This is a genomic window from Desulfosporosinus sp. BICA1-9, from assembly GCF_000802135.1.
The window spans coordinates 1-57671 of record NZ_JUEE01000153.1; the positions used below are offsets into that span (position 1 = coordinate 1).

The 57671-nt window shown below is 44.0% G+C and carries 54 protein-coding genes (1 of these 54 running past the window's edge); 47 read left to right on the forward strand and 7 right to left on the reverse strand.

Going from position 1 to position 57671, the window contains the following annotated elements; all coding sequences use genetic code 11:
- The 6 genes from JL57_RS18890 to JL57_RS18915 all read left to right on the forward strand — a co-directional run.
- Positions 1 to 746: IS200/IS605 family accessory protein TnpB-related protein (locus JL57_RS18890; protein ID WP_034143529.1), on the forward strand; the 746-nt coding region annotated here is incomplete at its 5' end.
- A 250-nt stretch (positions 747 to 996) separates the two neighbouring features.
- The gene (locus JL57_RS18895) at positions 997 to 3384 is read left to right on the forward strand and encodes a 3-hydroxyacyl-CoA dehydrogenase/enoyl-CoA hydratase family protein (RefSeq protein WP_034143530.1); all 2388 of its coding nucleotides are present in this window, start codon (positions 997 to 999) and stop codon (positions 3382 to 3384) included.
- Positions 3385 to 3397: 13 nt separating this feature from the next.
- Positions 3398 to 4555, forward strand: coding sequence for an acetyl-CoA C-acyltransferase (locus JL57_RS18900; protein ID WP_034143531.1), 1158 nt, complete (start codon positions 3398 to 3400; stop codon positions 4553 to 4555).
- A 570-nt stretch (positions 4556 to 5125) separates the two neighbouring features.
- Positions 5126 to 6898: an acyl-CoA dehydrogenase family protein gene (locus tag JL57_RS18905; RefSeq protein WP_034143532.1), complete on the forward strand. Its 1773-nt coding sequence runs from the start codon at positions 5126 to 5128 to the stop codon at positions 6896 to 6898.
- Between the two features lie 238 nt (positions 6899 to 7136).
- Positions 7137 to 8039, forward strand: a complete 903-nt coding sequence (locus tag JL57_RS18910) for an MBL fold metallo-hydrolase (RefSeq protein ID WP_034143533.1) — start codon at positions 7137 to 7139, stop codon at positions 8037 to 8039.
- 38 nt (positions 8040 to 8077) lie between these two features.
- A complete protein-coding gene (locus JL57_RS18915) occupies positions 8078 to 9394 on the forward strand; it encodes a methyl-accepting chemotaxis protein (RefSeq protein ID WP_034143534.1) in 1317 nt (438 codons plus the stop codon).
- Between the two features lie 478 nt (positions 9395 to 9872).
- On the opposite strand, the gene JL57_RS34860 is transcribed toward JL57_RS18915, so the two are convergent.
- The 5 genes from JL57_RS34860 to JL57_RS18935 form a co-directional block, all read right to left on the reverse strand.
- Positions 9873 to 10049 (reverse strand): hypothetical protein, encoded by a 177-nt coding sequence (locus JL57_RS34860; RefSeq protein ID WP_291300270.1) that lies wholly within the window; start codon positions 10047 to 10049, stop codon positions 9873 to 9875.
- 2 nt (positions 10050 to 10051) lie between these two features.
- Positions 10052 to 10528: a PIN domain-containing protein gene (locus JL57_RS18920; RefSeq protein WP_034143535.1), complete on the reverse strand. Its 477-nt coding sequence runs from the start codon at positions 10526 to 10528 to the stop codon at positions 10052 to 10054.
- Between the two features lie 288 nt (positions 10529 to 10816).
- Entirely contained in the window at positions 10817 to 11542 is a 726-nt protein-coding gene (locus JL57_RS18925) for an MIP/aquaporin family protein (protein WP_034143536.1), read from the reverse strand.
- Between the two features lie 405 nt (positions 11543 to 11947).
- Entirely contained in the window at positions 11948 to 12898 is a 951-nt protein-coding gene (locus JL57_RS18930; protein WP_034143537.1) for a magnesium transporter CorA family protein, read from the reverse strand.
- Positions 12899 to 12938: 40 nt separating this feature from the next.
- A complete protein-coding gene (locus JL57_RS18935) occupies positions 12939 to 13241 on the reverse strand; it encodes a EutN/CcmL family microcompartment protein (RefSeq protein ID WP_034143538.1) in 303 nt (100 codons plus the stop codon).
- Between the two features lie 443 nt (positions 13242 to 13684).
- Here JL57_RS18935 and JL57_RS18940 point away from each other — a divergent pair, with 443 nt between their 5' ends.
- The 35 genes from JL57_RS18940 to JL57_RS19110 all read left to right on the forward strand — a co-directional run bounded on the left by JL57_RS18940 (position 13685) and on the right by JL57_RS19110 (position 48821).
- Positions 13685 to 14914, forward strand: coding sequence for a PocR ligand-binding domain-containing protein (locus JL57_RS18940; RefSeq protein WP_034143539.1), 1230 nt, complete (start codon positions 13685 to 13687; stop codon positions 14912 to 14914).
- Positions 14915 to 14934: 20 nt separating this feature from the next.
- Positions 14935 to 16686 (forward strand): response regulator, encoded by a 1752-nt coding sequence (locus JL57_RS18945; protein ID WP_291300271.1) that lies wholly within the window; start codon positions 14935 to 14937, stop codon positions 16684 to 16686.
- Positions 16687 to 16959: 273 nt separating this feature from the next.
- Positions 16960 to 17238, forward strand: coding sequence for a propanediol utilization microcompartment protein PduA (gene pduA, locus JL57_RS18950; protein WP_291300277.1), 279 nt, complete (start codon positions 16960 to 16962; stop codon positions 17236 to 17238).
- A gap of 26 nt (positions 17239 to 17264) precedes the next feature.
- Positions 17265 to 18053 carry a propanediol utilization microcompartment protein PduB gene (pduB, locus tag JL57_RS18955; RefSeq protein WP_034143541.1) on the forward strand — a complete coding sequence of 263 codons (789 nt, stop codon included), beginning with the start codon at positions 17265 to 17267 and terminating at the stop codon, positions 18051 to 18053.
- A gap of 20 nt (positions 18054 to 18073) precedes the next feature.
- Complete coding sequence (locus tag JL57_RS18960; RefSeq protein WP_034143542.1) at positions 18074 to 19744, forward strand: propanediol/glycerol family dehydratase large subunit; 1671 nt, start codon at positions 18074 to 18076, stop codon at positions 19742 to 19744.
- Between the two features lie 23 nt (positions 19745 to 19767).
- Positions 19768 to 20418 (forward strand): propanediol/glycerol family dehydratase medium subunit, encoded by a 651-nt coding sequence (locus JL57_RS18965; protein ID WP_034143543.1) that lies wholly within the window; start codon positions 19768 to 19770, stop codon positions 20416 to 20418.
- A gap of 15 nt (positions 20419 to 20433) precedes the next feature.
- Complete coding sequence (locus JL57_RS18970; protein ID WP_034143544.1) at positions 20434 to 20949, forward strand: diol dehydratase small subunit; 516 nt, start codon at positions 20434 to 20436, stop codon at positions 20947 to 20949.
- A 12-nt stretch (positions 20950 to 20961) separates the two neighbouring features.
- Positions 20962 to 22785, forward strand: coding sequence for a diol dehydratase reactivase subunit alpha (locus tag JL57_RS18975; protein ID WP_034143545.1), 1824 nt, complete (start codon positions 20962 to 20964; stop codon positions 22783 to 22785).
- A 5-nt stretch (positions 22786 to 22790) separates the two neighbouring features.
- Positions 22791 to 23288 carry a glycerol dehydratase reactivase beta/small subunit family protein gene (locus JL57_RS18980; RefSeq protein WP_034143546.1) on the forward strand — a complete coding sequence of 166 codons (498 nt, stop codon included), beginning with the start codon at positions 22791 to 22793 and terminating at the stop codon, positions 23286 to 23288.
- Positions 23260 to 23916 carry a BMC domain-containing protein gene (locus tag JL57_RS18985; RefSeq protein WP_034143547.1) on the forward strand — a complete coding sequence of 219 codons (657 nt, stop codon included), beginning with the start codon at positions 23260 to 23262 and terminating at the stop codon, positions 23914 to 23916. Before JL57_RS18980 ends, JL57_RS18985 begins: the two co-directional genes overlap by 29 nt.
- A 2-nt stretch (positions 23917 to 23918) precedes the next feature.
- The gene (eutM, locus tag JL57_RS18990; protein WP_034143548.1) at positions 23919 to 24203 is read left to right on the forward strand and encodes an ethanolamine utilization microcompartment protein EutM; all 285 of its coding nucleotides are present in this window, start codon (positions 23919 to 23921) and stop codon (positions 24201 to 24203) included.
- Positions 24204 to 24255: 52 nt separating this feature from the next.
- On the forward strand, positions 24256 to 24903 hold the full coding sequence (locus tag JL57_RS18995) for a phosphate propanoyltransferase (RefSeq protein WP_291300272.1): 648 nt from the start codon (positions 24256 to 24258) through the stop codon (positions 24901 to 24903).
- Between the two features lies 1 nt (position 24904).
- Positions 24905 to 25816: a flavoprotein gene (locus JL57_RS19000; RefSeq protein WP_291300273.1), complete on the forward strand. Its 912-nt coding sequence runs from the start codon at positions 24905 to 24907 to the stop codon at positions 25814 to 25816.
- A gap of 29 nt (positions 25817 to 25845) precedes the next feature.
- Positions 25846 to 26820, forward strand: coding sequence for a cob(I)yrinic acid a,c-diamide adenosyltransferase (locus JL57_RS19005; protein WP_291300274.1), 975 nt, complete (start codon positions 25846 to 25848; stop codon positions 26818 to 26820).
- Between the two features lie 34 nt (positions 26821 to 26854).
- Positions 26855 to 28405 (forward strand): aldehyde dehydrogenase family protein, encoded by a 1551-nt coding sequence (locus tag JL57_RS19010; protein ID WP_034143550.1) that lies wholly within the window; start codon positions 26855 to 26857, stop codon positions 28403 to 28405.
- Positions 28406 to 28440: 35 nt separating this feature from the next.
- Entirely contained in the window at positions 28441 to 29775 is a 1335-nt protein-coding gene (locus JL57_RS19015; protein WP_034143551.1) for a 4Fe-4S dicluster domain-containing protein, read from the forward strand.
- 23 nt (positions 29776 to 29798) lie between these two features.
- Entirely contained in the window at positions 29799 to 30350 is a 552-nt protein-coding gene (locus tag JL57_RS19020; RefSeq protein WP_034143552.1) for a BMC domain-containing protein, read from the forward strand.
- Positions 30351 to 30703: 353 nt separating this feature from the next.
- Positions 30704 to 31840, forward strand: a complete 1137-nt coding sequence (gene sucC / locus JL57_RS19025) for an ADP-forming succinate--CoA ligase subunit beta (protein ID WP_034143553.1) — start codon at positions 30704 to 30706, stop codon at positions 31838 to 31840.
- A complete protein-coding gene (sucD, locus tag JL57_RS19030) occupies positions 31821 to 32711 on the forward strand; it encodes a succinate--CoA ligase subunit alpha (RefSeq protein ID WP_034143554.1) in 891 nt (296 codons plus the stop codon). The genes sucC and sucD overlap by 20 nt, the downstream gene beginning before the upstream one ends.
- Before the next feature lie 16 nt (positions 32712 to 32727).
- On the forward strand, positions 32728 to 34401 hold the full coding sequence (locus tag JL57_RS19035; RefSeq protein ID WP_034143582.1) for a methylmalonyl-CoA mutase: 1674 nt from the start codon (positions 32728 to 32730) through the stop codon (positions 34399 to 34401).
- A gap of 15 nt (positions 34402 to 34416) precedes the next feature.
- A complete protein-coding gene (locus JL57_RS19040; RefSeq protein WP_034143555.1) occupies positions 34417 to 34809 on the forward strand; it encodes a cobalamin B12-binding domain-containing protein in 393 nt (130 codons plus the stop codon).
- 53 nt (positions 34810 to 34862) lie between these two features.
- Positions 34863 to 35270, forward strand: coding sequence for a methylmalonyl-CoA epimerase (mce, locus tag JL57_RS19045; RefSeq protein ID WP_034143556.1), 408 nt, complete (start codon positions 34863 to 34865; stop codon positions 35268 to 35270).
- 19 nt (positions 35271 to 35289) lie between these two features.
- Positions 35290 to 36837: an acyl-CoA carboxylase subunit beta gene (locus JL57_RS19050; RefSeq protein ID WP_034143557.1), complete on the forward strand. Its 1548-nt coding sequence runs from the start codon at positions 35290 to 35292 to the stop codon at positions 36835 to 36837.
- Between the two features lie 159 nt (positions 36838 to 36996).
- Positions 36997 to 37317: an OadG family protein gene (locus JL57_RS19055; RefSeq protein ID WP_034143558.1), complete on the forward strand. Its 321-nt coding sequence runs from the start codon at positions 36997 to 36999 to the stop codon at positions 37315 to 37317.
- 29 nt (positions 37318 to 37346) lie between these two features.
- The gene (locus JL57_RS19060; RefSeq protein ID WP_034143559.1) at positions 37347 to 37724 is read left to right on the forward strand and encodes a biotin/lipoyl-containing protein; all 378 of its coding nucleotides are present in this window, start codon (positions 37347 to 37349) and stop codon (positions 37722 to 37724) included.
- Between the two features lie 15 nt (positions 37725 to 37739).
- Positions 37740 to 38891, forward strand: a complete 1152-nt coding sequence (locus JL57_RS19065; protein WP_034143560.1) for a sodium ion-translocating decarboxylase subunit beta — start codon at positions 37740 to 37742, stop codon at positions 38889 to 38891.
- A gap of 188 nt (positions 38892 to 39079) precedes the next feature.
- Complete coding sequence (locus tag JL57_RS19070; protein ID WP_291300278.1) at positions 39080 to 39541, forward strand: spore coat protein; 462 nt, start codon at positions 39080 to 39082, stop codon at positions 39539 to 39541.
- Positions 39542 to 39695: 154 nt separating this feature from the next.
- Entirely contained in the window at positions 39696 to 40112 is a 417-nt protein-coding gene (locus JL57_RS19075) for a helix-turn-helix transcriptional regulator (RefSeq protein ID WP_291300275.1), read from the forward strand.
- Between the two features lie 71 nt (positions 40113 to 40183).
- On the forward strand, positions 40184 to 42409 hold the full coding sequence (locus JL57_RS19080) for a heavy metal translocating P-type ATPase (RefSeq protein ID WP_291300279.1): 2226 nt from the start codon (positions 40184 to 40186) through the stop codon (positions 42407 to 42409).
- Between the two features lie 130 nt (positions 42410 to 42539).
- Positions 42540 to 42980: a HutP family protein gene (locus JL57_RS19085; protein ID WP_034143562.1), complete on the forward strand. Its 441-nt coding sequence runs from the start codon at positions 42540 to 42542 to the stop codon at positions 42978 to 42980.
- Positions 42981 to 43138: 158 nt separating this feature from the next.
- A complete protein-coding gene (hutH, locus tag JL57_RS19090; RefSeq protein ID WP_034143563.1) occupies positions 43139 to 44689 on the forward strand; it encodes a histidine ammonia-lyase in 1551 nt (516 codons plus the stop codon).
- A gap of 377 nt (positions 44690 to 45066) precedes the next feature.
- Positions 45067 to 45339: a metal-sensitive transcriptional regulator gene (locus JL57_RS19095; protein ID WP_291300280.1), complete on the forward strand. Its 273-nt coding sequence runs from the start codon at positions 45067 to 45069 to the stop codon at positions 45337 to 45339.
- Between the two features lie 33 nt (positions 45340 to 45372).
- The gene (locus JL57_RS19100) at positions 45373 to 48135 is read left to right on the forward strand and encodes a heavy metal translocating P-type ATPase (RefSeq protein WP_034143564.1); all 2763 of its coding nucleotides are present in this window, start codon (positions 45373 to 45375) and stop codon (positions 48133 to 48135) included.
- A gap of 233 nt (positions 48136 to 48368) precedes the next feature.
- Positions 48369 to 48569 (forward strand): heavy-metal-associated domain-containing protein, encoded by a 201-nt coding sequence (locus tag JL57_RS19105; protein WP_034143565.1) that lies wholly within the window; start codon positions 48369 to 48371, stop codon positions 48567 to 48569.
- 54 nt (positions 48570 to 48623) lie between these two features.
- Positions 48624 to 48821 carry a hypothetical protein gene (locus JL57_RS19110; protein ID WP_034143586.1) on the forward strand — a complete coding sequence of 66 codons (198 nt, stop codon included), beginning with the start codon at positions 48624 to 48626 and terminating at the stop codon, positions 48819 to 48821.
- A 133-nt stretch (positions 48822 to 48954) separates the two neighbouring features.
- Here JL57_RS19110 and JL57_RS19115 read toward each other — a convergent pair whose 3' ends face one another.
- On the reverse strand, positions 48955 to 49161 hold the full coding sequence (locus tag JL57_RS19115; protein WP_009622708.1) for an alpha/beta-type small acid-soluble spore protein: 207 nt from the start codon (positions 49159 to 49161) through the stop codon (positions 48955 to 48957).
- Positions 49162 to 49436: 275 nt separating this feature from the next.
- Between JL57_RS19115 and JL57_RS19120 the strand changes: the two genes are divergently transcribed.
- Positions 49437 to 50084: a hemolysin III family protein gene (locus JL57_RS19120; RefSeq protein WP_034143566.1), complete on the forward strand. Its 648-nt coding sequence runs from the start codon at positions 49437 to 49439 to the stop codon at positions 50082 to 50084.
- Positions 50085 to 50111: 27 nt separating this feature from the next.
- Here the strand turns inward: JL57_RS19120 and JL57_RS19125 are convergent, their stop codons facing one another.
- Positions 50112 to 50567, reverse strand: a complete 456-nt coding sequence (locus JL57_RS19125; RefSeq protein WP_034143567.1) for a YbjN domain-containing protein — start codon at positions 50565 to 50567, stop codon at positions 50112 to 50114.
- Positions 50568 to 50785: 218 nt separating this feature from the next.
- Here JL57_RS19125 and JL57_RS19130 point away from each other — a divergent pair, with 218 nt between their 5' ends.
- From JL57_RS19130 to fdhE, 5 genes are all read left to right on the forward strand, one after another.
- Positions 50786 to 51901, forward strand: coding sequence for a cache domain-containing protein (locus JL57_RS19130; protein ID WP_034143587.1), 1116 nt, complete (start codon positions 50786 to 50788; stop codon positions 51899 to 51901).
- Positions 51902 to 52320: 419 nt separating this feature from the next.
- Positions 52321 to 55356, forward strand: a complete 3036-nt coding sequence (gene fdnG, locus JL57_RS19140; RefSeq protein ID WP_291300276.1) for a formate dehydrogenase-N subunit alpha — start codon at positions 52321 to 52323, stop codon at positions 55354 to 55356.
- Positions 55356 to 56174 carry a 4Fe-4S dicluster domain-containing protein gene (locus JL57_RS19145; protein ID WP_034143569.1) on the forward strand — a complete coding sequence of 273 codons (819 nt, stop codon included), beginning with the start codon at positions 55356 to 55358 and terminating at the stop codon, positions 56172 to 56174. Before fdnG ends, JL57_RS19145 begins: the two co-directional genes overlap by 1 nt.
- Positions 56175 to 56176: 2 nt before the next feature.
- On the forward strand, positions 56177 to 56893 hold the full coding sequence (locus JL57_RS19150) for a formate dehydrogenase subunit gamma (RefSeq protein WP_034143570.1): 717 nt from the start codon (positions 56177 to 56179) through the stop codon (positions 56891 to 56893).
- A 75-nt stretch (positions 56894 to 56968) separates the two neighbouring features.
- Positions 56969 to 57671 carry the 5' portion of a formate dehydrogenase accessory protein FdhE gene (gene fdhE, locus JL57_RS19155; protein WP_034143571.1) on the forward strand. It continues 80 nt past the right edge of the window, so 703 of the gene's 783 nt are visible here — the first part of the coding sequence; its start codon is at positions 56969 to 56971; the stop codon falls past the right edge of the window.

A 57671-nucleotide genomic window follows, 5' to 3' on the forward strand; every position in this document is an offset into this window, starting at 1 on the left:
GGCAGATGGTCCTGGATTATCTCAAAACCGGAGAAGCCTATCAGGTCGAGATGATCCGGGAGAACGACAAGTATTATATCCATGTGGCGATTGAGGAAACTATTCCTGAAACCTATACGTCTTATAACGGACTCTATGGAGTTGACACCAATCCCGATGGGTTAGGAATCGCCAGCTTGGATTACTTGGGACAGTTTAGAGGGCATATGTGGATGTCCCAAGGCGAATGGACCTACGCCAGATCGAACAGACGTCTTAACCTAATCGGAGAGCAGGCAAAACTCTTGGTTAACATGGCCCAAGAGTCCGGCAAAGGATTAGCCGTTGAGGATCTGGACTTTAAGCAGGATAAAGACGTATCTGCCAAATTCAACCGGATGAGTCACGGGTTTGTGTGGTCGAAGTTCTTGGAAGCGGTAGAACGAAAAGCATTAAGAGATGGAGTACCACTCATCAAAGTTAAGCCGACCTTCACATCGGTGATAGGGATATTAAAATATCAACACCAATACGGCTCGTCAAACCATGAATCAGCGGCTTATGTGATTGGCCGCAGGGCATTGGGCTATGATTATGAAAAAGTTCCATGGAGTTTAGTGGATGAGTTCGTGAAGGATAAAGACGGATTTTCCTACATTAATAACTGGAAACAGTGGAGTGCCATGAAAAAAGTAATTCTTAAATCTCTAAAAAAGAAAGGGGTGAAAAGCCTGGTCTCTTGGCAGCATTTAAGGAAATCAGCTTAAAGTAACCCTGTGGTAACGATACACGTTGTGAAAGGTCGTTGCCACACACATAGGTTTAGGCGGTGGGTAACACCCCCTTTTGGGCAGAACGGCATAAGCCGGCGATTGTTCAATCAATCACCCGAAATACAGGTTATGGCCTGTAGCTAAGTAGCTGAATCCTGTGATGCTACCTCCTGTCTGTCGGCAGGAGAAAAACATATCATACCGTTTTACATGGTTTCGGTATGTTTTAGAAACCAGGATGGAAATGCAGATTCATAAAGTAGCGGTAATAGGGTCAGGTGTAATGGGAGGTACCATCGCGGCGCATTTGGCCAATGCCGGAATCCCAAGCCTATTGTTGGATATTGTCCCTTCCAAACTGTCGGCCAAAGAAGAAGCAGCCGGATTAACCCTGGAGGACAGGAAAGTTCGAAATAGTATTGCAGAAACCAATAAAGCCAAATTGTTAAAAATGAACCCAGCCCCGTTTTTAGTGCCTGAGTTTGCTGACCGGATTGAGGTTGGAAATTTAAGCGATGATTTAGGTCGTTTAGGTGAAGTGGATTGGGTGATTGAGGTGGTTGTAGAACGCCTTGACATCAAGGTAGATCTCTTCAAAAAAGTAGCAGCCCATGTCCGCCCAGGTACGATTGTTACCTCTAATACCTCGGGAATCTCTTTAAAATCCATGGTAAGTGACCTGCCAGAGAGTTTTACCCGTTATTTCTTAGGAACCCACTTCTTTAACCCCCCACGCTACATGAAACTCTTAGAACTTATTCCTGGTCCCAATACCGACCCGGAAATTATTACCTTCTTAGCTGAGTTTGGCGAGAGGGCTTTGGGCAAAGGGGTTGTCATGGCTAAAGATACGCCGAATTTCATAGCCAATCGGATTGGCGTATTCGGCTTAGCAGTAACTCTTCAGGAAATGCTTCGCTCCGGCTTAACAGTCGATGAAGTGGATGCTCTTACTGGACCGGTCATGGGACGCCCGAAGAGCGCCTCCTTCAGAACGGTTGACCTCGTCGGATTGGATACCTTTATCCATACGGCTAATACCGTTGCTGTCGGCGTACCTGCGGAAAAGGAGAATTTTACATTACCTGAATTCATGCAAACAATGCTGACCAATGGTTGGCTCGGAGATAAAACCAAGCAAGGGTTCTACAAAAAGTCCAAGGGCCCTAAAGGTAGAGTTATTGAAGTGCTCGATCCCCAGACTATGACCTATGTTCCCCAAAAAGTCGTGAAATTTGCTTCCTTAGATAAGGCAAAAGCAGCAGGTAGCCTAACTGAAAAGATTCGTACCCTAGTTAGCGGCAAAGATGCTGGAGCAGAGTTTTCTTGGAATGTCTTAAAACCTGTTTTGCTCTATGCGGCGACCATCGCTAAGGATATTGCCGATAACATCCCTGGAATCGACGAAGGCATGCGCTGGGGCTTTAACTGGGAAATGGGTCCCTTCGAACTCTGGGATGCACTGGGAGTTAAAACGATAGCAGATCGTGTCGTCGCGGAAGGGGGAACATTGCCTCCCTTAGTTGAAGAATTGCTCTCTAAAGGGAATACGCATTTCTATCAAAAGACCGAGACTGGTCAAGTCTCTTATTTCGAGGCTGGAGCATATATTCCAAAAGCTGTAAGCCCCTATGCTTACTCCATGAAGCAAGCGCATAAAGAGGGTAAAGAAATTTTTGGCAATGCTGGAGCAAGCCTTATGGATTTGGGAGACGGGGTAGCTTGTTTAGAATTCCACTCTCCGAATAATTCCATTGGCGCGGACATTGTTACGATGATTCAAAAGTCGTTGGTGGAAGTGGAGAAGAATTACCTCGGTATGGTCATCGGCAATCAAGGCAAGAATTTCTGTGTAGGCGCAAATCTTATGTTGATCCTCTTAGAAGCAGAAGAGGAAAACTGGGATGAGATCGATCTCATGATTCGGGCCCTGCAAAACGAAATGATGGCTTTGAAACATGCTAAAAAACCAGTTGTCGCAGCACCCTTTGGAATGACCCTTGGTGGCGGAGCGGAGATTTGCTTACACTCTCATGCCATTCAAGCTTCTTCTGAATTATACATGGGGCTCGTTGAACTGGGCGTTGGCTTGATTCCTGGTGGTGGTGGTACCAAAGAAATGGCAGTTCGTGCTATGGAAGGGGTTCTACCAGGTATTCAAGTGTCACCGGATTACTTCTTTGCCAAACGCTTTGAAGCGGTGGCGATGGCTCAAGTTTCGACCAGCGCGGAAAAAGCTCGTCAACTTGGTTTCTTGCGTAATTATGATCGCTACAGCATGAATGCAGACCATGTCATCTTAGATGCTAAGGCTCGGGTTATCGATATGGCTCGTAACTTTAGGCCTAATTTACCTACTAAAGTCAAAGCTGGAGGTTCTGGTGTCCGTGCTATGTTAGAACTGGCTCTCTATGGTATGCGCGAAGGAAATTATATCTCAGAGTATGACCAACATCTAGGCAAGAAACTGGCTTATGTCATGAGCGGCGGAGATCGCCCAGCTGGTATGCTTGTGGATGAGCAATATTTATTAGATCTCGAACGAGAAGCCTTTATGAGCTTAATCGGTGAACCAAGAACTCAGGATCGTATCCGCCATATGCTCACCAAAGGCAAGCCATTACGGAATTAAGGGGGGGAAAAGCATGCAAGAAGCGTACATTATTGAATCCAAGCGGACCGCCATTGGTAAAGCGGTCAAAGGTTCCTTAGCACAGGTTCGTCCGGATGATTTAGGTGCTTACGTCATTCAAGATATTCTCAAGAGGGTTCCTTCACTCAAACTGGTAGATATTGAGGACTGCGTTATTGGTTGTTCCTTCCCTGAAGGTGAGCAGGGCATGAATGTGGCTAAAATCATAGCTCAGCGCGCTGGTTTACCCATTGAAGTCTGCGGCGTAACCGTCAATCGCTTTTGCTCATCAGGGATACAAGCGATTTCCATGGCAGCGGACCGAATTCGTTTAGGGGAAGCAGATGTTATGATCGCTGGCGGAGTGGAGAGCATGTCAGCAGTTCCACTAGGCGGGTTGAAACCAGCACCTAATCCCTTCTTGGTAGGGAATGCTCCGCAAGCTTATGTTTCCATGGGCATTACGGCTGAGAATGTGGCTATGAAATACGAAATTACTCGCGAGCAACAAGATGCCTTTGCAGCTTCCAGTCATCAAAAAGCCTGGGCAGCTCAAAGCAGTGGACGTTTTGATGATGAGATTGTACCGGTTCCTCTGCCGATGTTTGGGAAGCCTGGTGAAAAGTGGTTTACGAAAGACGAGGGCATTCGTGCTGAGACCACAGTTGAATCGTTGTCAAAACTACGGACTGCCTTTAAAGCTGGAGGTACCGTTACGGCAGGGAACTCGTCCCAGACCAGTGATGGTGGAGCCATTGCTCTTCTTATGTCAGAGCAAAAAGTTAAGGAGCTTAGTCTCAAACCCGTAGCTGTATGGCGTGGATTTGCAGTTGCTGGTGTGGAAGCAGAACTGATGGGTATTGGTCCGATTAAAGCTATCCCAAAAGTGTTAAAGCAAGTTGGCTTGACTCTTGCGGATATCGATTTATTCGAACTGAATGAGGCGTTTGCTTCCCAATCGCTGGCGATCATTAAGACGCTGGACATCGATCCTGCAAAAGTAAATGTTAATGGCGGAGCCATTGCCTTTGGACACCCTCTGGGTTGCACGGGAGCAAAGCTAACAGCCACTCTCTTAAGTGAAATGGGCAAGCGCAAGCTGAAATACGGTATGGTAACCATGTGCATCGGTGGAGGCATGGGAGCCGCTGGGATTTACGAGTTACTATAGGGTTTGAAAGTAAGGGGCCATCGCACGTTCACACACGTTGCGTTCACTGGCTCGTTGGATGCTGAAGCTATCACTGCCAACCTCTGGGTAGCGCAGGATGTGAACCTAGGCGTGATAATGCTTCAGCATCGGCACTCGCTTTATCGTGAACTCCACTAAAGTGTTCACTTAGCGATGTCCCCTTAATTTCTGGTCGATTGGGCTGGGATGCGGGGGGACATATGCGAGTAAGGGATGGTTCTTGACTTGCACTTTGGCAGATGAGGCTAGGAAAGAGAAGCGGGGGAGGTTCTCGTGCTTCCAACATGGACGCGAGAATCGGATACCTTGATAGGGTAACCCAACAAATGCAATCCAGTGCAAGTAAGGGGCGATTTCGGCTACACTCCAATTATGGTTTTTGTAAATGCAAAAAAGGACTTATTTAATGATTGTTGTTGATAAGCATAGAAGCAATACGAGGTGTTAGGGCTTGTAATTGGTAGAGGTTAGAGACGTTAGGTAAACAAAGATACCATTCGAATCTCGAACATCGAACCTCGCACCTCGATCAAGAGGAGGATATTAATTATGGAATTAGAATTACGCGGAGGCGGTTTTTTACTGGCTGAGGTTTCTCCGGATCAGGTATATGTTCGTGAGGAGCTAAATGAAGATCATAAGCAACTCAAGCGGATGGCACATAATTTTATGACGAAGGAAGTTGCTCCGAAGATCGAGGAAATGGAGGAGCAACATGAAGGCGTCGTTAAGGAGTTTATGCGTCAAGCTGGAGAATTGGGATTACTAGCGTTGGAAATCCCTGAGGAATTTGAAGGTTTGGCTATGGATAAAGCCTCCACAGTCGTGGTGGGTGAGGAAGTTCCTCGTGGTGGATCATTTGCAGTTGCTTATGCAGCGCATACCGGAATTGGTACCTTACCGATTGTTTATTTTGGTACACCTGAGCAAAAGGCTAAGTATCTCCCCGGACTTGCTAACGGTACTAAAGTGGCAGCCTACTGTTTAACTGAACCTGGTTCAGGATCCGATGCTTTGGGTGCAAAATCCACGGCTGTTCTCAATGCAGAGGGAACCCACTATTGTCTGAACGGCACAAAACAATTTATCACTAATGCTGGTTTCGCGGATGTCTTCCTGGTCTATGCTAAAGTAGATGGGAAAATGACCAATTTCATCGTTGAACGCGGATATGCAGGTCTGTCCTTTGGACCTGAAGAACAAAAGATGGGGATTAAAGGGTCTTCTACTCGTCAAGTTATCTTAGAAGATGTCCTGGTACCTGTAGAAAACGTGGTAGGAGAGCTCGGTCGTGGACATGTTGTTGCCTTCAATATCTTGAATGTTGGCCGCTTTAAGCTGGCTGCTGGAGCAATCGGAGCTGTTCATGCTGTTATGGAAACAGCCCTAAAATATGCCTCGGAGCGTAAGCAATTCGGGTTAGAACTTAACACATTTGGAGCAATTCAAAATAAGTTTGCTGAAATGGCTATTAAGATGTATATGGCTGAGAGTGTTGTTTATCGTACTGCAGGTCTTATGGAGAGTGGATTCCATGGACTCGATCTGACTAGCGATTGCCGTAAAGAGGCGGGTAAGGCTTTAGAGGAATACGCCATTGAATGTTCCCTTAATAAAGTCTACGCATCTGAAGTTTTAGATTTCGCCGTGGATGAAGGAGTTCAAATTCATGGTGGTTACGGTTTTATTAAGGAATACCCGATTGAACGGATGTATCGTGACTCCCGTATCAATCGCTTGTTTGAAGGAACGAACGAAATTAATCGACTGCTTGTACCGGCTACACTCCTAAAAAGAGCAATGACAGGGGAACTTCCATTGCTACAAGCAGCTCAAGCCGTGAGCAAGGACTTGATGTCAAGTGGATTAGGTGGGGATGCAGAAGGATTAGCAGGACTAAACCAACTGACGCAAAAGGCCAAAAAATTGTGCTTAATGGCGGCCGGGCTTGCAGCTCAGAATTTGGGTATGGCTTTAAAAGATAATCAATACGTTCTGACTGGCATGGCAGAGATGGTACTCCAAGTCTATGCCATGGAAAGTGGAGTTCTTAGAGCTCAGAAAGTTCAAAACCTTGACGTATCTGATGAGCATAAAGCATTTGTCGAGAAGGCTGCAACTGCAGGAACTTATGCAGCATTTAATATTCTTGAGCAACAAGCTAAAGAAGTTCTCTGTGCAGTCGAGAAAGGGGATTCCCTCAGTACTGTTATGGCAGGAATGCGCAAGCTTGTCCGTCGTCCCAACATTGATATGATTGGTTTACGCCGAGAAATCGCAGAATATATCATCAAAAAAGAGGCTTATCCAATTAACTACTAAGGTATGTAAAAGAAAGGGGCCATGCCCCTTTCTTTGAGTTAATCAAAAGTATCGGTAAGGTCGACTCTCTCCATCTGAATTTTCCTAAGATTCTGCAATAAAAAAGGCCATCGTCTTAAGACATGGCCTTTTGTGCTAAATTGTTATTATTAATTAACATCTATATTATTACCATTGTATAACATTTAATGATCAATGACAATGAATAGCTATTCATTTTTTGATTGGAGAGAATCTAATGCCTGAAATAAAAGAAGTCGCAAAAAATGTCTATTTGCTTAAAGTCCAAGTGCCCATTAATGTTGATTCAGTCAACCTTTATCTGATCGATGGTGAAGTTCCAACGCTTATCGATGCAGGGACCAATACGCCGAATGTCATCGAAGCGGTTCATGAAGGCATGAAACAGGTGGGCATAAAGCGACTGGAACAGGTTTTAGTGACTCATTGGCACGTTGATCATGCTGGAGCAGCAGCAAGTTTTGCTAAAGAAGGGGCCCAGATTTTTGTGGGTTCCAGAGATTACCTAGAATGGTTTAGTTTTATACAGGGGCATGCTTTCGGAAAGTTGAAGGACTGGGCTACTCAAGAGTGGGGAGTTCCGAAAAATGAAATTTCAGGAATGATAAAAGTGTTTGAGTATTTTCGGATGTTAAGCGCCTTGCCAGATGAGGTCAGTTTAATCGAGCCTGGTCAGTCGATTATGGCCGGAGACAATTTTCTTAGGGCTTTTTTAACGGCTGGTCACACCGCAGGACATATGTCGTTTTATAATGAGCAAGATCGTCTTCTTTTTTCGGGTGATATGCTTCTACCGGATGAGATACCCTATCCAGGAATTTGGCAGGAGGGGAACCAAGTCGTGAGTGGATTGCCGAGTTATCTTGATAGTTTGGCAGTTATTGAAGCACTTCAAGCCCAAACCTATTTTCCCGCTCACGGGGCTCCTCAGGAAAATTCAGTCAAACGTTGTCAAGAAATTCGAGAGCAGTTGCATCATCAAGTTGAAAAGCATCAGCCCGCTGAAAGTGTATATTTAAGTGCGTCAAATTTTGGCAATCAGAAGATACATCCGGGTGTACTCTTTTTAAAATTACACTATGTTTATGGGTGGGAACAGCTTAAAAAACGTGCAGGGTAGGTACAGGATCCTAACTTGCTTAAGGAGGAGAAAACTCCGTGAAAAGCAACGAGAGACTAATCAAAGAGGGAAAGCAGAATAACATCAGTCTAGTCAAGTATATTTGGAAAACCTTAATTACAGTTGTTCCTATGGTTTCTGCTTTGGGAGTTATAATCGTATATCTTATGAAGCTTGAATGGGAAAAAACGGTGATTTTATTGCTATGTTTTTTGCTTTCAGGCGTTCTCATAGGAATCATTGCTTCTTTAAAAAATTATCGTCGCTTTTTATTGCCCATCTATGCCATGCAAAAAGGGATTATTGATGTAGCCCAAGGAGATTTGACCCAACGAGTTGAAGTGGTGAAAAATAGTGAAGTAGCAGAATTAGGGTATTCATTTAATGATATGATGAATAACTTTGAGAGTATTATCCGAAAAATTCGCGAGATGACGAATTCTTGGGTTATTTCGTCTGAAGAATTATCGGCTAGTGCTCAACAAGTGACGGCGTCAAACACGGAAGTTGCCGATAATACAAACCAAATGGCCGTTGAGGCAAAAAACCAAGCAAGAACCCTGCAACAGATGCAGGTAATGGTAACGGAACTTGAAAATGCAGCACAAATGATCGCAGAAAGGGCCATGTCCGTTTCCGTCGAGGCTGTGAAATCCGAGCAATATTCTACAGAAGGATTAAATAAGCTTTCCGTGATTGTGCAGGCAATGGAGGTAACCAATCAATCTGTGAGTAAATCCGTTAGTACGATTGAGAATTTAGCTGATCAATCGAATCGAATCGGTTCGATCACTGAGGCAATTGCCCAGGTAGCTCAGCAAACAAATCTTTTGGCGCTTAATGCTGCGATCGAAGCGGCGCGAGCAGGTGAGCATGGCCGGGGATTTGCCGTAGTCGCGGACGAAATTCGAAAACTTGCAGAAAGTGTGGCCACCTCAACACGAGAAGTTACAGAAATCACCACCCTGATTCAAGGAAGTGTCAATGATGCTGTACAAGGAATGATGAAGACTGCTTCTATGGTAAAAGAAAGTGTTTCTACGATTCATTTGGCTCAGGAAACCTTGGCCGATATCGTCAATTCTACCAAGGAGGTATCTGACAATATTTCAGATATTGCGGCCTCTAGTGAACAGATGCTCGGAAATATGGAGGTGATGACCCGCAGTGTTAGTACGGTGATGCGGATTTCAGAAGAGGCGGCCGGCACAGCAGATACGATTAAAGAGTCAACCACGGAAGTGTCGGCAACAATGCAAATTGTAGCTGCAGCGGCGCAGACCCTAGCGCAAAACGCATCTCAGCTTAAGCAAGAAGTGGAACGTTTTAAGGTTTGCAGCACAAGAAACGTGTAGGGTGAAAAAATAAACTCAGGTGTAGACAGTTTGTATTACCATTTGCGACACATCATCGGGGCTGGTAACATTACACATGTCCGCACACGTGCCGCATGAGCATGTTGTGTCATTCTCTCAATCCTTGGCTCAAAAGATTGCAACTCGACCACAAACGGCGATTAATCTTATAAAAAAAAGCGTTGCCTCCTTTAAACATTCTTAATCAAAAAGTATGCAAGTTCGGAGACTTCAATGGTCATAAGAGGTCAAATCCTAAGAGAGTTTTTGCTGTTGGGTTGGCGTTAACAAAAAAATCCAAACGGGTAAGTCTGATTCTATATCAGACTTACCGTTTTTTCTTTTGGTAAATATTAATATAAGGGAAGGGCAAGAACAGTGAAAATTAGAACAAAGTCGAACCGTAATATTCCCTTAGATGCACAGCCTAAAGATAAAGCCCTTCCTTGTTGTGAAGGAAGAGCTAATATTGTTAATCTTAATGGCAACTTACTTTTGAAGTTTTTTTCCTTAATTCTTCAATAAGTTTTTTGCTTTCTTCGGCTTCACACTTGGTTTTTTCAATCAGTTCCTCCGGTTTAAGACTTTTAGTGTTCTCGTAGTTCTTATATCTTATTTGGTGAATGTCATCAATAGTAAATTTCTTACTACCCATTATTATTCCTCTCCTTCCAGCATCATAGATGGTGGTAATATGCTAATTTCATTATAATCCAGCAACTTATTTACTGCCTGTACTTTATTAATGGTCTTGATATTTACAAAGTGTTTAAAATTCCAGCTTATAATATACTTACATCCAACTATGGTTGCAACAGCTATATGGCGGCAATCATCCCTGCTTTTGGCGTTTAATACCCCGTACTTTATATACTCATCTGCCAAAGTAATCGTTTCCAGGGTCTCCTGTATTTCTTCGTAATCGATTTGACTTAAGTACTTAAAAAGAAGTGTGCGTTTTGGTTCAGGGCATTTGGTCAATTCAGCAAGAGTAAGGTCTGAAATAGTCACGATATATTGGCCCTTTTTTAGCTCCTGCCACAATTGCAGGGTATCTTGCATTTTTTCCTGGGTATCCATAGCTTCTAAATGGCTTATTACCGATGTATCTAAGTATATTTTACTCTTACTCATAGTGAATCAGCCTCCGCTCTTAACTCTATAATACTATTAACCTAGGTTATTATCAATATTTACCAGAAGATAATAATATTCAGGAGCGAGTATAAGCGAGAAGTAGTGACATATTCTTTGTTCTGGTGAACAAGAAGAACTTAGACGTGTTAGTTAATGACCTTTTGGGGAAAATTCAAATTGATACCATGCCAACGGTTGCCTACCTCAATGGATGACCTAAAGGGAATATATTTTAAATATATTCCCTTTAGGTTTTAATTACATTATCAGTGTTTTCAGGATAGCTTAGAGAATTCCAACACCCTTGGCTAAAGCAAATGCAATCGCCCCGCCAATCATGGGGCCAACAATAGGGACCCATGAATATGCCCAATCGGAATCTCCTTTGCCAGCAATGGGGCATATGAAATGAGCAATTCGGGGGCCTAAGTCACGAGCCGGGTTCATGGCATATCCTGTGGGACCACCCAGGCAGGCACCTAATCCGAAAATCAAAAGGCCGACCATGAAAGGACCATAGCCAGGGGTCATGACTCCTACGCTTTTTGAGAAAATAGCAAAAACCCCGAATATTAACATGATTGTAGCAATGATTTCAAAAAACAGGTTTTGCGCATAATTTCGGACTGCTGGAAAGGTACAAAAAACTCCCAATTTTGTAGCCTTATCTTCCGTAAGTTCCCAGTGACCGCGGAAGAGCAACCAAGTGATACAACCACCGGCAACGCCGCCCGCTATTTCTAAAAACATGAGAATTAGGGCGTCCTTTACTGAATAGACCCCATTTAAGAGTTTCGCAAAGGTTACTGCTGGGTTAAGATCACCTTGCGCACCGCAGGCAATCGCAACAAAAATACCCATCATAACACCGACTGCCCAACCGGCAATGATATTCACCCAACCAGCGCCTTCAGCCTTTGATTTTGCGAGGCACGAGTTGGCGACTACGCCGTTTCCAAAAATAATAAGCGTAGTTACACCTAGAAATTCCCCTAAATATGGAGTAACCATAATTTGAACCCTCCTTATTTTACGATTATCTTGTGATCTTTTTTCTTACTGCTGAATAGTCGCTCCTTTCTTCACAATCATTTAATTTAAAATATATTGATATAGTACCTCCAATTTGGATAAATACCTGTACATTAATTTGCCGGTATATACTACATTATTGCCTTACCAAAGCCTGGGATTTTCCATGCAATCACCTATAAATTCCATAATTGTGATTATTACATATAAAGTAGGATTTATTTGTCCGAATAGTTTGACAAGTGGCTGAAAGTCCTTGTGAAGATGCAAAAGTGGCCCAAAGCCCTTCAATATCGGGACATTGGACCACTCTTTGTATGTAAAACTCCTCGCAGCAAGCTGCTGAGAATTAGACCTCTGAAATTCAGAACATATGCAGGAGCATCAGAACATTCCTTTTTTTCGAAGAATAATACCCATAGTACTACTTGTGATAAGTGCCAGCAAAAGAACTATCCAAAATCCTATCTCTGTACCCTGCCAAGGTACCTTGAGCGTCATGCTCCAAAAACTCGAGATCATTGTAGGAATAGCTAGTAAAATTGTTACAGAAGCTAAAAATTTCATAATCTGATTTAAATTGTTGTTAATGACCGAAGAAAATGCATCCATCATACTACTCATGATGTAACTATAAGTTTGAGCTAATTCCAAAGCTCGCTTATTTTCGATAATAACGCTTTCCAAAACATCCTCATCTTCTTCATGCATCTCTAGAAGATATCGCATTTGTGGGTCAGATCGCATGCGGAGGATTGTTTCCGCGACAATCACATTGCCACGTAGGGCTGCAGTAAAGTAGGTTAAGCCTTTTTCAAGATCAAGAAGTTGGAATACTTCTCGATTATTGGTTGACTTGCGTAGGCGAATCTCAATCGCATCTGTTCGCTGGCGAATATGCCGAATAAATTTCAAAAAGACTGTATCGGCATGATACAAAATTTGAAAGAAGAATTGGGTCCTTTTCGTTGTATCGAAAAAAAACCTACTGCTATCGTTGCTATCTGGAAGTACTTGTATCAGTTCTTCACTTATGGTTATGGTTAATTCTGGTGTTAAAATAATACTGAGCGGGCTGGTCTCATATCGATCAGCACCATGAGAAACAGGAACACTAATTATGGCAAGAATACAGTTTTTACCCAAAATAATCCGTGGACTGTCATCTTCATCAACTGCAAAACGAAAAAAATGCTCCGGTATCGGGACTGTAGCTGACATTTGTCGGATTTCATCAGATGTTGGGTTGACTAGTTTAATCCAAACTCCTTTAGCCAAGGGATCCCATGATACTTCTTGGAGCTTATCTTCCAGCGTTTTATAGGTTGTCAGCATAAAATTCTCCTTCTTAAAACCAAGCTTTGATATTAGAGCACTATCCTTTCTGCACCCAATATTGTGCTTTGGAAATACCCTCAAGATCAATATTCTCTACAATTCCGACGATAGCGGCATCTACGGCACTGTTATCATTTCCCATGACATGGCGGGCGGAACTTCCGGAGGTTACTAAAACATTCTCTCCGTTTCCAGCGCCTACAGTATCTACAGCAACCTGCAGGCTGATTGTATTCATGCCATCTAAATTTAAAGGTTGAACCACTAAGAGTTTACATCCAACTAAGCTTTCATTCTTAGTTGGGGCCACGACAGTTCCTACAACTTTGCCAAGCCACATGGGAATCCCCCCCATAATACTAAACATAGTATTTTTGTTTCTATGCTAGTTTTTCTTATAAACTTAGTTTGACGAGTTTATTCTTTTTCCTTTGGATTATTTTGTGACAACATAGAACATTATTGTTTTTATGTAACTACATAGAAAACACTGAAGATTTTCCAAGTACCCCTCATCTTTAAGGGCATTCGCTACAAGGATGGACGTAGTTGTGGCAATGAGGGCAAAATAGTTATATAGAGAGTACGTAAGGCAGAGAGACTCTGACTGTGAAAGTATTATCGAACATCCAACGAATAATATTAGTTTGCTATAATATAGCAAATTATTGCTTCTTGCAGGAAATAGTCTGTGCTATATCAAATACTCCTTCTTATAGAAGGAGTAGTAATAAATGGATATCTCGTAACTAAAATGCTATAGTTTTACGAGGGGGGATTCAGATGGAAGCTTTGAGCCGATCTGTCTTAGGTCAAATTGTGAATATCCAGATTTTGCAGGAAATCCAAGATCATTTTTCGGAAGCAACCGGATTGGCAGCAGTAATTGTCGACGTTGAGGGGAACCCTATTACTGAACCAAGCAATTTTACCAAGTTTTGTACATATATCCGTTCCTATCCCCAGGGGCTATCAGGATGTATTAGTTGTGATGATCGAGCCGGTCGAGCGAGCAGAAAGAACATTGACAAGCAAAAGCCTGTTGTGTATCTATGCCACAGTGGATTAACGGATTTGGCTGCACCTATCATTGTACAAGACCAATACATCGGCGCTTTTCTTGCCGGGCAAGTTATTTTAGAAAAAGAAGATTATGATGCTAAAGCAGAAATGTTTCGTTGCGTGTCTGGTTTGGGTATGGAGACGGAAGTTTTGTCAGAGTTTTTTGATGTCATCGAAGTTGTGCCAGAAAAAAGGCTCAAGGCCGCAGCCGATCTCATCTATAGTATGACAAATTATATTGTGGAAATCGGGGTTTCCAATATTTCTCAGAAGCAACTCGTGAAAGAAGTAAAAGCTAAAGCCCACTTGGAAGCCACGTTGCGTGTTACCGAATTGAAGGCACTACAAGCTCAGGTCAATCCCCACTTTTTATTCAATGCGTTAAATACCATTGCTCGGTTGGCTCTTTTGGAAGGAGCCAGCAGAACTCAGGAAGTCGTCTATGCCTTATCTGATTTGCTCCGGGACAATTTACAGGATATTGACGTTCTGCGAACCTTGGAAGAAGAAGTAAAATCCGCCAAAGACTATCTATTGATCCAAAAGGTGCGTTTTGGGGATCGTATTCAATCATTCATCGATATAGATCCTCAAATATTGAAAATAATGATTCCGGCTCTTACCTTGCAGCCAATCATCGAAAATGCCATCATTCATGGACTTGAAAAAAAGGTAGATGGCGGGCAGATCTTTGTTAGTGGACGGATCGAAGGAGAGCAAATTATTATCATTGTGACCGATACCGGAGTCGGAGTACCTATGGAACGCATTCGCAGTATCTTCCGTGCTGAAAAACGAACTATAACTCATGGGCAAACGACTGGTCTGGGAATCATTAATGTTCATAAACGTATTCAGCATCATTTTGGTCCTGAATACGGTCTAGAGATAGAAAGTAAAGTTGGTGAAGGCACCAGCAACTACATTCGTCTCCCAGACTGCCGGGCATAACATATAAGAGGAGAATAAGAATGTATCGATTGTTGATTGCAGACGATGAACAATTAGAACGACAAGCCCTACGGTTTATAATAGAGAAAAATTTCCCCGACATTCAAGTAGTCGGTGATACTGGGGATGGTGCCAGTGCTATTAATATTGCTAAAAGTGAAAAACCAGATATTGTGTTGATGGATATCCGCATGCCTGGAATAGACGGTTTGGAAGCTGCCAAAAGTATATTGGACTTGCTTCCCAATGTCAGCGTTATCATGCTTACAGCAATGGACGATTTTAATAGCGCTAAGCAGGCCCTAACAATAGGTGCTGAGGGATACTTGCTAAAACCGGTACGCCCTAATGATTTACTGTCCACTTTACGGACTATCATAAGCAAAATTAGCGTGATACAGTTAAAGCAACAGGAAGAAGCTCTCTTACGTAAAAACGTAGAAGACGCCATGCCATTTATCCAAATGTCGTTTGTATATGATTTGATTTCAGGTAACATTATGGAACTGGAACAATTTTGGGAACGATCGACGTTTCTGGGGATGAAAGTTGATCCTGGGGTCGCCTTAGTTGTGGATATTGATAATTTTAAGCAACTCACCTATAGTGATTCTGAACTGGAAAAACAAATGTTAAAACAGCGAGTTTATCAGCTGATTTGCAGTGTCGTGGGTGATAATGGCTTGGTTACTCCCTTTAGCAGTGACAATTTGATTATTTTATTAGGATTTAAGGAAGTAGATACACCAAAAATTATAAAAAATGATGTGCATAAAATAGCGACAAATATAAGAGATAGTATTCTTCGATCTATGAATACTAGTATTACGGTTGGAATTGGACGTTATTACGATAATCCATTGGATATACAGAAGTCTTACCGCGAAGCCTTGAATGCCCAGCGGCAGAGGTTTTATCTTGGGGATAATCAAATCATTCATGTTGAAGATATACCTCATCTAAGTACAGGACCCTTCAATTATCCTTTTCATTACGAGCGGACAGTATTGGATAAGGTTCGTTGTGGGGACAGAAAACAGGCTAAACAGGCCCTGAGTAAGTTATTGAGTGAAATATTTGTGAGTAACGCTAGCATTGAGACCGTGAAAGCTTGTGTCCTCGAATTATTGATCGTATTATCCCGAGCGGCTGTAGAAGGGGGTGCTAATTTAGACCAGCTGACCTTGTTAAATTTTAATAGTATCAATGTTTTAATGGGGTGTTGTTCTAAAGAACAGGTGGAACAGTGGATGTTGGAATCCTTAGATTGCGTTATGGACAACATGTTGGAAAATAGAAGCAGCATTAATATTCGAGTTGCGAATAGTGCGTGTGATTATATCAAGGAAAATTGCCATAGAAATATATCATTAGAAGAAGTTGCAGAAACTGTACATTTAAGTCGCTTTTACTTTAGTCGATTATTTAAGCAGGAAAAGGGTTGCAACTTTGTAGATTTTATAACGAAAGTTAGAATTGATAGAGCAAAGTTGATGTTGCAAAATCCAGATTATAATGTAGTACGTATCGCTGCAGAGGTAGGTTATCAAGATGCTAGTTATTTTTGTCGCGTATTTCGCCAAGCGACTGATCTGACACCTAATCAGTATCGTAAGGAGATGCGTCAAAAAAAGACTGGCAGTGAACTCGTTCAACTAAAGTTGAACATCGAGTCTTCGGTGGGGGACTCTACCCCCACCGAAGCGGAGCCGGGGGTACCACTCCCACTTGTAGAAGTGGGAGTCTCACGATTGGATGAAGGTGAAGTATAGAGGATTATTGTAAGTAGCAGCAGATTATAAAAAAGCATAATTCAAACGAAAAGGACTGTGGTCAAACAGTCCTTTTTTGCTTTTCTGTAAAAAAAACAGTGGATAGAAAACAATAAAGTCTTATAAAAATAGTTCGGTCCAATATTTGGGATAAATATCTACAACGAACACCGCAAATATATCCAGTGGGTAAGCAATATATGCTGAAGTAAAAATGGATAGAAAAAGCTACTATTTATATAGGTTTTTTTATTTTGAGGAGGGGAGGTTCAAATTATGAGTGAGGCCTTAGGTATGATTGAAACCAAAGGATTGGTAGGGGCTATTGAAGCAGCTGATGCAATGGTAAAGGCAGCTAATGTCGTATTAATCGGCTATGAAAAAATCGGTTCAGGTTTAGTAACGGTGATGGTTCGAGGCGATGTTGGTGCTATAAAAGCAGCAACAGATGCGGGTGCCGCCGCCGCTCGGAAAGTGGGCGATGTTGTTTCCATTCACGTTATTCCTCGTCCACATACAGATGTGGAGAAAATTCTTCCCAAAGTCAAATAGGAATTAATTTGGAGGTGTAAGTTTTTATGCAAGAACAGTTAATTGACAAGGTCATGGACGAAATAAAAAAACGTATGGAAAGCCAAGTTCCTGACGAGACGGGACAGGAAAAAACCAAAGCGGTCGTAAACATCGGCATGACTGAGTATGTCGGTACTGCAATCGGCGATACCATTGGACTGGTTATAGCCAACGTTGATCCCATGTTGCATGAAAAGATGAAGATAGATCCAAAATATCGTTCTATTGGGATCCTTGGTGCCCGTACTGGAGCTGGTCCTCATATTATGGCCGCAGATGAAGCAGTTAAAGCTACTAATACTGAAATTGTCAGCATTGAATTGCCCAGGGACACTAAAGGTGGAGCCGGACACGGTTGTTTGATTCTTTTTGGTGCTGAAGAAGTTTCAGACGCTCGCCGGGCAATTGAAGTCGCCTTGAAAGAACTTGATCGCACCTTTGGGGATGTGTATGCCAATGATGCAGGACATCTTGAAATGCAGTATACTGCTCGGGCAAGTTTTGCTGTCAATAAAGCTTTCGGCGCACCAGTTGGTAAAGCTTTTGGCCTGATTGTCGGCGCTCCTGCAGCCATCGGAGTGCTAATGTCTGATGTTGCTGTTAAAACAGCAAATGTTGAAATAGTTGGATATGCCAGCCCTGGGGGTGGTAGCCACTCCAACGAGGCAATTCTTATGGTGACCGGGGATTCCGGGGCAGTACGCCAATCGGTCTTAGCAGCAAAAGAAGCGGGTCAGAAACTGCTGGAAGCAATGGCTGGTCCAGCTCCTTCAGTAACAACACCATATATCTAAGAGTAGGGAGGGGAGAAATAATGAAAAGGTCAAAACGATTTGAGGTATTAGCTGCCCGCCCTGTCAATCAGGACGGTTTCGTAGAAGAATGGCCAGAGGTGGGTCTAATAGCCATGGGCAGCCCCAATGACCCGGAGCCTAGTATAAAAATTGAAAATGGGAAAATCGTCGAAATGGACGGGGTATCTCGCAGTAAGTTTGATTTTATTGAACAATTTATTGCGGATTACGCCATTGATGTGACGGTAGCCGAAAAGTCAATGGCTATGGATAATAACGATATCGCCAAGATGCTTGTAGATATTAATGTCTCAAGAGAAGAAATAGTAAATCTTGTTCGTGGATTAACAGTCGCTAAACTTGTGGCTGTGTTCAACACCATGAATGTAGTCGAAATGATGATGGCCATGCAAAAAATGCGGGCCCGTAAAATTCCCTCTAATCAGTGCCATATTACTAACATTAAGGACAATCCAGTACTGATTGCTGCGGACGGAGCGGAAGCAGCAATGCGCGGATTTGATGAAATGGAAACTACAGTGGCGGTCGTCAGGTATGCACCCTTCAATGCCCTGGCACTTCTGATTGGTGGTCAGACTGGTCGGGGCGGTACCTTGATTCAGTGTGCGCTGGAAGAAGCGACAGAGTTAGAGCTTGGCATGCGTGGTATTACTGCGTATGCGGAAACCATTTCGGTATACGGTACAGAAAATGTGTTTGTCGACGGTGATGACACACCTTGGTCAAAAGGCTTTCTTGCTTCGGCCTATGCTTCGCGGGGTCTGAAAATGAGGTTTACTTCCGGTACCGGTTCGGAAGTGCAGATGGGTTATGCAGAGGGTAAATCCATGCTATATTTAGAAATTCGTTGCATTATGGTTACACGGGGGGCTGGTGTCCAGGGATTGCAGAACGGATCTGTAAGTTGTATTGGTGTACCGGCTGCTGTTCCATCGGGTATTCGTACGGTGTTGGCAGAAAATTTATGTACCACGATGCTGGATCTGGAAGTTGCATCCAGTAATGACCAGACATTTACTCATTCCGATATTCGACGTACTGCTCGTACGTTAATGCAAATGCTCCCCGGCACTGACTTCATCTGTTCTGGTTTTGGAGGCATTCCCAACTATGACAATATGTTTGCTGGTTCGAACTGGGATGTTGAAGACTATGACGATTGGAATATCATTCAGCGTGACTTGAAAGTCGATGGTGGACTAAGACCAATTTCCGAGGAACAAGCTATCGCAGTTCGTAATAAAGCTGCCCGGGCATTGCAGGCTGTGTTTAAAGAACTTGGCTTCCCGGAAATCAAGGATGAAGAAGTCGAAGCCGCAACCTATGCACATGGTAGTAAGGATATGCCTGAACGTAACGTAGTTGAAGATTTAAAAGCCGCTCAAGAATTGATGAGTCGCGGAATTACTGGTCTGGATATCGTTAAAGCTTTGGCTAAAAACGGTTTTAGTGATTTAGCTGACCATATACTGAATCTTTTAAAACAACGTATTTCAGGAGATTATCTCCATACATCGGCCATTCTTGATAAAGACTTTAATGTTATAAGTGCAGTCAACAGCCGGAATGACTATCGTGGTCCAGGAACTGGTTATCGCATCAGCGATGAACGTTGGGATGAAATTAAAACCATCAGTCAGGCCATTAAACCGTCTGATTTTGACGTTTGAGTCAGGAAGAGAGGTGGATTGTAATGGAAGTTAATGCGCAAATGATTCGTGAAATTATAGTGCAGGTGATACAAGGGATGCCAGGAATTGAACAATCCAAAAGTGCAAAACCAGTGGTCGCTGGGCATCCGATGACTTTGGTGGAAAAAGGCGAAGCACGCCTTGGTACGAGGGCTGATGAAGTGGTGATTGCTTTAGCTCCAGCCTTTGGCAAATATCAAAATAAAACCATCGTGAATGTTCCTCACGGCGATGTACTGCGGGAAATGATTGCTGGTATTGAGGAACAAGGTTTACATGCCCGTGTGATCAGGGTAATACGTACTTCTGATGTGGCTTTTGCCGCCCATGACGCTACTAAGCTGAGTGGCTCGGGAATTGCTATTGGGATACAGTCCAGAGGAACGACAGTCATTCACCAAAAAGGTTTGCCACCCTTGAGTAATCTGGAACTATTTTCCCAGTCGCCCTTGCTGGATTTGGCAGCTTATCGGGCTATTGGCGGTAATGCTGCTAAGTATGCCAAAGGAGAATCCCCAACTCCGGTGCCAACGAAAAATGATCAGATGGCACGGCCTAAGTTTCAGGCAAAAGCAGCAGTGCTTCATATTAAAGAAACGGAACACGTGGTTCCTGGAACTAAACCGGTCGAACTTGAAGTGAATTTTAATTAAGCGGAGGTGATAGAAATGTCTCAAGAAAAATTGATCGAAAATATGGTCCGTGAAGTTTTAAAGTCCATGTCTCAAGCACCACAAACCACCTTGCCTCCTTCAAAGGGTACATTACAAGGATTAAATCCAGACCATGATTACCCTTTGGCTGCCAAACGACCAGAATTATTGAAAACTCCTACGGGTAAAAAGCTCTCAGACATTACCCTGGAGAACGTCTTAAATGGTAAGGTAACGCCTAAAGATGTGAGTATTGCTCCAGAGACACTTCGCATGCAGGCTGATATTGCGGATGGTGTGGGGAGAACCCAGCTGGCCAATAATTTGCGCAGAGCGGCAGAATTAACGGCTATCCCTGATAACCGAATACTTGAAATGTATAATGCTCTTCGTCCCTATCGATCGACTAAAGCGGAATTAATCCTTATTGCTGAGGAAATGGAAACTAAATATAAGGCAACCATAAGTGCCGCCTTTGTAAGAGAGGCTGCAGGGGTTTACGAACGCCGGAATCGTCTCAGAGCGGAGTAGGGTGGGATTTTCATGACGATCGTAGCGGGTGTGGATATCGGGAATTCCACAACGGAGGTTTGTTTAGCCACTTTTGACTCATTAAGCTTAATTAACTATTTAGCCAGCAGTATCATAAAAACGACTGGTATCAAAGGTACAGTAGCTAACGTACCGGGAATTGTCATTGCTCTGGAAGAGGCTTTGAAAAAATCTGGACTTAAGATGAATGATCTGGATGAAATACGGCTAAATGAAGCAACACCGGTCATTGGGGATTTGGCAATGGAAACCATTACCGAAACCATTATTACCGAATCAACGATGATTGGTCACAATCCATCGACACCTGGCGGGGTGGGCTTAGGGGTTGGAACAACAGTGTGGTTAAGTCAACTGGTTGGTATTATTACCGGAGAGAAGGTCCTTTGTGTTATTCCCGCAGGCATTGATTTTCAAGAAGCAGCTGATGCTCTTAATGAGGCTATGACCCGAGGGATTGATGTTCAAGGAGTCATCGTTAAGCAAGATGATGCGGTGCTGATTGCTAATCGGCTCAAGAGAATCATACCGGTAGTGGACGAAGTGACCCTGATTGATAAGGTTCCCCTTGGCATGATGGCAGCAGTGGAAGTGGCTGAAGCGGGGCAAACCATTACAACCTTATCTAATCCCTATGGAATTGCAACTGTGTTTAAGTTATCTGCTGAGGAGACCAAGATGGTGGTCCCTATTGCCCGGGCTCTGATTGGCAATCGATCGGCAGTCGTTGTGCGTACACCAGCAGGGGATGTCAAGGCCCGGACTATATCGGCTGGATTTATCACAGTCTTGGGAGAAAAAGGTAAGGCTGATATCGATGTCGATGCTGGTGCTGCAAAAATAATGGCAACAGTGGAACGGGTACAACCGGTTCTTGACGTACAGGGGGAAGCTGGAACCAACGTTAGCGGGATGCTGGAAAGAGTTCGCCAAGTGATGAGTGAACTTACATCCCAACCTCTGGGAGAAATGAAAATTCAAGATTTGCTGGCAGTCGATACATTTGTACCTCAAAAAGTGCAGGGTGGGTTAGCCGGAGAATTCGCGCTAGAAAATGCGGTGGCTTTGTCGGCTATGGTAAAAACGAGCCGCCTTCCCATGCAACAGATCGCCGACCAGTTAAGCAAAAATCTCGGTATTCGAGTTGTGATTGCGGGAGTGGAGGCCAATATGGCAATTCGTGGTGCCCTTACGACTCCGGGTACAGATAAACCCCTTGCAATTCTTGATATGGGCGGTGGATCGACTGATGCGGCCATTATCACCAGGGAAGAGAGGGTATTAGCTATCCATTTGGCTGGAGCTGGTGATATGGTCACGATGCTCATCAATTCCGAATTAGGACTCAATGATTTTGATCTATCAGAAGACATCAAGAAATACCCTCTGGCTAAAGTCGAAAGTTTATTTCATATACGGTTAGAGGATGGGACGGTGCGGTTTTATGAGCAACATCTTCCGCCTGAGGTTTTTTCCCGTGTGGTGATTCTAAAAGCAGGTGAAATGGTTCCTATTCCCACAAATCATCCCTTAGATAAGGTTCGTCATGTGCGTCGGGAGGCCAAAAAACGGGTGTTTGTTACAAATGCCTTGCGGTCTCTAGCGCGGGTGGCCCCTACAGGCAATATACGTCATATGGATTTTGTTGTTTTGGTAGGAGGATCAGCTTTGGATTTTGAAGTGGCGGATATGGTGACTGATGCCTTGGCTGAGTATGGGATTGTCTGCGGACGGGGAAATATTCGGGGTTCAGAAGGTCCTAGAAATGCCGTGGCTACCGGACTGGTACTATCCTATCTTGGCGGAGAGGCGTGAAAAGAATGCTACCCAACGGAGCATCAGTTAAACCTTGTGTGCTGATTCATGTTTTCCCCCACACGTGCTGGGAAGATAAAATCAGAGAAGTGCAAGCAGGCCTGGAAGAAGAGGGAATACCTAGCTTAGTAGTACAGGTTAAGGAATCCGATGCAGTTGCTCTGGCTTTTCAAGGGGCTTGCGCTTCAAAACTTGGGGTGGGATTAGGTATCGGGGCAGATGGTTTATGTATTCATTATTTCAAGTTGCCTGATCAGCACCCTCTATTCGCCCTAAATGTTCCGGGAACACCTATACAATGGCGTCATTTCGGCTGTAATGCAGCTCGTCTAGTCAAAGGCATTCCCTTTAAAGAACAGCCCTTGGAAGATCTCGCTCCCCAGTTTGTGGATTCAAGTCTACTGTATAACTTAGTTTATGGTATCGTTCAGAAAGTTCTTCGAGAAACTGACCAAGGCCATGGGGAGGTGAAACATGGTCAGAAATGCGATTGGGTTAATTGAAACAGTTGGATTGGTCGCGGCCCTTGAAGCGGCTGATGCGGCACTCAAAGCAGCCAATATTGAGTTAATCGGGTATGAACTGACTAAAGGCAAGGGAATGGTGCTTGTCAAATTTAGTGGCGACGTTGGAGCTATTAAAGTGGCAGTTGAGGCAGGTAGGATAGCTGCTGGAAAGGTTAATAAGGTAGTGGCTACTCATGTTATACCACGGCCTCATCAACAGTTGTCTTCTGTTTTGACCACAAAGGAAACCTCAAATAGGAAAGTTCAGGTAGCTTCGGAAATGGTCATTGATATTCAGGAGTCTACAGATAATGAGGGTAAAATCCTTGAAGTTGGGGACTCTACCTCCTTCGCACCAAGTATTCCTATTGAGAAAGGCGCTCGGCGATACTCTCCACTGGAGACTATCGTCACCGAAGCAGAGTACGGGGACCCACTCCCACTTAAAGAAGTAGGAGTCTTACAATTGGATAAAGAGCCCATTGGAGTTGTTTCTAGTGTCGAGCAGGGCAAAAATCCAGCTGTACTTTGCAATTTTTGTAGAGATCCAGCCTGTCACCGCAAAAAGGGTGATCCCAAGGTAACATGTATTCACTTTGGAAAAAATAATGAGGAGGCTGAATAGATATGCGCGGAGAAGCACTGGGAATGGTAGAAACAAAAGGTTTAGTTGCAGCAATTGAAGCTGCTGATGCTATGGTTAAGGCAGCGAATGTCATATTAATTGGCTATGAAAAAATTGGTTCTGGTTTGGTGACTGTTTTGGTAAGAGGAGACGTTGGGGCAGTGAAGGCAGCAACAGACACTGGCGCGGCGGCTGCCCAAAAAGTCGGTGAGTTAGTTTCTGTTCATGTTATTCCTCGTCCACATACAGATATTGAAAAGATCCTTCCCAAGGTTGAGGGTATGTAAAAATATTTCTTTATAAGTTTCGGCAGAATGAGGTGAGATGATGGAGAGGTTTATGATTGATCAAATTGTGACACAAGTGTTAAGCATTTTTTCAAATTCTGTAGTGGCCGATGGGGCGGTAAAGGGCATTCCTGTAGGTATATCCAATCGCCATATCCACCTCTCTGCCTACCATGTTGAAATATTGTTTGGTCGAGGTCATACTCTGACACCGAAAAAAGATCTGATGCAGGTTGGCGAATTTGCCTCTGAAGAAACAGTTACTCTTGTAGGACCAAAGGGCGTGCTTCAAGGCGTTAGGGTTCTCGGACCGTTACGGAAAATTACACAGGTAGAAATATCTTGTACTGACGGATTTAATTTAGGCATTTTGCCACCTTTGCGTGATTCGGGTCAGATTGTTGAGTCGGCTGGTCTAGTTGTAGTTGGTCCCTCTGGCGCAATTACCCTAAAAGATGGGGTGATTTGTGCAGCCAGACATATTCATATGAATCATGATGACGCCCAGCGGTTTGGTGTTTCCGATGGAGATCGTGTTGTAGCTGAGGTTGACGGTCCGCGGGGATGTATCTTTAAGAACGTTTTGGTACGCGTACATCCCAGTTTTCGATTGGAATTTCATATTGATACTGATGAGGCTAACGCCGTTGGACTGAAAAATGGCGATCAAGTAAGGTTGCCACAGTGCGTGGAGGTGTAGCATGGATAGTGAACTCGTTCAACTAAAGTTGAACATCGAGTCTTCGGTGGGGGACTCTACCCCCACCGAAGCGGAGCCGGGGGTACCACTCCCACTTGTAGAAGTGGGAGTCTCACGATTGGATGAAAAATTGGTGCAATTAGTTACGGCTGAGGTATTGCGCCAATTAGGACAGGTGCCTTTGGCTACTCACGACAAAGCTATCCAGCGTCCCCAACAGGCTTTGGCTATTTTTACCGGGGGAACGATTGGACTTGAGCAAAGTTTAGTAGAACTTCAGAAAATACAGGCCCTAAATATTGAGCTAACGGTCGTTCTTTCAGCGGCTGCTGAAGAAATTGTGGGGATTAAGCGAATTAGAGATTGTTTGGGTAGTGACACAAGTGTGGTAACTACCCAGTCTTCCTATCCAGGTAAGTTATTGCGGGAGGCCGATATCGTCCTCGTCCCTGTGCTTACCCAAAATACGGCTGCCAAGTTGGCTTATACATTGTCTGATACCCTAGCTTCAACTCTCATAATGCAAGCCTTAATGCTGGGCAAGCCCGTATTAGCGGCTATAAATGCAGCAGATCCTCTGGATAGCTGGCGGGTAAAGGGGAATATGGGGAAATGCCCTCCAGGACTCTTGCAAGCTTTGCGAGAAAATTTGCGAAAAGTAGAAGGGTATGGAATTCGGCTCGTGCAAGTTGATGACTTAGCTGCGGGAAGCCAAAAAATATTGGATCGTAGGGTTAAAACGTCCATAAGTCTTCCACAGGCAAAAAAGAGTGTGATGGACGCTGCAGCTATAAAAGTTGCTGCAGGTAATGGCCTTAAGAGTATTACTGTTTCTCAAGGAACGATTATCACTCCTTTAGCCCGAGATGTAGCTCGAGATTATGGTATAGAGATTGTTCAGGATCATAGTTAAATAAATATTTACTCGAGGAGTAATATATCATGAAAGTTTATACGAAAACCGGAGATGAAGGACAAACAAGCTTGTTGAGCAAACAACGGGTTTTTAAGGATGATGCGCGGGTAGAAGCCTATGGCACAGTAGATGAGGCAAATTCAGCTATGGGCTTAGCAAAGTCCCTTATCAAACCATCATGGGCTATTGATATCATTCATCAAATTCAGGTAGAATTAATTTCCTTAAATGCAGATCTGGCGACAGATACCATGACTGCAGTTGACTATCGAATAACCCCGGAGCATGTTGAGGGGCTAGAATCACTGATTGATTCCTTAGAACAAAGACGTATTCCGCAAAGAGGTTTTGTAACGCCCGGGGCTACCTCAGCCAGCGCAGCTCTGGACCTGGCACGAACCATTGTGCGCCGTGCAGAGCGCTGTGTTGTTAGTCTTAAAAGAACAGGGGAAGTGACTGTACCTGTTTCACTATATTTAAATCGCCTTTCAGACTTGTTATTTGTTTTAGCCAGATGTGTAGAGCAAGAAGAAATAGTCGGCACTGTTACTAGTAAGGTACTATCTGTGTTAAAGGGCGAAAAAGCAAATAGTGTAAAGGAGGATCAATGTAGTATGTTAGCTAAAGCAAAAAAAATGATAGCAGCAGCGGAAGAAAAAGCCCTTGAAATTGGGGTACCTATGGTTATCGCTGTCGTTGATATGGGGGGGAATCTGGTTGCTCAACACCGCATGGATGGAGCACTACTGGCCAGCATTTCAATATCTCTTGATAAAGCATACACTGCAGTTGCGTTGAAAATGCCTACCGATCAAGCGGCTGCCTTAGTAACGCCAGGGCATCCCCTATTTGGTCTCAATACTGCGAATGGGGGGAGATTAATCGTTTTTGGCGGTGGATTTCCTATTATTGAGGCCGGAAATATGATCGGCGGATTGGGCGTAAGCGGTGGCAGCGTAGATGAGGATATGATGGTTGCTAAGGCCGGTATGGCTGCTTGATGAGCAGTAGCCACTACTGGAAGGAGGAGAATATATGAGTGTAGATCAAGCCCTGATTGTAAAAATAACATCAGAAGTTTTAGCCAAGATACAGAGTGAACTCGTTCAACCAAAGTTGAACATCGAGACTTCGGTGGGGGAGTCTACCCCCACCGAAGCAGAGTACGGGGTACCACTCCCACTTGTAGAAGTGGGAGTCTCACGACTGGATCAAAAAGTCCAACCTTGTCAGGATAGTGGCATTTTTACTACGGTTGATGAAGCTGTGGCAGCAGCTCGGATGGCCTATAAAGAGTTAAGAACTCTGTCACTTGAGAAACGGGAAGAACTAATAAAGGCAATGCGGAATGTGTCTTTTGAAAACGCCACTATGCTGGCTCAAATGGCAGTAAAAGAGGCAGGAATGGGTCGGGTAGAAGATAAAATCATAAAAAATGAGCTTGTTGCCTTCAAAACTCCTGGGACAGAAGACTTGTGCACGGAGGCTTGGAGTGGTGACTGTGGGCTGACTTTAGTTGAAATGGGGCCTTATGGCGTCATTGGCGCAATTACACCGACGACCAATCCTTCAGAAACGGTTATTTGCAATGGAATTGGCATGATTGCTGCTGGTAATGCCGTATTTTTTTGTCCCCATCCCACAGCAAAAAATACATCCAAGAAGACAATAGCCCTTTTAAATGAAGCGATTGTCAAGGCTGGTGGTCCCATGAATCTATTGACATCGGTAGCTGATCCATCTATTACTGCAGCGAATGCTATGATGAGACATCCGGGAATCAATATGCTGGTAGCAACAGGTGGTCCTGGGGTTGTTAAAATTGTATTATCTTCGGGTAAGAAAGCCATTGGTGCAGGTGCTGGGAATCCCCCAGTCATTGTTGATGAGACGGCTGATATTGAAAAAGCAGCTCGGGATATTATAGCAGGATGCTCTTTTGATAATAATTTACCTTGTATTGCAGAAAAAGAAGTCATTGCCATAGGGTGTATTGCTGATAAGCTGATCACTTATATGCAAAAATACGGAGCATATTTGATTTCAGGCTCAAGGATTGATCAGTTGTTGGAAGTTGTCATGACAGCAACAGAAGAGAAGATGGCAGAAGGGTGTACGGAAAAACCGAAAAAAATATATGGTATCAATAAAGAGTTTGTTGGTAAAGACGCAAAGTATATATTAAGTAAGATCGGCATTGATGTGCCTGATACTATACGGGTTGTTTTGTGCGAAACCCCAGCGGATCACCCCTTTGTTATCGAAGAATTAATGATGCCAATACTACCAGTTGTACAAGTGAAAGATATTGACGCAGCGATTGAACTGGCTGTGAAAGTAGAGCATGGTAATCGGCACACGGCTATGATGCATTCTAAAAACGTTGATAATCTGACTCGGTTTGCCAAGGCCATTGAAACAACAATCTTTGTAAAAAATGCTCCTTCTTATGCAGGAATCGGGGTTGGTGGGGAAGGCTTTATTACCTTCACAATTGCCGGACCTACAGGAGAAGGTTTGACTTCAGCACGTAGTTTTACCCGGCAAAGGCGATGTGTTCTGGTTGATGCGTTTTCCATCATTTAGATTGAGATATCGAATAGGTAGGGAGTCGATAGAAAATGCGTGACGAGATTGTTGCAGCAGTTAAGGCGGCCGGCGTGGTGGGAGCTGGAGGAGCTGGCTTTCCCACGCATGTCAAGATAAATGCCAGTGTTGACATAGTGATTGCCAATGGTGCAGAATGTGAGCCATTACTGAGGGCGGATCAGCATATTATGGCTGAGCAAAGTACGAAACTAATCTTAGGATTGAAGACTGTCATGTTGGCCACTGGAGCGCGTCAAGGATATGTTGGACTGAAGCGTAAATATGAGGAAGCAGTCAGCAATCTTCAAAGAGAAATAATAGAAATGAGCGAAAATACAATCCAGTTATTCTTCCTCCCGGACATTTATCCGGCGGGCGATGAACAGGTGCTTGTATATGAAGTGACAGGTAGAATCGTACCAGAAGGTGGTATTCCACTCCAGGTGGGCGTGGTCGTTGCCAATGTTGAAACATTAGTGAATGTCGCCCATGCTCTCGAAGGTAAGGCTGTGACTGACAAATACGTTACGATTGGCGGTGCCGTAAGAAAACCGGTAACCCTTAAAGTGCCTATTGGCATGAAGGTGCAGGAATTGATTGATTTGGCAGGTGGATCTACTGTGGAGCCTTATGTCGTAATTGACGGTGGGCCCATGATGGGAAAGGTGATTGATCCAAATTCGCCTGTTACCAAGACAACAGGCGGTATCATTGTATTGCCAGTAGATCATTCCTTAGTGACAACCAAAAATACACCTTGGCAGATGATTGTTAATAGGGCCAAAGCCGTTTGCTGTAATTGTTTGGCTTGTACAGAAGCTTGTCCCCGTCATTTGCTAGGGCATAGCCTAGAGCCACATCGTGTCATGCAGGCTATCGGCAAAGGGCAGATTGGTGAGTCTGAGATCTATTCACGAGCCTTTCTCTGTTCTGAATGTGGAGCTTGTGATACATATGGTTGTACGATGGGGTTATCCCCGCGCAGAGTCAATGCAGAAATCAAAAAGCAGTTGACTAAGCAAGGAATAAAAAATCCCCAGCACTCTAAACCACAGCAGGTACGAACAAATCGTGAATATCATCTGATTCCGACTAAACGACTGATTGCCCGTTTGGGGATTTCCACCTATGATGTCAATGCGCCGCTTAGTGCACAAGAGATGATTGTGAGGGAAGTAAAGTTACACCTTTCTCAACATCTGGGAGCACCTGCCATACCTATCGTTAAGGCAGGAGATAACGTTGCAAGAGGGGATCTGATTGCGGTTATTCCTGAAGGCGCAAGTTTAGGGGCAAATTTGCATGCCAGTATTTCGGGACAGATAGTAATGGTAGATAATAATTGTATCGGCATTAGAAGAGTTTAAAGCTACAGGAGGTGATGAAAACTATGAAGCGAGCTATAGGCTTACTGGAACTAAAAAACATGACCAAAGGGATTTTGGCGGCAGATGCCATGCTAAAGGCTGCCAATGTTGAAATGATTATCTCTCAGCCCATGTGCCCTGGCAAGTATGTCGTAATGGTAGCAGGGGATGTGGGAGCCGTGCAAAGTGCGGTAAAAAGTGGGCGAACAACTGCTGGAACAGACAATGTTGTGGATGAATTCATGCTCCCAAATTTACATGCTAGCGTTTTTCCTGCTTTAACAGGTTGTACCGCAGTACATGAGATAAAGTCCTTAGGAGTTATTGAAAGTTATTCAGTAGCTTCAGCCATTGTGGCTGCCGATACAGCTGTAAAAGCCTCAAATGTAGAATTAATTGAAGTTCGTCTGGCGAGAGGAATGGGCGGTAAAGCTATGGTGACTTTAACGGGTGATGTAGGAGCGGTAACTGCCGCTGTCCGGGCAGGCAGCGAGGCCATTAAGGCTAGTGGATTTTTAGTGGATCAACTAGTACTGCCAGCACCTCACAGTGCTTTGCATAAATCTTTATTTTAATGGAATAAAACGAGATGAAAAGGATAAGCAAGTTTGTACGAAACTGTGAGTAAATGGTATTAGAAAGAGCATTTTCTAATCCTTTCTTACAGTTTCTCTACTTCATATGAAGTACCCTCTGGAGATGTTCAAAATGCTGAGTCGTGAAGTTCTCCAAGCGTGATGGTTGAAACGCTTGAAACGCTTGAAACGTCTTTGTAACATTATGTTCCAACAAGATAAAAGGAGATCTACACAAAAAGAGAAGAATGTTGCTATTCCGCCTCTTTTTGTCGGACTCGAAATTGGCATAAATATTGCAGGTAAGGATGTAAGCTGATAATTCTGAATAATTAGAGAAAGGAGTTAGTGAGTTGAAACTTTACGAGTACATGGCTAAAGAAATCCTTCAAAACAATGGAATTCCTGTCCCGAGGGGGGCTGTTTTTACAGGAGTTGAAGGTGTAGAGGCTTTTATTGAAAAAACGGGACCGGTGGCGATTAAATCCCAAGTCCTCTCCGGAGGGCGCGGTAAGGCAGGGGGCATAAAGTTTGCCACAGAACCCCAAGACGCCATTTCTAAAGTACAGGCTTTGCTTGTTACGGAGATTAAAGGATGCCAAGTAGAGAGAGTCTTGATTGAAGAAAAGGTAAGTATTGAACGAGAAATCTACCTCGCCATTACCATTGATGGGGCAAAAAGAAAACCTGTTCTGCTGGCCTCCATCGCAGGGGGGATGGATATTGAGCAAGTACCGGAAGAACAGATGATTAAGCGTTTTATTGATATCACGATTGGTCTCCAGCCTTATGCTACGCGCGAAGTTACACGTCAAATGGGCTTGAAGGGCCGGGAAGCTCAACAAATTGGGGATATTATGCTTAAACTCTACCAGGTATTTCGTAAATACGATGCTGAATTAGTAGAAATTAATCCCTTAGTCGTTACCTCAACGCAAGTCCTGGCAGCGGATGCCAAAATGACCTTAGACGATGATGCTGTCTTTCGTTACCTACCGGAGGTTCCCTGGGTGGAAGAAAAGACCGCGGTGGAAAAGAAAGCTGCGGATTTAGGAATATCCTATGTTGAACTGGATGGAGATATTGGAGTTATGGCCAACGGTGCCGGGATTACAATGGCCACGCTTGACTTGCTCCAGCATTTTGGGTCAAGTGCCCGTAATTTCATGGATGCCGGAGGCGGGTCCAGCTTGCAAGCTACGGCAGCAGCCTTGGAAATCTTGCTTTCCACGAAACCTAAGGCGCTCTTAATTAATATTTTCGGCGGAATAACCCGTTGTGATGAAGTAGCAAGCGCGTTTGTACAAGTGAAGAATACCCTTGATCTTAAAATACCGGTGGTTATCCGTTTAATAGGCACTAATGAAGATTTAGGGACTGCGATTTTAAAGGAACAAGGCATCGAATCATTCAAGAATATCGAAGAAGCTGTAACAAAAGTAATCTCTTTACAGAATGGAGGAGGGGCTAATGTCCATAATTATCAATGAAACGACCAGAATCATCGTCCAAGGGATTACCGGAACCCAGGGTCAATTTCATACCGGGCAGATGTTAGCCTATGGAAGCAAGATAGTAGGAGGGGTATCCCCCGGCAAGGGCGGGCAGGAGGTTCACGGAGTCCCAGTATTTGATACGGTTGAAGAAGCGCTGCTTGTGCAACAAGCGGATGCCTCCGTTATTTTTGTCCCGGCCAAGCTTGTCAAAGATTGTGCTCTGGAATCCCTGGACGCTGGGATAAAAACCTTAGTTATTATAACCGAACACGTACCCTTGCATGACACCCTGGAAATTATGGCGTTCTCAGAGAAGAAACAGGCAGAAATTATAGGACCTAACACATATGGACTGATTTCACCAGGTCAATCCAAGATAGGAATTATGCCTAATAACATTTTTACCCCCGGTGAGGTTGGTGTCGTGGCCCGCAGCGGGACTCTAAGTTACGAAATTGTCTACCAATTGACCAGCGCAGGAATCGGCCAATCGTCCGTAGTTGGCCTTGGCGGGGATCGAGTGGTTGGCATGTCCTTCATTCAAGTCTTAGAAAAGTTCGAGGCAGATCCTAAAACTCAAGCCGTAGTTTTGGTCGGTGAAATCGGAGGAAATGCTGAAGAAGAAGCGGCCCATTACATTAAGGGCATGAGAAAGCCCGTAGTTGCCTTTTTAGCCGGCAAAAGCGCCCCTCCAGGCAAACGAATGGGACATGCCGGAGCAATTATTGAACGGGGTAAGGGAACCTTTGAGAGCAAAGTTAAAGCGCTAACAGCTGCAGGTGTCAGTGTGGCGAACTTGCCATGGGAGGTTGGACCCCTTGTCAAGCAAGTTTTAGCACAGGGGAGTGAAGAAATCTATGGATAAGAGTAAGGATATGGATATGGGTAAAGGTAAGGAATTAGAAAAAATTGCCCAAGAAAAGGCTCGTTGGGAGAGCAAGCATTTTAGTGGAAAAGCTTCTAAATCGCCAGAAAGCCGGGGGGGAAGCGTAGAGTCCGAGGTCGAGTTTCAGCGGCTTTATTCGCCGGATAACCTTAATCTCGACTATTTAACAGATTTGAGCTTTCCTGGGGAATTTCCGTTTACTCGTGGTGTTCAACCAGACATGTACCGGGGCAGGTTCTGGACTATGCGTCAATATGCCGGCTTTGGAACTGCGCAAGAAACGAACACTCGATTTATTTATCTGCTTAAACAAGGCCAGACTGGCCTCAGTGTGGCCTTCGATTTGGTGACCCAAATTGGTTATAACTCTGACGACCCTCTTGCCCAAGGAGAAGTGGGTAAGGTTGGTGTCGCAATCGATTCCTTGGCCGACATGGAAACCCTATTCAAGGACATACCATTAGATCAAGTAAGCACATCCATGACGATTAATGCCCCTGCTGCCATATTGCTGGCTATGTATATTGTGGTTGCCGAAAAACAGGGAGTAGACCCCTCAAAGTTATCCGGAACCATACAAAATGACATTTTAAAAGAATATATGGCTAGGGGAACCTATATTTTTCCCCCGGTACCCTCTATGCGTCTGATAACCGATACGTTTAAATATTGTGCGGAGCATCTTCCTAATTGGAACACGATTAGTATCAGCGGCTATCACATACGCGAAGCTGGTTCCAATGCAGTTCAAGAGGTGGCTTTTACCCTGGCGGACGGAATCGCCTATGTCCAAGCCGCCCTAGACGTGGGGTTGGAAATTGATCGTTTTGCTCCCCGTCTCTCCTTTTTCTTCAATGCCCACTCCAATTTCTTAGAGGAAATTGCCAAGTTTAGAGCTGCCCGCAGAGTGTGGGCCAAGATTATGAAAAACAGGTTCCAGGCTAAGAACCCTAAATCACTGATGATGCGTTTTCATACCCAGACAGCTGGTTGCACGTTAACGGCCCAACAACCCGAGGTGAATATAATGCGAGTGGCCTTTCAGGCCCTGAGTGCCGTGCTCGGTGGAACCCAATCCTTGCATACCAACGCCTGGGATGAGGCGTTAGCTCTGCCAAGCCAGGAATCAGCCCTGCTCGCTTTACGAACCCAACAGGCCATTGCCTACGAGACTGGGGTTACGGATACGGTGGATCCCTTGGGCGGTTCTTATTGCGTAGAAACGTTAACAGATGACCTAGAACAGGCTGTTTGGGCCTACCTAGATAAGATTGATGAATTAGGAGGCGCCGTACGGGCCATTGAACTAGGTTTTCAACAAAAGGAAATTCAGAGAAGTGCCTATCGTTATCAAATGGAGATAGAACATCAAGAAAGAATTATTGTCGGGATTAACAAGTTTGAGAGAAAGCAAGATCCACCACAAGGATTACTCAAGATAAATCCGAAAGTCGAACAAGAACAAAAGCAAAGATTAGCCGCAGTCTATCGGAAAAGAAATCAAGCAGACGTGGAAAACGGTCTTATTAGGCTGGAAAAAGCCGCAGAAAGCACGGAAAATTTAATGCCCTATCTTCTGGATTGTGTCCGGAATTACACAACGTTGGGTGAGATCTGCGACGTATTAAGAAAAGTATTTGGAGAATACAGGCAAGAGAACACCTTTTAAGCAGGAGGAGTCGTCATGGAAAAAGGACAACGTATTCGGGTATTGATCGGCAAGGTTGGTTTGGATGGCCACGATCGCGGGGCAAAAGTTATTGCTCAGGCTTTGCGGGATGCTGGTATGGAAGTTATTTATACAGGTCTACGACAAACCCCAGATCAAATTGTCGAGGCAGCAATTCAAGAGGATGTTCAAATCATTGGGATAAGCATCTTATCCGGTGCCCACAATTATCTGCTGCCGAGAATCATTGAGCTTTTAGCCCGGGAGGGAGCGCAAGATATTCAGGTGATTGCCGGAGGGGTTATTCCGGAAGATGACAAAATTCTTTTAAAAGAAGCGGGAGTAGCAGAAATATTCGGAACGGGAACCTCCACGGTGGATATAGTGAAGTTTATCCAAGGTGTTTAGCTAAGTTACGGTTTAATTTGTTAATAAGCTTTTGAGAGGAGGATAAACGTAATATGCAGCAACCATTAAAACTGGATCATCTGGGGATCGCCGTCGCTAATTTAGCTGAGGCCATAAAGGTATATGAAGCTTTAGGACTAAGTTGTAGCCATATAGAAACGGTACAAGAGCAAAAGGTTAAGACGGCTACCTTACCTTTAGGCGAAACCAATCTGGAACTATTAGAGCCTACGGAAGCTAACAGCCCAATCGGCAACTTTCTCGCATCCAAAGGGGCCGGACTTCATCACGTAGCTATTCAAGTCGATAATATTGAGGAAAAAATACAAGAATTAAAAAGTTCAGATTTTCGATTAATTGATGAGACCCCAAGAATTGGTCTGGGGGGAAGTAAAGTCGCTTTTTTACATCCTAAGAGTACTTTCAGTACACTAATAGAACTCGTTCAGCGCCGGAGCTAAGCTATAGGAGGTGGGAACTTTGGATATCTACGATAAACTTAGGGAATTAACGGCCCTACAAGAGGCAACAAAACTAGGCGGTGGCGTTGATCGTATCACAAGGCAACATGAAAACGGCAAAATGACTGCGCGGGAGCGCATTGAATTACTCCTTGATGAGGATAGTTTTGTTGAGACAGATACCTTTATTCGAGGAGAAATGGCGGATTTTACGAAAGCTGACGTGATAAATCTAGGTGAAGGGGTCGTTACGGGCTATGGCACAATTCATGGTCGCTTGGTTTATCTGTTTTCCCAAGACTTTACTGTTTTCGGTGGGGCATTAGGGGAACTTCATTCACGAAAAATTTGCAAAATCATGGATCTCGCTTTAAAAAACGGAGCGCCTGTTATCGGCCTAAATGACTCGGGAGGCGCTCGTATCCAAGAAGGGGTTAGCGCCTTATCCGCTTACGGGGACATTTTTTATCGCAATACCTTAGCCTCTGGGGTTATCCCACAAATCTCAGTGATCATGGGGCCCTGTGCCGGTGGGGCTGTCTATTCTCCAGCTATAACCGATTTTATCTTTATGGTGGAAGAAACCAGCCAAATGTTTATTACCGGTCCCCAAGTAATTAGGACGGTAACGGGGGAGCAGGTAAGTACTGAGGAACTAGGAGGGGCTATGACCCATAATCAGACGAGCGGCGTAGCCCATTTCCTTGGTCATTCGGAAACAGAAACGTTGGAAATGGTCAGGCATTTATTAACCTTCTTACCTCAAAATAACCTCGATAAATCTCCTTTGTTTGAGGACCAGCCACCTGAAACAGATGAGGACGAACTGTTGAAGGTGGTACCGATAGAACCTAATAAACAATACGATGTTCGGAATGTCCTCAATCTTCTAGTCGACGGGGGTGATATTTTTGAAGTTCATCCATATTTTGCTCAAAATATCGTAACCTGTTTTGCTCGTTTTGAGGGAATGTCGGTAGGAATTATTGCTAATCAGCCTGCTTATTTAGCGGGTTGCCTTGACATTGATGCTTCGGATAAACTATCCCGTTTTGTACGTTTTTGTGATTCCTTTAATATTCCGCTGGTAACCTTCGTAGATGTTCCTGGTTTTATGCCAGGGGTTGAACAAGAACACCGTGGGATTATCCGTCATGGCGCTAAAATCCTTTACGCTTATTCAGAGGCCACGGTCCCTAAAATTACGATTATTCTACGTAAGGCTTACGGTGGGGCTTACGTTGCCATGTGTAGTCGTTCATTAGGTGCAGATGTAGCCGTAGCTTGGCCGACGGCAGAAATCGCGGTTATGGGACCGGATGGTGCCGCCAATATTATCTTCCGTGACGAAATTAAGAATTCCGAAGACCCAATGGCCGCCATGAAACAAAGGACCGCCGAATACCGAGAAAAGTTCGCAAACCCTTATATTGCCAGTGCTAAGGGTTTGATCGACAATGTTATTGACCCGCGTGATACCCGAAAAACGATCATTCAAAGTCTTGACATGCTGAAATCTAAGCGAGAATCCCATCCAAATATGAAGCATGGCAATATTCCTTTTTAGGAGAACACCCTACGACTTATAGCGCCATGGCATGAGATATTCGGTTAATGCACGCTACATGGCGCTTTTTTGAGCTGTCAAATAGCTAACAGAGAAGGGATTTCATACAGTAAGGATGGTCAACTCTGGTATGACTATGTTGAAATAGGAGGGTGAAGGATGACAATAGCCGACAAACTACTTCTAGGTGCGAATACAACCATGATTGGAATGGGGATTGTTTTCACGGTCCTTATTGCCTTATGGGTGGTTATAGTACTAGAAACTAAGCTAATAAGCTCTTTCTCAGAACGATTTAAGAAACCTGCAATTGCTGATTTGCCTGTTAACTTGAACAACATCGACGTGGATAGTGACAGCGAGTCTATTGGTTTGGGCATGGATGAAGATGAGTTACGAGCTATAATTTTGGCAGTCGTCAGCAATTACGCGGATATTCCGTTAAGCAGACTTCAAATTAAGTCAATCAAGGCGCTATAGAAAAACGACAATACTTGGGAGGGTGTAATATGAAATACAATGTAACAATCAATGGCAAGAGATTTGAAGTAGAGGTAGAAAGGATTACCGAATCGAAAGATCTGACTAAGAGGGCCAGTAAGAATGTCATGGAAGCGCCGTCAGTTAATCCTGAGAAATTCAGAAATACATCCTCTTCACAAGGAACCAGTGCAGGAGAAACGATCAAGGCACCCATGCCGGGAACTATCTTGAGCATAAAAGTAAATGAAGGACAGACGGTAAAAAAAGGGGAAGTATTATTTATCCTTGAAGCGATGAAGATGGAAAATGAGATTATGGCTCCTCGTGATGCCGTTGTTGCTAAACTTATGGTTTCTAACCATACACAAGTTAAGATGGGAGATAGTCTGATATTGCTCAAATGATAAGGGGGTGTTAATATGTCATTTTTGGCAAAACTTATAGAAGCGGTAACCGACATTTGGACAGCATCTGGGTACGTAGGAATAACCTTTGGGCATGTTGTGATGATCGGCATCTCTTTCCTATTGATTTACCTTGCAATAAAGAAAGGCTTTGAGCCTCTACTGCTTATACCCATCGCTTTTGGAATGTTTCTTGTAAATTTGCCCCTAACAGGACTTATGAACCCTCCGCAGGGTGAAGCGGCGGGAGGTCTTTTATATTATTTATTTCAAGGGATACATCTGGAAATTTTCCCACCGTTAATTTTTCTGGGTGTTGGAGCAATGACGGATTTTGGGCCGTTAATTGCAAGGCCTTCCAGCTTATTATTGGGAGCAGGCGCCCAATTTGGGGTATATTTTGCCTTTGTTATGGCCCTTCTCTTCGGGTTTACTCCCCAAGAAGCATCCGCTATTGGAATTATTGGGGGAGCTGACGGTCCTACCTCGATATTTTTAGCGTCCAAGCTGGCCCCTCATATGATAGGACCTATAGCAGTAGCGGCCTATTCATACATGGCCCTGGTCCCTCTTATTCAGCCACCTATCATGAAGCTAATGACGACTAAAGAGGAAAGAATGGTTAAGATGGACCAGTTGAGGGAGGTATCAAAGTTAGAGAAAATTGTATTTCCACTCATCGTAACTGCAATCATATCACTGCTTCTTCCTTCAATTGCTCCTTTGATTGGGATGTTGATGCTAGGCAACCTATTTAAGGAAAGTGGGGTTGTCGAGAGACTTTCAGATACCGCTCAGAATGCGCTGATTAATATTGTCACAATCTTTCTTGGTTTAACCGTGGGTGCCACTGCAAATGCAGAGGTTTTCTTAAAATCTCAAACACTCATACTAATTGGATTAGGTTTGGTAGCCTTTGCATTTAGTACAATTGGTGGTTTATTAATTGGAAAAATCATGTATCGAGTATCGGGAGGAAAAATAAATCCCCTGATTGGTGCAGCCGGTGTTTCAGCGGTACCTATGGCCGCAAGGGTCTGCCAAGTGGTTGGACAAAAGGAAAATCCTTCGAACTTCCTCCTCATGCATGCCATGGGGCCTAATGTTGCAGGAGTTATTGGGACTTCTGTTGCCGCAGGGGTTCTCTTGACTCTCTTTGGTCATTAGAAAACGGTCAACAAGATCCTTATCAATTAGCCGAGAGAGTCTGGTTTAAAATGAAGAAGGATGAAAGTTAAGTCGAATATTCACAATATTTCTATGCATAGAATTGGAGTTATTGCAAACAATATTAGCAAATAGGGAGGTGCTATATATTGCAGTTGCAATTATCACAAAAGGAAAAATTCCTGTTGATGGATCAGAGAACCCATGAGGAAACTTGCGTCGACAAATATAAGAAATATGCTAACCAGGCCCAAGATACTCAATTAAAACAACTCTTTAATACTCATTCAACTCATGAGCAAGAACACCTAAATACCATAAATCAAATCTTAAACGGTCAGGTACCCAGCGTAGGAGGACAACAAAACCAGGGTCAACAACAAGGCCAGAAGCAACAGCAGATGACTGGTGGAACTCAAACCCCAACGACCTCTTCGGTGCCAGGGAACTATAATCAAGAGGATGCTAAACTTTGTAAAGACATGTTAATGACTGAAAAGTATGTATCAGGAACCTATGATAGAGCCATTTTTGAATTTAGAGATACTAATATCCGCCAGGTTCTAAATCATATTCAAAAAGAAGAACAACAACACGGAGAAGAAATATTCCAATATATGCAAAATCAGGGGATGTATCAAGTACAATAGTTTCTTATAATATAAAGAACTGTTTCTCATTAGTAGAAACAGTTCTTCTTTAGTCCTTTAGTCGTCTATCAAATAAAAAAATATCTTGATATCTTGAAGATTTCAGATATAATAAACGTATGAACATATAATCATATGTGAGGAGAGACTTATTATGGGCCAATCAACGGAAATACCTCAAGATAATTGCTCGGAATTGAGGGCAGATTCAGCAGACAGTCCTGTATGTGAGATTTTGTGCATCCATAGTGACTTGATCGACTCAGTACGAAAAAAGCTGATTCCAAGCGAACAGGTCCATCCTTTGGCAGAGTTATTTAAAACTCTTGGTGATCCGACCCGAGTGCGAATTATGGATGCTTTAGCAAAAAATGAATTCTGCGTCTGTGACTTGGCGGAACTCTTAGGTTTGAGTCAATCTGCCACATCACATCAGTTGCGTGTTCTTCGAAACAACCGCCTTGTGAAGTACCGTCGAGAGGGCAAGATGGTTTATTACTCGTTGGATGATAACCATGTTTTGGCCCTTTATCGAGAAGGGCTTGAGCACATCTTAGAGGGGCGTGTCTAAGCGAGGCACGATGTTCAAACTAACAATAAAGAATAAAACCATGACAACTATGGAGGAATGACGGTATGGGTATGACAGCAACATCTACGAAAAACTTGGAATTCAATCATCATGAATCTATTCTTGAAGAACAAAAAGGGCATGACTCAAAAAGTCAAAAGCAAATTAAGTACCGCTTGGTTGGGTTGTGTTGTGCAAATTGTGCGCTTAAAATCGAGAAGGCCTTTAACGAGGAGAAATCCATCGGACAGACAACCCTTAACTTTGCCACTCAAACTGTCTATTTACCTCCTGCTTCTTTAGAGCTTGCTCAAGGCATTGTGGACAGAATTGAACCAGGCGTAAAACTTAAACCAATTATCAAAGGAAGTCAGGGCTTAAATCAAGAAGGTCAAGAAGAAGAAGGTCTTCAAGCGACTCGGTGGAAAAAGATCCGAATGCTAGTTGCCAGCGCTTTGCTGGCCATTGGACTGGTTTCTTCTATGCTAGGACTTAATTTACCTGAGGTCATGGAATACGTCATCTATTTAACAGCCTATTTTCTCGTCGGTTATGAAGTGTTATATATTGCTTTTAGAAATATGTTTAGAGGGGCGCTGTTTGACGAGAATTTCCTGATGTCTTTGGCCACGATTGGCGCGATTGCTATTAATCAATTGCCTGAAGCGGTTGGCGTTATGTTATTTTATACCGTTGGCGAATATATTCAAGGCTTGGCTGTTAATCGTTCGCGGCATTCGATTCAGGCCTTAATGAACATTCGGCCCGATTATGCCAATCTAATTCACCAGCTCGATGTCTTGAAGGTTGATCCGGAAGATGTTCAAGTCGGACAACAAATCTTAGTCCGACCGGGAGAAAGGATCCCACTCGACGGAGAAGTGGTGAAGGGGGCGTCGTTTGTAGAGACATCGGCTCTAACAGGAGAGTCTGTTCCACGCAAAGTTGAGGTTGGAGATGTTGTCTTATCCGGTATGGTTAATTCCAGTGGGATTCTTACGGTTCGAGTGACTCGGCCCTATGCAGAGTCGTCAATGCAAAAAATCTTAGAACTGGTAGAAAACGCAAGTTCCCGTAAAGCTCGAACGGAAAAATTCATCACAACCTTTTCTCGATATTACACTCCGGGAGTCGTCATAATTGCCACAGGAATTGCGATACTTCCGCCACTTTTTGGTGGGGGGACGTTTAGTGAGTGGCTATATCGAGCTCTCACGATTCTAGTCATTTCCTGCCCATGTGCCTTGGTAATTTCGGTCCCCTTGGGTTATTTTGGCGGGATTGGAGGAGCTTCTCGACACGGAATTCTGGTCAAAGGGGCGAATTTTCTAGAAGCATTGACCCAAGTAAGAACGGTCGTTTTTGATAAAACAGGAACACTCACCCAAGGGGTTTTCGAGGTAGTACAGATCCTTCCTGTGGATGGATTTAGTAAGGAACAGCTCCTGGAAATTGCTGCTACGGCGGAAATCCACTCCAGTCACCCCATTGCCAAATCTATTCGAGACAACCACAAATTACCTATTGAGGTCGGGATCCTTGATGATTACAAGGAAGTAAGTGGGCAAGGAGTCCAAGCAAAGATCAAAGGGCAAGAGGTATTGGTAGGTAAGGCTGCATTTTTATTAGCAATCGGAATTCCAGTTCCGGAAGTTCATAATTTAGGGCATGCTGGAACATTGGTTCATGTCGCAGTTTCTGGACAGTATGCTGGATATATTCTCATTGCAGACCGGCTAAAACCTGGTGCGAAAGAAACGATTCAAGCCTTAGGTGAAGCAGGGATCAAAACTGTGATGCTGACGGGGGATCTCCAGAACGTTGCTGCACGGGTTGCCGAGGATTTAGGGGTCTCTGAATTTCATGCAGACCTACTTCCAGAAGATAAGGTAACCTGGCTAGAACAACTCATGGTCCAAAAGGATCGCCAAGGGAAGGTCGTCTTCGTTGGTGACGGGATTAATGATGCGCCTGTCTTGACAAGGGCGGACGTCGGAGTTGCAATGGGTGGTTTAGGCTCCGATGCAGCCATCGAAGCCGCTGATGTGGTTCTCATGGATGACCAACCGAGCAAACTGATTGAAGGAATGGAAATTGCCCGATTTACTAAGAAGATCATTTGGCAAAATATTTTCTTCGCCTTAGGGATTAAATTGGGCTTTATCATCTTGGGGATTTTCGGTGTCGCTACAATGTGGGAAGCAGTGTTTGCGGATGTCGGTGTCGCCCTGCTAGCTGTGTTAAATGCCACCCGTGTGCGGCAGTTTACCAGTGCTGCTACAATCATTCACTCGTAATCTAAATATTTATGTTGATGACTGAGTGTTTCTCGTCTATGATAAGGGTAGGGTCAGTTGTAGTTGTTAGAGAGAAGTGTTTAGAAGCTGGCATAGGGAAATTACTTCACGTGTGAACCAGGGGGTCATCATGATACATTGTTCATCTCTAGGAAAAACGGCTTTGCTAATTGCCATGGCCGAAGGAAATGAAACTGAAGACTACGTGTTAGGTGCCAGAGAAAAAGGTTTTGAGGTTGTGGCGGGAAAAGTCGGTTCTATGGATGTCCAAAAGATCATTGCTGCAGTAGAAACGGCAGCTAAACGTGGAGGGCTTACAGATGATAGCTATCGCTCTCAGCACGCCTTATATCATGCGATTCTCGATGCTCTGCAAGGGTTAGGCCGAGGGCCGTTACAACTTGGAAATATTTTGCGTACGGTTGGACTCCGCTTTGCAGTTGTTAAAGGGCCGCGCACGTTGGAAGATGTCGATGATCTTTGGATCGCAGTTAGCATGTATGGTATGATCGGCGCACCGATTAAAGGACATGAACATGAGGTGTGCGGATTAGGGGTCAATCATTTATAATCGGTCAGCATGTCTTACATTAAGTGGAAGTATGGAATAGGTGAATTTGCAATAAAATAGAGTATGCTCAGAGATATTAGATGCTAGAGGGCTAAGCTGTAAACTTAAGTTTATGGCTTAATCCTCTTTTTCATTGCTCTAAACGAGGAGGAGTCAAGATGAGCGTAGTTTTAGCTGAAAAAATGAAGGTGATCCTGGATGGAGAAACACTCTCGTTAGAGCAAGTCGTTGCTGTGGCACGCTACGGTGCCAAGGTGGATTTACAACCTATAGCTAAGGAGAAAGTTCTTAAATCCAGATTGTTTGTGGATCAGTTGATTGAAGGAAATAAAACGGTTTATGGAATTACAACAGGCTTTGGAATGTTTAGCAACGTTTTGATTTCCAAAGAGGATGCTAAGAAACTGCAGCGTAACCTGATTATGAGCCATGCAACCGGTGTGGGCGAGCCGCTGGCTCCAGAAGTAGTGAGAGCCATCATGCTTCTTAGGGCAAATGCTTTAGCCAAAGGATTTTCCGGCATCCGGCTTACCACTCTTGAAACGTTACTCAAGGTGCTTAATGCGGAGATTATTCCAGTTGTACCGGAGAAAGGGTCCCTTGGAGCAAGTGGAGATTTGGCACCGTTGTCCCATATGGTCTTGGTTTTGCTCGGAGAAGGGGAAGCCTTTTATCGAGGAAGGCGAATGAGCGGCCAAGAGGCTTTAGCTCAGGCGGGGATAGAACCTGTGGTTCTGGAAGGAAAAGAGGGACTAGCCCTGATTAACGGAACTCAGGTTATGACGGCAATTGCTGCTTTGGCGGTGTGGGACGCCGAAATATTATGGGAGTCGGCAAATATTACCGCTGCTTTATCCTTTGAAGCCCTGGAAGGGATACTTGATGCCTTTGATCCGAAAATCCATGCTGTGCGTCCTCATCAGGGTCAAGTCAATGTGGCGGAACAAATCCGCTCACTGACCGAGGGGAGTACGTTCGTAGCGGGAGAACAACGTCCTAGAGTTCAGGATGCTTACGCACTTCGTTGTGTGGCCCAAGTGCATGGCCCGTCAGGGGATGCGGTGGCTTATGTAAAGAAAGCTGTTGAAACTGAGATGAATTCAGCGACGGATAATCCCTTAATCTTCCCAGACCAACAAGAGGTTCTCTCAGGCGGAAATTTCCACGGTCAACCCCTGGCTTTGGCCATGGATTTTCTAGGGATCGCAGTAGCGGAACTAGCTAATATTGCTGAGCGGCGATTGGAACGCTTAGTGAATCCAAACTTAAGTGGACTACCGGCGTTTTTAACGCCTGATGGGGGTCTGAATTCAGGGTTTATGATTGTGCAGTATTCTGCTGCCTCTCTCGTATCGGAGAACAAGATTTTGGCTCATCCAGCCAGTGTGGATTCGATTCCATCCTCTGCAAACCAAGAGGACCATGTGAGTATGGGAACGATAGCAGCCCGTAAAGCCCGCAGTATTATTGAAAACACGTCTCATGTATTGGGAATGGAACTGTTAGCCGCTTGTCAGGGAGTTGATTTAAGAAGTGGAAAAGAGGACCTTCGACTGGGCAAAGGGAGCGAAGGCGCTTACAAGCTTGTCCGTTCTAAGGTAGGGATGCTTAGAGAGGACCGAGTGATGTATCCAGATATTGCAATAGCGAAAGAATTAGTGTCTTCCGGGAAGCTCGTTAACCAGGTTCGGCTCAAACTAGTAAAGTGAAAAATGTGAATATTTATTAGGTTTAAATAGGGTTTGAAGGGATACAATAAGAAAACAGTAGAGTTAAACGGTTCATGTTTTAAAACATGAACCGTTTTTGTTTAGGTCGGATTACCCTATAAGGCGACCATCTGCGCCTGAAGGCTTCTCCGCTATGCTAACACGTGCGAAGACAGTGTCTGCAAGAAGGCTAATACGTGCGAAGACAGTGTCTTCGTGGGCGTTAGCCAAGTTTACTTAATATTTATAAATAATGCATTGACATATAGCATAGGGGGGTATACTATATGAGAGAGGTGAACGATATGAAATCCAATGAAAAGCAAGTTCATACGTGTTCAGTATGTCAAGGTGAAGGGGAAATTCAAGGAGACCGAATGAGTCCTCATGACGAAAAGACGATTAAAGAGCTTGTCAATCGGATGAATCGCATCGAAGGTCAAATTCGGGGAATTAAAGGCATGATCGAACGGCATGTCTATTGCGATGATATTTTAAATCAGATCTCTTCTGCTCAATCCGCTTTAGATGGGGCTTCGCGCTTGCTTTTAGAAAAACATATGAAATCTTGCGTCAAAGAGCAACTTCAGGCTGGAGATGAACAGGTTATCGATGAGGTCCTTAAGACAATCTTTCGCATGATTCGTTAATTAGGAAGCCCGTTTTTAGGGGAGGGATTTAGAATGTCGGAAAATATAGTCCGTGAGAAAAAAGAGATCAATGTCTATGGTATGTCCTGCCAACATTGTGTAAATCAGGTTACTAAACTTCTAGAAACCTTTCCGAGTGTGGAACAGGTTAAAGTAAGCTTGGAGGATTCGAAAGCGACCTTCGTTTGGGATCCCACTCAGGTCAATGTGGCAGATATTAGACATGAATTAGAAGAAGCTGGCTATGCATTGGAAAAATTGGCCGACGAAAAGACAGTTCTCTTAGAGCCAGATCAGAAAGAGCCAGATCAGGCAACGCATGATGAAAAGCCTGATCAGAAAAGGCCAAATATCCCGAAAGATCAGGAAACATTAACAATTGCCACGCCAGAGCAAAAACAACAGTTTAAAATAAGTGGGATGACCTGTGCAAATTGCGCTTTGACGATTGAAAAAGGCCTTAAAACTATGCCAGGGGTCAAAACGGTTGCTGTCAATTTTGCTTCAGAAAAGCTAACCGTAGAAATGGATTCCAGTGTGGTTAATGAGGATGCCCTGCTTACAAAAATTAAGGATCTTGGGTATGCTGCCCAAAGTGAGGACAGCGGAAAACAACAATTTAAAGTGGGCGGGATGACCTGTTCAAACTGTGCTTTAGCCATTGAAAAAAAACTTAAGGGTACTCAGGGGGTTCAAACTGTTGCGGTAAATTTAGCGAGTGAAACTGTGACGGTAGAGTTTGATCCAGGTGTTGTAACAATCAGTGAGATCTTTGAGCAAGTGCGGGAGGCAGGGTATACTCCCATGGAGAACAAAGACGAGAATCAAGGGGATCGTGCAGCAATCAAACAGCGCAATTGGCTCATCTTTAGTGCCATTCTTTCCCTGCCGATTATGCCTATTATGTTTCTGCCTATGTCGAGACCGTTGATGTATACGATGCTTATTCTGGCGACCATTGTCCAGTTTACGGCCGGTTGGACGTTTTACCGTGGTGCTTATCACGCGTTGAAAAACCGCTCAGCCAATATGGATGTTTTAGTTGCTATTGGAATTACAGCCGCCTACGGATATAGCTTAATGACAACCTTGCATATGTTTTTCCCAACCCTCTTCTTTGAAGGTCCCAATTTCTTTGATACCTCGGCCTTGTTGATTACCTTTGTGCGTTTTGGGAAGTATCTAGAGGCTAAAGCCAAGGGTCGGGCGGGTCAAGCCTTAAAAAAACTCTTAGAGTTACAGGCTGATAAAGCGCATTTGTTAGTCGATGGTCAGGTCAATGAAGTGTCAGCTTCGGACCTGAAAATCGGAGATATTACCCTCGTTAAGTCCGGAGAAAGAATTCCGGTTGATGGTGAGATTATTGAGGGACAAGCTAGTATTGATGAGGCGATGCTGACAGGGGAATCCATACCCGTTGACAAAAGTGTTGGGGACCCTGTAATCGGAGCTACGATTAATCGTTCAGGAAGTATTAAGGTTAAAACCACTAAAACGGGTAAGGACACCATTCTGGCTGGAATTATTAAATTGGTGGAAGATGCTCAGGGGGTTAAGCCGCCGATTCAAAGGCTGGCCGATATGATTTCCAATTACTTTGTCCCAGCCGTGGTTTTGATTTCACTTCTTACGTTTGCAATTTGGTATGTTCTCCTGCATAGTACGTTTGTATTTGCCTTTACGGCGGCTATTGCTGTCTTGGTCATTGCTTGTCCCTGTGCCTTGGGGCTAGCTACTCCGACGGCGATTATGGTGGGTAGCGGGGTAGGCTTAAATCGGGGTATTTTATTCAAATCTGCAGCCGTACTTGAAGGGATTGCTCACTTGCAAGCGATTGGTTTTGATAAAACAGGGACATTGACTAAAGGAACTCCCGAAGTGACGGATATTGTTCCCTATGGAGATTTTACCAAACAGGATGTCCTTAAAATTGCAATTGCTGGAGAGAATCTCTCGATTCACCCGCTTGCCCAAGCGGTTGTGGCTGAGGGCAAGAAAGAGCAGCTGGCAATTCATGAGGTGGAGAATTATAAGGAAGAGGCTGGGTATGGAGTCACGTGCACTTATGAAGGGCAAGAGTTACTGATTGGAAACATTAAGCTGCTGCACTTGCACAAGGTAGAAGTTGTTGAGCAGTCAGAACAGGATTTCCAACGCTTAGCCGAATCCGGTAGAACGACTAGTTTTATTGCCCTTGGGGGCCGAGTCATTGGGCTCATCGCCCTGGCGGATGTCGTAAAAGATAGTACCAAAGAGGCCATCCGACGCTTGCACAAATTAGGTTTAAAGACGTTTATGATTACAGGGGATAATAAAAAGGTCGCCAATGTTGTGGGCGAGCAAGTCGGTATTGATGAAGTTATCGCCGAAATTTTACCGCAAGATAAGATAAATATTATCAAGAAGTATCAAGAGCAGGGGTATAAGGTGGCTATGGTGGGGGATGGGATTAATGATGCTCCTGCGCTAGCTCAAGCTGATATTGGGATCGCCATCGGTTCAGGAACTGATGTGGCTAAGGAAACCGGGGACGTAGTGTTAGTCCGCAATGACTTGCTTGATGTAGAGCGAGCCATTCGTTTAGGGCGGAAAACCTTGAGTAAGATCAAACAAAACCTTTTCTGGGCCTTGATTTACAATGTCATCGGTATCCCGATAGCCGCTGGTGTCCTTTATCCGATCACCGGTGAACTTTTACCACCCGAATGGGCTGGACTGGCTATGGCTTTTTCATCGGTTTCCGTAGTGACCAGTTCTATTCTGCTGAGACGGTATGATAAACAGCTAGAGGGTTAGTCTTAAGGAAAATTTAAGGAGTATTCTAGGAGTGTAAACAGTTTCCTCTCTTGATGATATATGAAGTTGCAGCTATCAAAACAAGCGAGTAGGCTCTGTTAGCAAAGTTTCCTCTGTTGGCAATTAATAGCTGCCCTGTAGAGGATATAGATATTCTTCAATAATTTGCTGAGGTTATCGTCATCTGGCCTCCGGCCTCTGACCTCTGACTTCCGAAAAGCGAGGTGAAAAAAATGAGCCAAACTATTCTAAAAGTAGAAGGTATGACTTGTAATCATTGTAAAATGAGGGCTGAAAAAGCCTTGCAAGCAGTAAGTGGTGTGGAAAGCGTCAAAGTTGATCTTGCAGCCAAAGAAGCGGTCGTTACCGGAGAGGCAGAGCGCGCGAGTCTGGTTAAAGCTGTTGTTGATGCCGGTTATTCGGTAGTAGAATAAGCATGAATACATCATCTTTGGATAAACTAAATGAGTCTGGAGGTGATGATGATCATGCCGAGAAATGATGGCAATAAAGACAAGAATGAAGATTTAAAGAAAATTGAGTTAACACTGCGGAATATCCATAAAAATGAAGAATTTTTAGCGGAAAATGCTGGAGAGCTAACTCCTCATCAACTCAAGGATGTTAAAGCGCATTTGTCTTCTAAGAAAAAGCACCTTGAAGAAACAGATGGTACGATTAAATAGGAGCGAGCAAATCGCTCCTATTATTTTTTTGATTTAACGAATACTCACTATTATTCTTTTGCTTTGAACAAATACTAAGGGGGATATCTTTCGATATCCCCCTTAGTGTAATCCTTGTTACCCTTTTGGAACGTTAGATTTTGCTTCCACCTTTAAGGTGCTCTTCAGCAAATTGAATCATACGTTTGGTCATTTGACCACCAACGGAACCGTTCTCACGACTTGTGCGGTCTCCACCTAATTGAAGGCCCATTTCATTTGCTACTTCATACTTGAATTGATCTAATTGCTGTGAAGCTCCCTGTGCTGCTGGGGTATTAGTGTTTCTTTCTCCTGCCATGATTAGGTACCCTCCTTTTATTTGTGTTTGTATAGTGGAACATTCTTATTATGGCTTCTGCAAGTTTTCTTACTCAGGTAATTATTGCTATAATATAAAGAGCTTTCCTTTTTTTTTGACTAAAAGCAAAAGCACTAATTAAAGTGTTCAGGGCTTTTGTGAATTTGCGATTTACAGGTGAGTTAAAAAAAGGTATGGTTGAATTTACCTGAAATAAGGTTTAAAATGGGATTAAAGAATTTATCTTTGGTCAAGGGATTTGTGGAGGGTGAAAAATGACATTAAAAATGAAGGAACCGGTAAACACTTGGACTCATTTTATTTTGTTCATGGCGGCAATTGTAGGACTTGTTTTCTTAATTGTTTTGAGCAAAAATAATCTTTCCAAACTTGTTACGATGACGATTTATGGGCTTAGTATGATCGTGCTTTATGGGGCTAGTTCGCTCTATCATTGGGTAAAAACCACGCCTCAGAAAGAGCTAATCCTTAAAAAGGTAGATCATATTGCTATTTACTTTTTAATTGCTGGTTCGTATACCCCGGTTTTTTACTATGGACTGGATGGGGCATGGCGTTGGGCGATGCTCACAGCAGTTTGGGTCTTAGCTCTAACTGGCATGGCGCTGAAAATTTGGTTTATCCATGCACCGCGCTATGTATCGTCTGCTTTTTACGTCTCGCTAGGCTGGATCGCCTTGGTACCTTTTCTACAACTCATCAAGAATTTACCGATGGGTTCGATCATCCTCATGGCGGTAGGCGGAGTCGTGTATACCATGGGTGCCATAATCTATGCGACCAAAATTTTTGACTTTTATCCTAAACGTTTTGGTTTTCATGAAGTTTTCCATTTGTTTATTGCAGCCGGAAGTATTGTTCATTACCTAATGGTTCTTATTTATATTGTACCAATGACATAGTAAAGGAGTGGTAATATACCACTCCTTTTAAATGTCTTCAGTACAATAGGCAGCTGCCTCTTCCGCACTTAAATCTCCGTAAACGAGTTTCATTAATCCAGGATAATAAGTGTCAAACCCTAGCACTCCGTTCCAAACAATATTTAGGACCTGATCATGAGAAGGCTCGGCATCAGCCAAATCAAGGAAGGTGCGATAGCGGATTTCGCCGTTATCCATATCCATTTCAAAATTCCCGTTCACGAGTTCGTAATTAACACGGCTCATGAAATCGCATACTTCAAGGCGTTTGGAGTAGGGGATTTTTTGATCGATATGCGTATTGCAAAGTAAGGATTCTTGCTCTTCGTCTACAAGCAGGAAAGCATGGAAACTCGTGTTAATACCACGAATCTCAAGCTTAATAATCCCATTCTTGTTGTCAAAATCAAATTCCCAACCGTTTTGGCTTAGAATCTCATAGAGCACCCGAAACAAGGACATTAGATCATCCTCCTTTATCTGCGCTTAATATATAGAAATTCCACATGAGTTGAATAATTCCTTCCCATTCTTGGAGGTAAACCGAAAAAATACTTTTATAGAAATAAAGGTTTTATATTAGTAGATGACGAATTTGAATTTACTGAAGATTAAAGAAATTTCTCCGAGGAGGAGTGCAATTGAGTCCACGTTCACTTAAATATCAAATTCTCTTGCTGATGATTGGATCGCTTATTTTTTTAGCAGCGATTTTTATGCTCGTATTCGGTTGGTATACGCGACAACAGGCGGTAGATGCTTCAATTGTTAAAGCAAAATCCGACTTGGCGACGTGTATGGAGATTATCGATCTAACTTACGCTGGACCTTGGAATATACGTCAAGGGATGTTGTATAAAGGAGAAAATCAGGTATCCCATAAAACAGAACTAGTAGATCATTTAGCCGAGCTAACAGGTAACACAGTAACTTTATTTCTCAATGATACTCGTATTGCTACAACTGTGCGCAGCGCTAATGGAGAAAGAGCTATTGGTACAAAAGTTTCTGACACTGTGGCACAGAGCGTCTTAAAAAATGGTCAGATTTACCTTGGTGAAGCAAATGTCGTAGGGCACCTCTATCAGACGGCCTACCAGCCAATCCGAGATATTAATGAAGATATTATCGGGATTTTTTACGTCGGGATTTCAAAAAGCTATGCCCAGGTATTCTTCGTGAACTCATTGATACGACTGACCGTCTTCGGTTTGGGATTGACCCTGATCGTCGTGGTAGCAACGTGGTTTTTTATTCAAAAAGTAATTATTCGACCTCTCCATGAAATTACCCTGGGAACTCGTGATGTCGCCACAGGTCATGCGACGGAGAAGATCCAGGTTACTGGACCTAAGGAAATTGGAGATCTGGCGTTTGCTTTTAACCAAATGGTTGAACGTTTAGGGAGTATTGCTGACGAAATGAGCAAATCTTCCTGCCCCAGAGATACGAAAGTTCGAAACGAGTCTTTAGAAAACAGTAAAATTGAAGAGCTCGATCTAATCTCAATTAACATGACAAAACTACACCGGAACAATGAACAAATGGTCCTGCCAAAAGGGCTGAATCAGCTGACGTTGAAGCAAATCATCTCTTTCTTGCGCTCGACAAACGAACCGGTCTCAGCTGATATTGTGGCAGAGGGAGTCAACCTAACTCGTGTAACAGTGCGTAGATATCTGGAGTTTTTAGAACAATGTGGAGTGCTAGCTGTAGAATTAAGATATGGAACCGTAGGAAGACCCGTTAAACTGTTTCAGCCAATCATGGATTTAAATTCAATAGATATTGGATGATCCTGTTTCCACAGCGTTATAAATCAACATCTCTGAATACCTCCTAAGGGAGGTATTTTTTTGCACTATCAGAAAGTATAAACTTGCGTTATATACTTTCTAAGCATAAGGGCAACTAGGCAGCCGCCTGCGCAAGGCTGATAGAATGATTAATACGTGCGAAGACAGTGTCTTCGGGCGCCAGCCAAGTTTTCTTTATTTCTTTATTTCTTTATGTTTTTAATAATTCTTTTCTACTATATAGTTTCTTTATTTACTAAATGAACAGAATCGTGACTAAGTCGAAAAAGCGAGTTAAGCTATAGAAGGTATATTTCGAAAATTCATAACAATTAGACGGTCTTCTGTGCGCAAACGGTTTAACCAAGATCGGTCCAAGTCAAATGGTAGTTCAGAGAACATTAGAGGGAGGAAAAAAGATGGATGTTTCTCGTCGTGGTTTCCTTAAACTTTCAGGACTTTCCATCGCCGCTTTTGCTGCAGGCTTGGGATTTGATCCAGCCTTAGCGGAAGCCAAAGGGTATGCTTTGAAACTAGAAGGAACCAAAAAGATTCCTAGCATCTGCCATTTCTGCTCAGGCGGATGTGGGATGCTGCTGTATGTGAAAGAGGGCAAGCTGATTCACTTAGAAGGTGATCCGGATCATCCGACCAATGAGGGGACTCTTTGCCCCAAGGCAGCAAGTTTATTGAGTGTCGCTAACTCACCAGATCGTGTTACCAAGCCGAGACGGCGGGCTCCTGGGGCCAATAAGTGGGAAGATATTTCATGGGAAGAGGCACTGGACATCGTTGCTAAGAAAACTAAAGAAGTCAGGGATGCTAGTTGGAAAGCCGCTGATCAGATCGTCAATACGAAAACCGGACTACCCGAAAGCTTGTCTGTGAACCGTGTAGAAGGAATCGCCTTCTTGGGTTCTGCTGAAGTTGACAATGAAGAGTCTTATCTTATTAAGAAATTCTGCCAGCTCATTGGAACCCCTTACAATGAACACCAGGCTCGGATATGACACGCTCCCACGGTGGCAAGTTTGTCACCTTCATTTGGTCGCGGTGCGATGACAAATTCCTGGTCTGATTTAAAAAATGCCGAGGTCTTTTTAATTGCGGGAAGTAACTGTGCCGAGAACCATCCGATTGCCATGAAGTGGATTAATCGGGCTAAAGAAAAAGGCGCAAAAATTATCGTCGTCGATCCACGCTTTACGCGGACAGCTTCTAAAGCAGACATCTTCGCCCAAATCCGTCCGGGAACAGATATTGCCTATCTCGGTGCTATTATAAATTATATTCTTGAACAGAAATTGTACGATCAGAACTATGTTTTGAACTTCACCAATGCCCTCACGAAGATCAGCAAAGATTATAAATTTGAAGATGGCCTCTTCTCTGGTTATGATCCCAAAACTAGAAAGTATGCCATGGCGAGCTGGGGTTACCAACTTGGGCCGGATAAAAAGCCCTTGAAAGCTGAAACTATTGAGGACCAAGATAGCGTATTCTCTAAGCTTAAAGCTCATTATTCTAGATATACGTTTGAAACAGCCGAAAAAATCTCAGGGATTCCTGCTGCGAAGATTAAAGAGATTGCGGACGTCTTCTGTAAAGGAAAACCGGGAAGTATACTTTATGCCCTAGGAATGACTCAACACACCACGGGCGTGCAAGGGATTCGTGCCTATGCCATCATTCAACTGTTGTTGGGCAACATCGGAAAAGCAGGTGGTGGCATCAATGCTCTGCGTGGAGAACCCAATGTTCAAGGCTCAACGGATATGGCAAACCTCGTTAGTAACCTACCGGGCTATTTACCACATCCGATTAATACAGATAAGACCATACGCGATTATCTGGTACGTAGCGGGTCATTTTTTGAAAAACATCTGGTAGCCCAACTTAAAGCATGGTTTGGAGAAAACGCCACCAAAGAAAATGACTATGGATTTAGCTATTTACCGAAGACCAATCCCACAGTGAATGCAACAATGATAAAACTCTTTGAAATGATGAATAAAGGACAGTTTAAGCTGCTCTTTAACGTTGGCTCGAATTCTTCAGTTTCCATTCCAGACCTAAAGCTTGTTCGGTCTGCTTTAGCAAAACTCGATATGTTGGTCGTATCTGACCTCTTCGAGATTGAAACTGCTCAGTTCTGGCGTGCTCCAGGAGTGAATCCAGCAGATATTAAGACCGAAGTCATCATGTTCCCTGCTGCTTTCGTCTATGAGAAGGCAGGTAGTATGTCGAATTCTTCGCGCTGGATTCAGTGGAAAGAGGCTGCCCTCAAGCCACTCGGAGATTCGCTGCCGGACCTCGATATGCTGGACCACCTTTTCAAGAAAATCCGTAAATTATATGCTGGGAGCACAGATGTTAAGGATGCCCCGATTCTGAAGGCTCGTTGGGACTATGGTGAGCATACCAGCGCTTTGAAAGTGCTTCAGGAGCTGAGTGGGTATGACGAAACGACTGGTAAGCTCTTTCCGACCATTGGGGATTATCTCAAAGCACCCATCGGTACAGCTTCTACAGGGTGTTGGATCTATGCTGGCGTGACTGGTAATGGAAACCTTGCGGCTCGTCGTAACAATACTGACCCTTCAGGACTGGGACTGTTTAAAGAGTGGAGTTTTGCTTGGCCGGGAAATGTTCGTATCCTCTATAACCGTGCCTCCTGCGATGAAGCGGGTCAGCCAGTTGACGCTAAACGCAAACTTATTTGGTGGGATGCTGCAGCTAAGGTTTGGGCAGGAAATGACGGCGGGGACCTTGTGGATAAGACCAAGGGACCTGAGACGCCTGAAGGAAAGTTAAGTTTCCGTATGAATCCTGAGGGTGTGGGTCGGTTGTTTGCAGCGACCTATATGAGCGGAATGCCTGCAGAACCACCTGCTGATGGTCTTCCAGCTGTCGGGATTCGTGCCGCAGGGACCTGTGTAGATGGACCGTTTCCGGAATTCTACGAACCGACGGAAAGCCCAACCACCAACATCTTGCATCCTAAGGTTTCAATCAGTCCATGTGCACTGGTTGTATCGACTCAGATTGGCAAGTCAGAAGAATTTCCACATGTTCTGACCACTTATGGAGTGGTCGAGCATTTCTGTGCCGGAGGAATTACGCGTAATATTCCTTGGCTGAATGAAATTATGCCGGAGCCTTTTGCGGAGATTAGTAAAAACCTAGGAGCAAAAATTGGGGTTAAAGAAGGGGATGTGGTCGAAGTCTCTTCTGCTCGTGGCAAAATCACCGTACGAGCCTTAGTAACGGATCGAATACAGACGTACAAAATCAATGGAAAAGATACTGAAACCATCGGGATGCCTTGGAGCTGGGGCTTTGCTAGCTTAAGTTCTGGTCCGAGTACCAATGAAATAACCATTGCAGCCATTGATCCTGGAGCCGGTACTCCAGAGTATAAAGTTTGCCTAGTCAATATAAGGAGGGCAAATTGATGACAAGGAAAACGGTTTTAATTGATACTTCATTATGTACAGGATGTAAGGCGTGCTCTGTGGCGTGCAAGGCTTGGAACGAGCTTCCCGCGGAGAAAACTCAGTTGATCACGAGTTATCAGACTCAGAATGCTTTTACCACGAAGACTTGGACTTATATGACCTTCATTGAAAAATATGAAGATCATAAAATGAATTGGCTAATGCGCAAAGCACAATGCTTTCACTGTGCTGATCCTTCTTGCCTGAAGGCATGTTCTTCGAAGGCAATTACTCAGTCGGAATCTGGGTACGTCGTGATCGATCAGGATAAGTGCATTGGCTGCGGCTATTGTGTTGAAAACTGCCCGTTTGGGGTTCCTAAGGTCGATCAAGTCCAAAAGAAATCCTACAAATGTACGGGATGTATTGATCGGGTCGAGAATAATCTGCTCCCAGCTTGTGTTCATACCTGTCAACCAGGTGCTTTAAGTTTTGGAGAACGTGACGCTATGCTGGCGCAAGCGAAGAAGCGTCTTGCTGAGGTTCAGAAGACTCATCCTAAAGCGCAGCTCTATGGAGAAACGGAAATGGGTGGCACGACGTATCTCTATTTGTTATTGGATGGCCCAGAAGTCTATGGGCTACCGGTTAATCCAACGATTCCGCTCTCTCTAACTCTATGGAAAGACGTGATAAGACCTGTGGGAGGACTTGCAGTCGGTGGAGCGGCTGCAGCCGTGGTTGTAGGGGTTTTCGCCAATCTCTTAAGAGGAAATTACCGGTCTAGTGGGGATGACTCTATCAATCATGCAGATAGCCAGAAAGGGGGTAAATAGTAATGGCAGTCAAAATGAAGACCAACAATCCAACCCAAATGACGATTGAACCAAATAAGGTTTTGCGTTTTACTAAAGGAGAACGCATTAGTCACTGGGTTCATGCCATTGCCTTCTTTGTATTGCTCTTTACTGGATTGGGAGTTCTTAGCGTTTTCTTCCAACCAGCGATGGGTGTCGTCGGCGGGATTCAAGCTGCTCGTGTGATACACCGTGTTGTGGCAGTTGTGTTTGTGGTAGTAGTAGGTTTGACGTTCTTTGTTGGAAATACCCGCCATCACTGGGAGTGGTTAAAATCAGTCTTTAAGTTTACAAAATCAGATTTGCAACACGTCATGGCATTTCCTAAGGAGTTCTTCGGGGGACACGGAACCTATCCACCTCAAGACAAGTATAATGGCGGGGAAAAAATCAACTCGATGATTACTATTTTCGGTATTGTTTTCATCACCCTCAGTGGGATCGTACTGTGGTTTGCTCCGTCTTTTCCTCCAGGTTTAGTGCGTTGGGCTTATCTAGTACACGACCTCTCTATGTTTATGATGACAGCGGCAGTCATTGGGCATATGTATTTAGGACTATTACACCCGGATTCAAACCCTTCTATTTCTGGCATGATCAATGGTTATGTACCCACAAAGTTCGCGCGTTCGCACCATGCCAAATGGTATGACAGAGTGAAAGATGAGCAAGATGGTTCCGAAACCGTCGCGAAATAATTAGGAAACAGAGCTTAGTCTAGTCCGGATTACTCACAGTTGGCTAAAATATGAATGTAAGGGGAGCTCCTATCAATGAACAAAAATATGCATAAAATGGATGTAGCTGAAGATATAACTCTGGAGCAAGCTTATCAGACCTATAGCCTTCTTAAGAACGAAGTCAGAAGCTGGCAGGACGAGCGGGGTAACTTTTGGTGGGAGAGATTGATTCCCACGGAGACTCCCCCTTACTATCCCCTGGTGGATTTACCGGAAGAGGCGGTTTTAGAGCTTTGGCAAAGGTTGAATCAGGTCGAGGGAGTAGCGGTTTCCGAAGCGGACTTAAGGGAACGGTGGAATGAATTTAAAGCAGTTCAACCTGTAACTGACACAAAAATGTTCAGTCGCTTGTATATCGCCTTAAGCGGCGTAGCACAGCTTTCTCGCGAAACGATTGCGGAACCGAAAAAGGATACGGTAAATAACCAAGCTGAAGATTATTCGAAAAAAGTTTCGTGCAAAAGCAGGGCCTGCCTGGTCTGTGGTGAGGCGGCAGGACTTTCAGTACTCACCCCGCCAAACGGTAATCGTTACTTGCACTGTATACTGTGCGGGCATGAATGGCCAGCGGAGCGTGTCGGATGTATTTGCTGTGGGAGTGAAGAAGCCTCTGAACAGACTTACCTTCATTCGGAGGATTTTCCAGGTGTTGATATGGTGGCTTGCCAGGCTTGTGGTCAGTATTTCAAAGAGGTGGATTTGCGCGTGTTGTCCGTCGAAGACTTTGTTTGGGAAG

Coding starts and splice junctions, on each gene's coding strand:
- JL57_RS19020 (WP_034143552.1), top strand. CDS start 29,799: ATGAAGCGAGCTATAGGCTTACTGGAACTAAAAAACATGACCAAAGGG.
- sucD (WP_034143554.1), top strand. CDS start 31,821: ATGTCCATAATTATCAATGAAACGACCAGAATCATCGTCCAAGGGATT.
- JL57_RS18960 (WP_034143542.1), top strand. CDS start 18,074: ATGAAAAGGTCAAAACGATTTGAGGTATTAGCTGCCCGCCCTGTCAAT.
- JL57_RS19145 (WP_034143569.1), top strand. CDS start 55,356: ATGACAAGGAAAACGGTTTTAATTGATACTTCATTATGTACAGGATGT.
- JL57_RS19070 (WP_291300278.1), top strand. CDS start 39,080: ATGGATCAGAGAACCCATGAGGAAACTTGCGTCGACAAATATAAGAAA.
- JL57_RS18995 (WP_291300272.1), top strand. CDS start 24,256: ATGATTGATCAAATTGTGACACAAGTGTTAAGCATTTTTTCAAATTCT.
- JL57_RS19125 (WP_034143567.1), bottom strand. CDS start 50,567: ATGTCCTTGTTTCGGGTGCTCTATGAGATTCTAAGCCAAAACGGTTGG.
- JL57_RS18940 (WP_034143539.1), top strand. CDS start 13,685: ATGGAAGCTTTGAGCCGATCTGTCTTAGGTCAAATTGTGAATATCCAG.
- JL57_RS19080 (WP_291300279.1), top strand. CDS start 40,184: ATGACAGCAACATCTACGAAAAACTTGGAATTCAATCATCATGAATCT.
- JL57_RS34860 (WP_291300270.1), bottom strand. CDS start 10,049: ATGGGTAGTAAGAAATTTACTATTGATGACATTCACCAAATAAGATAT.
- JL57_RS18970 (WP_034143544.1), top strand. CDS start 20,434: ATGTCTCAAGAAAAATTGATCGAAAATATGGTCCGTGAAGTTTTAAAG.
- JL57_RS19060 (WP_034143559.1), top strand. CDS start 37,347: ATGAAATACAATGTAACAATCAATGGCAAGAGATTTGAAGTAGAGGTA.
- JL57_RS18930 (WP_034143537.1), bottom strand. CDS start 12,898: ATGCTGACAACCTATAAAACGCTGGAAGATAAGCTCCAAGAAGTATCA.
- JL57_RS19095 (WP_291300280.1), top strand. CDS start 45,067: ATGAGTCCTCATGACGAAAAGACGATTAAAGAGCTTGTCAATCGGATG.
- JL57_RS18980 (WP_034143546.1), top strand. CDS start 22,791: ATGCTACCCAACGGAGCATCAGTTAAACCTTGTGTGCTGATTCATGTT.
- JL57_RS19120 (WP_034143566.1), top strand. CDS start 49,437: ATGACATTAAAAATGAAGGAACCGGTAAACACTTGGACTCATTTTATT.
- JL57_RS18910 (WP_034143533.1), top strand. CDS start 7,137: ATGCCTGAAATAAAAGAAGTCGCAAAAAATGTCTATTTGCTTAAAGTC.
- JL57_RS18905 (WP_034143532.1), top strand. CDS start 5,126: ATGGAATTAGAATTACGCGGAGGCGGTTTTTTACTGGCTGAGGTTTCT.
- JL57_RS19085 (WP_034143562.1), top strand. CDS start 42,540: ATGATACATTGTTCATCTCTAGGAAAAACGGCTTTGCTAATTGCCATG.
- JL57_RS19010 (WP_034143550.1), top strand. CDS start 26,855: ATGAGTGTAGATCAAGCCCTGATTGTAAAAATAACATCAGAAGTTTTA.
- JL57_RS18975 (WP_034143545.1), top strand. CDS start 20,962: ATGACGATCGTAGCGGGTGTGGATATCGGGAATTCCACAACGGAGGTT.
- JL57_RS19100 (WP_034143564.1), top strand. CDS start 45,373: ATGTCGGAAAATATAGTCCGTGAGAAAAAAGAGATCAATGTCTATGGT.
- mce (WP_034143556.1), top strand. CDS start 34,863: ATGCAGCAACCATTAAAACTGGATCATCTGGGGATCGCCGTCGCTAAT.
- JL57_RS19105 (WP_034143565.1), top strand. CDS start 48,369: ATGAGCCAAACTATTCTAAAAGTAGAAGGTATGACTTGTAATCATTGT.
- JL57_RS19000 (WP_291300273.1), top strand. CDS start 24,905: ATGGATAGTGAACTCGTTCAACTAAAGTTGAACATCGAGTCTTCGGTG.
- pduB (WP_034143541.1), top strand. CDS start 17,265: ATGCAAGAACAGTTAATTGACAAGGTCATGGACGAAATAAAAAAACGT.
- JL57_RS18965 (WP_034143543.1), top strand. CDS start 19,768: ATGGAAGTTAATGCGCAAATGATTCGTGAAATTATAGTGCAGGTGATA.
- JL57_RS19115 (WP_009622708.1), bottom strand. CDS start 49,161: ATGGCAGGAGAAAGAAACACTAATACCCCAGCAGCACAGGGAGCTTCA.
- eutM (WP_034143548.1), top strand. CDS start 23,919: ATGCGCGGAGAAGCACTGGGAATGGTAGAAACAAAAGGTTTAGTTGCA.
- JL57_RS18945 (WP_291300271.1), top strand. CDS start 14,935: ATGTATCGATTGTTGATTGCAGACGATGAACAATTAGAACGACAAGCC.
- JL57_RS19150 (WP_034143570.1), top strand. CDS start 56,177: ATGGCAGTCAAAATGAAGACCAACAATCCAACCCAAATGACGATTGAA.
- JL57_RS19075 (WP_291300275.1), top strand. CDS start 39,696: ATGGGCCAATCAACGGAAATACCTCAAGATAATTGCTCGGAATTGAGG.
- JL57_RS19055 (WP_034143558.1), top strand. CDS start 36,997: ATGACAATAGCCGACAAACTACTTCTAGGTGCGAATACAACCATGATT.
- JL57_RS19040 (WP_034143555.1), top strand. CDS start 34,417: ATGGAAAAAGGACAACGTATTCGGGTATTGATCGGCAAGGTTGGTTTG.
- JL57_RS18985 (WP_034143547.1), top strand. CDS start 23,260: ATGGTCAGAAATGCGATTGGGTTAATTGAAACAGTTGGATTGGTCGCG.
- JL57_RS19035 (WP_034143582.1), top strand. CDS start 32,728: ATGGGTAAAGGTAAGGAATTAGAAAAAATTGCCCAAGAAAAGGCTCGT.
- JL57_RS18900 (WP_034143531.1), top strand. CDS start 3,398: ATGCAAGAAGCGTACATTATTGAATCCAAGCGGACCGCCATTGGTAAA.
- JL57_RS18920 (WP_034143535.1), bottom strand. CDS start 10,528: ATGAGTAAGAGTAAAATATACTTAGATACATCGGTAATAAGCCATTTA.
- JL57_RS18895 (WP_034143530.1), top strand. CDS start 997: ATGCAGATTCATAAAGTAGCGGTAATAGGGTCAGGTGTAATGGGAGGT.
- JL57_RS19110 (WP_034143586.1), top strand. CDS start 48,624: ATGCCGAGAAATGATGGCAATAAAGACAAGAATGAAGATTTAAAGAAA.
- JL57_RS19005 (WP_291300274.1), top strand. CDS start 25,846: ATGAAAGTTTATACGAAAACCGGAGATGAAGGACAAACAAGCTTGTTG.
- JL57_RS19015 (WP_034143551.1), top strand. CDS start 28,441: ATGCGTGACGAGATTGTTGCAGCAGTTAAGGCGGCCGGCGTGGTGGGA.
- JL57_RS19130 (WP_034143587.1), top strand. CDS start 50,786: ATGATTGGATCGCTTATTTTTTTAGCAGCGATTTTTATGCTCGTATTC.
- JL57_RS18925 (WP_034143536.1), bottom strand. CDS start 11,542: ATGGTTACTCCATATTTAGGGGAATTTCTAGGTGTAACTACGCTTATT.
- hutH (WP_034143563.1), top strand. CDS start 43,139: ATGAGCGTAGTTTTAGCTGAAAAAATGAAGGTGATCCTGGATGGAGAA.
- JL57_RS18935 (WP_034143538.1), bottom strand. CDS start 13,241: ATGTGGCTTGGCAAAGTTGTAGGAACTGTCGTGGCCCCAACTAAGAAT.
- JL57_RS19065 (WP_034143560.1), top strand. CDS start 37,740: ATGTCATTTTTGGCAAAACTTATAGAAGCGGTAACCGACATTTGGACA.